This window comes from Paraburkholderia sp. RL17-373-BIF-A (genome assembly GCF_046030175.1).
Classification (GTDB): domain Bacteria; phylum Pseudomonadota; class Gammaproteobacteria; order Burkholderiales; family Burkholderiaceae; genus Paraburkholderia.
Window position 1 is genome coordinate 1 of the sequence record NZ_JARESO010000037.1, and the last position, 57,671, is coordinate 57,671.

Genomic DNA, 57,671 nt, shown 5'->3' on the forward strand with positions numbered 1-57,671 from the left:
ACCAGCACCGGGGGGGGGCGGCGGGGCGGGGCCGGCCGGGGGGGGGGTGTGTTGTGCGGCGGGGGGGGGGGGGGGGGGGGGTCAATTACACCCGGCCGGGGGCCCCGCGCCTGGAAACCGGGAGTGAACGTTATGTGTCGGATATACATCAACGCCGATCCGATCCTGTATGAATCGCGCACGCGCTCGTTGCGCATTCACGGCGTGATCACCACGGTCCGGCTGGAGAATCTGTTCTGGGACGTGCTACACGAAATCGCCGCGCGCGAGAGCATGACGACCAGCCAGTTCGCCGTGAAGCTCTACGACGAACTGATCGCGCTGCGCGGCGAAATGCCGACTAACTTCGCATCGTTTTTGCGGGTGTGCTGTTTGCGCTATCTGTCGATGCGCACGGAGAAGGGCGACAGTGCGCCCGATGCGGTGCCCGAGCCGGCAAGCGTGTTGAACGAAACGAGGCCGCGGATTCTGAAGACGGTTTGATGCGAGAGGGCAGCGCGAAGCCGCAGTTACGGTTTCTTCTGCATTGCATCAACGCATCATTGGTGCTTCGGGGCCTTCACAGAAGGAGCCTGCGTTTCGGGAAGTCGCCTTCGCTTTTCCACCGCCCCGGCCGTTGACGTCGCGTCAGTTGCCGCTTGACAGTGACAAAGCGGCGAGTGGCGTAGCGCGTTAGGAAGTAGTTACCCCGGCCGAGCGCGCCTGATAGCTGTCGGATTTCATCGGCGCCGCCTTGACGCGCGGGCACAATTTTCCAGTCCGCCTCGCCGGTTCCGGCGAGCATCGGCGCGCGGCTTTTGCCATCGTCCGCAGTGTATTACGCCGGTCCCACCGACTGCCGTCCCGGTATCAGGATTTCCGTGGCCGGGCCGCTGTACGAACCCATCGGCGCCACGGCGCCCACCTTCTTCAGAAGCAGGACCGGCGCAAGCTAGCGGTGCAAAGGCGCGGCTTCCATGCGAGCGAGCGGATAGTCGGCGTCGGTCAATATCGCGCCAGCCTGCTCGGCTTATGCGCCTTATGCGATTGTGCGCAAATGGGAAACTGATCGGAGGTGCAATTTAGGATTCCTCCTATTCTCTTGGTCGCTTCAACCTAGTGAAGTGTTGGCGGCAATATCAATTTCTAACACGCATTGGGGTTTGGGAGCTTGATGAACTACGAAGAATGTTTTAACGGGGCAACAAGAATACTAGCTCGGACTGCCACCGCACTTGCTTGCTTGCTCATGAGCGCTCATGTGAGTGCAGACGGTGGCGACTCGCTTTGTCTCGGCCTCTACGGCAAATCCGGCGCTTCACCGGGTACGCCTGCGTGTGTTCTAACCGTTACGTCAAATACCCCAGTCGGGATGGGTAGCTATAACTGCCCAAACAATCGACCTCTCATTGAGAGCTGGTGCGGGACCCCCTCTCCGGCCGATCCCGACAAAAATTGTGCGGCCGCCGATCCGGTCCTTCCGGCAAATGGGGTGACCATCTTAACGGAAACTGATTTTGCAAGCGGCGACGATACACCTTTAAAGTTCATTCGCTCATATCGGTCATCACCGTTTATCAGGACCGACGCGGGTATTGGTGTCAGCTGGTTCCATAATTGGCAAAGACAGCTCGGGCTGGCAAATGCGGGCGGAAATCCACCGCAAGTTAGCGCGTACCGACCGGAGGGAGGTCGAGTCGTCTTTGCGAAGTCCGGCGACGCATGGCGAGTCGTGGATGGTTCGCCGCTGAGCCTAACGCAGCAGTCGTCGTCGTGGACGCTGAAAGACCTGCTTACCGAAACGGAAACGTATTCGGCTCAGGGCGTCCTACAGTCCGTCAGTACCCGGACGAACATGACCACCAGTCTCACCTATAGCGACTCCAGTACGCCGATGAGCATTGCACCGGCATCGGGGCTCCTCATATCCATTAGGCAGCACGCCGCCGGTTCCAATCCGAACATCGATCTGAGGATTCAACTCGCCTACGATTCGCAACAGCGCATCATTCAAATGACCGACCCTACCGGTGCTGTTACACGGTACGGGTATGACACGCACAACAATCTCGTTTCCGCTACGTTGCCGGACGGCAATGTACGCCGCTACGTCTATGACGATAAGCGATTTCTTGCGGTTCTCACTGGAATCATTGATGAGGGCGGCTCGCGCGCAGCGACGTGGGCATACGATGAGCAAGGCCGAGTTGTTGCTGTAAGCCATCCCGACACGACAAAGAATGTGCAACTATCCTATGGCGGTGGTTCGACCACACTTACAGACGGCAAAGGATATACGTTTCTCGCGTCGTCGCTGATCGCTGGTATGCAGCGACCAACCGTAGTGAATTCGACGTTTGCTAACTCAGACGTCGGGCAATGGAGATAGCGCCACCTATACTTACGATGATGCTGGGCGTCCGACAAAATCGGTGAGAACGACGACGTCTGGCACTGCCATAACCTCGATACGGTATGCCGACGCAACGAGTCTATTGCCCTCGTTGATCGCATCCCCTGGATGGATGCGTTCTTACGTCTATGACACGAACGGCAACACAACGGGGATTAGCGAACTGTCTACGGACGATCCGACGGGTGTCAAAGGTTTCGATGCGTCAACGGCCGGAGGTCAAACGCGCACCTATGGGATGGCCTACGACCCAACGAATCTACTGCTGTTCGCTCAGATGTACGAGAACGGAATCAAAACGGGAGAATGGTCATATGTGGTGGACGCGTACGGTAGCCTCCGCCAGAGCACAAATCGTATCAATCTTTCCTCTCAAACAATATCGATTCGGGATCAAGCGCATAGAGCCGCACAGATCAATGGTCCGGGCTTCACCGCAAGTATCGCTTATGACTCACGCGGACGAGTGACTATCTTCTGGTACAGCGAACAAGCCGGCGTGCTCAACGGAAATGCATCGCGCACATTGAAGGTCAATTTCGCCTACACAGCGAATGGGGATGTGTCATCACGGACCGCAACCGTTTCAACCAACCAAGGGCCTGACGTTGCAATAACAAGTGATGAGATTGACACATGGCTCAGCAATTACGAGAGGGGCATTACGCCCGCTGGGCCGCCACCGAATCATGTAGGGGCAGAAAAAAGTATGCTCGGGGCAGCGAACCAGACTGAACCCTTGTGTGTACTATGCTATCTGAGAGCGGCCAATCCAGTCGCCCAGCGGCTCTACTACGGAGAGTCCAATCGGTGGGCAAACCCGCTTGACACGGGACCAAATCTGCCCAGTACGCCGAAGAAAATCCTTGCTGCGGCTAAGTGCACTGACGGCTGTGCGGCTGAGAAGGCAGCGTGCAGGACTTTATGTTCTACAGCGCGTTATGATCCCGACATGCGCAACATCTGGGGCGGCTCAATGCGCAGATGTATGATGGGTTGCATCCCCGCTCGATGCGGGGGTAATTGAGGCAATACAACCGCGCACCGACGCAGCAAACGTTCACTTAGGAGCAGGCGGGCTCTTGCATCATCCGGGCCGCCTATTTGAAAAACACGCTCTATTCCGTTTTAAGGCAGACTTCTGGAATGAAAGATCGAAAACAAAAAAAGACGCCTTCGATAACTTCGATTCAAGCGCAATTAGTGGACAACCTGGATTCGAAGCAGTTATTTCAGATTGACGAGGCGATTCTGCAAAATGTTACGCACGACTGGCGGAAGGTGGCGATGGTCGCGGGAATGGCGATGATTCAAAACAAGGGCCACCTTAAAGGGGTCCCCGATGTCTTTTATGCGCGAAGGATCGAGATGCTGGCGTCGGATGGAAAACTTGAAATATCCGGCGATGCAATGGAAATGCGGCATAGTGAAGTCCGGTTGCCGACGAAGACATAGGCGCGGTCAATCACGGCGATGCCAGAGTTGGTCGATGCATTGCTGCTCAAAGGGGCGCGGCTCGGAACTTCGCGATGCTGCGTCGTATTGCCCTGAATCTGCTCGAACGCAATACGTCCTCATGGGTAGGACTGAAGAGCCGCTGTCTCAAGGCTTGCACCGACGATCGATATCGCGCCAGTCTGATCGACTTATGAGCCTTGTGCGATTGCCCTGATGCCGCCGCGGCGGATCCACAACCGGCGCGCACCTCCGCGCGTGCTACGATGTCTAGCTCATCACGCACAAAAGTCGGAGACACAGATGCGTCCCGAGAGCGCCGCCCGTTTCGATGAACAATTCGCGCCTCGCATCGCCGAGGCGATTGCCGCCTGTTTCGCCACTACGGTGCATACCGAAGTGCTGCCGTACGGTGGCCATGGACGTCCCACACGCGTGCGAATTCATGCAACGCCCATCGAAGATATGGGACATTACCCGTATCCGTTGAATCTGTATCTGACCTGGGACAGCGACGAGATCGAGAGACTGATGGGCGAGGAAGGGCCGTCGCGTTTCGCCGGCTACCTGGCCGCGTTGCCGCGCAAGCTTGCAGGCTGGGATCATGCGCGCGAACTGGATTTTCTCTCGCATACGCAGGCCGATCCTCTGGTTTTGATCGGCGGACTCGACTTCGAGTCGTAAGCGGCGCATTGCGCGCCGCTTCATCCTCACACGACAACAGGCGCCGCGCGGCGCCGATCCCTCAAGCCGCGGCGCCCAGCCTGAAGAAACTCACGCTTTGCACCAGCCCCGATGCCTTGCTTTGCACCGCATCGGCCGCGGCGGCTGCCTGTTCGACGAGCGCCGCGTTGCTTTGCGTCACCTGGTCCATCTGCGTGACGGCATCGTTTACTTCCGCGATACCCGCTGCCTGATCGACGCTCGCCGTCGCGATCGATTCGACGATACGCGTCACGCTGCCGGCGCTTTCCACCACACCGTCCATCGTATTGCTCGCGTGATTGATCAGTTGCGTGCCAGCGTCGATCGTGGCGACCGACTCGCGAATCAACGCCTTGATCTCGTGCGCGGCATCGGCGGAACGTTGCGCGAGACTGCGTACTTCGCTCGCCACCACCGCGAAGCCGCGCCCTTGCGTGCCGGCACGGGCCGCTTCGACCGCGGCGTTGAGCGCGAGGATATTGGTCTGCGCCGCGATCGCTTCCACCACCGCGATGATATCGACGATGCGCTTGGACGCCGCGTCGATCTGGCCCATCGTGCGCACCGCGTCGCTCATGACGGCGCCGCCTTCGCGCGCGGCTTGCGCGGCGGTTTGCGCGAGCGTCGTGGCCTCGCGCGCATTGGCGGCGTTGCGCTGAACCGAGTCGGTGAAGTGCTGCATCGACGCAGCGGTTTCTTCGAGCGAGGCCGCTTGCTGTTCGGTGCGCGCGGACAGGTCGAGGTTGCCCGCCGCGATCTCCTGCGTGGCCGACGAAATCGTCGTCGCGCCTTCACGAATCTCGCTGACGATATGCCGCAAGCGCTGGTTCATGTCGTTGAGCGCGATGAGCAACTGGCCGGTTTCGTCGCGGCTCATCACCGCCACGTCCGCGCGCAAATCGCCTGCTGCGACCGCCTGCGCGACGCCCACGGCCTGCCTGACCGGCAGCGTGATGCTGCGGCTGAGAAACCAGACCGCGAATGCACCGACGCCGAGCGAACCGATCACGACCGACAGCAACAGCACCGTGGCGATCGTATAGGAGCGTTCCGCCGCTTCGCTCGTGCGCACATTGGAGTCTTGCGCCTGCTGCATCACCGTGGCGACGATGTCGTCGATCGCGGCCGTCGGCGCGCGGTCGATGCCCTTCACGAGACCGTCCACTACGTGCGCGGTGTTCGGATCGCCGGCATCGTAATGCTTGAGTGCATCGAGGTAGCTGTCCTGCAACGAGGCATGCGTGGCGAGCGCCTTGTCGACACCGTTCACGTTGGCACCCAACGCATTCAACTGATCCTTCAGGCGCAGCAGGGCGGCGTGCGTCGTGCCGCTTTCCTTGCCGAAGGCATCACGGTACTTGACGAACGCAGCCGGATCGGCGCCGCGCAACAACAGGTCCTTCCATTCCTGCACCTGCTTCTTGAACTCGACCTGCGCGACGCGCGCCGTGTCGGCGGCTTGCGCGTATTGACTGAGCGATTGCGCCGACTGGATTTGCAGCTCATGCGTTTTCAACAACGCGTGCCAGCCTTCCAGACCCACGATCATCGTCGCGGCTAACAACACCGCGCCGAGCAACGCCAATTTAACGGCGATCTTCAGATTTCTATAGAACGTCACTGCGATGTCCCAGGTAAGGCGTTTAATCGAGTTTGAATTGCGTCACCGCGCTTGCGAGGCTCACGGCCTGGCTTTGCAGCGCGGCGGCGGCCGCTGTGGATTCCTCGACCAGCGCGGCGTTCTGTTGAACCATCTCGTCGAGCTGGCTGACCGCGCGGTTCACTTCCTGAATGCCGCGCGTCTGCTCGTTGGCGGCCTGGGTGATTTCGGAAATGATGGTCGTCACGTTGGCGACGTTGCTGACGATCTCCGTCATCGTCTCGCCGGCCTGGCGCACCTGACCGGAACCCGACGTGACGCTGGCCACGGTCGATTCGATCAGCGCCTTGATTTCCTTCGCCGCCTGCGCGCTGCGTTGCGCGAGGCTGCGCACTTCGCCGGCCACGACCGCGAAACCGCGGCCCTGTTCGCCCGCGCGCGCGGCTTCCACCGCGGCGTTCAACGCGAGGATGTTGGTCTGGAACGCAATGCCGTCGATCACGCCGATGATGTCGGAGATCTTCACCGACGCATGCTGGATCTCGCCCATCGTCGCAATCACTTCGGAGATCACCACGCCGCCGCGCGAGGCGACCTGCGAGGCGGAGACGGCGGTATCGTCGGCCTGCTTCGCGGCGCTTGCCGATTGCGTGACGGTCGAGGTGATTTCCTCCATCGACGCGGCGGTTTGCTGCAAGCTCGCCGCGGCCGATTCCGTGCGGCCCGACAGATCGACGTTGCCCGCCGCGATTTCGTTCGCGGCCACGCGCACCGATTCGCTGGCGTCGCGAATCTGGCGCATCACGTGGCTGAGTTTGTCGATGAAGGTGTTGAACGAACGCGCGATCTGCGCGACTTCGTCGTTGCCGGCGGCCGGCAGGCGTTGTGTGAGATCGCCTTCGCCGGAGCCGATGGCGTCCATGGCGTCGCGCACTTTCGACAGACGCTGAAACGAAACAGCCGTGACCGCCGCCACGACCGCGGCGGCGATGCCGGCGATCACGATCAGCGCGATCACCGAAGCGGTCAGCAGCGAACGCATGCCGGCCGTCGCTTCGGCTTTGTCGAGCGCGACGACCGCGTACCAATCCGTGCCGGGAATCGCTTGGGCACGCATCAGCTTCGTGCTGCCGTTCACGTCCATTTCCAGCGGACGGTCGGTACTGAAGAGGGCGGCGAGCTTGTCGCTCGTCAGGGCCGGCGCCACGTCGGAGACCGGCTTCAAGGTTAGTTTCGCGTCGGGATGCGCGACGATATGGCCGCTCGCATCGATCAACATGCCGAAGCTCGCCGGCGTCGGATGAATCGACTTGACGTTGGCGATCACGCTGTCCATCGCGACGTCGCCGGAGACTACGCCTTTCACCGCGCCGTCGCGCACCACGGGCGCGGCGAACGCTACCACCAGTTTGCCCGTGCCCACGTCCACGTACGGCGGCGTCACCACCGGCTTGCCCGCCGCGGCGGCCTGCTTGTACCAGGGACGGCCGGTCGGATCGTAGTCGGGCGGAATGCCGGTCGGGTCGGAGAACTTGGCGGTCTTGTCCGCGTAGCCGACATACACGTTCGTGAACTTGCCGGCCGCGGCGATCTGCTTCAGCGCGGCGGACGGATCGGCTTGCAGCACTGCGTCCTGCAACGAGTTGATCATCTGGCTGTTGGCGGCGACCCAGTCGCTGATGCCGTCCGCGTGACCGCTTTCGACCGCGGTCAGGCTGCTGTCGATCGCATCGGCGTTGTACGAGTTGGCGACGACATAGTTGAGAACCGCGTTGGCGGCGAGCGCGACCACAACGATAGCGACGCACAGGGCGACGATGCGCGCGCGAATGGAGGTGAACATGTCGGGAGTCTTTCGGAGTGAGCGGTGAACCGGAGTCGGTGAGGCGGGGGCCTCACACGCTGTATACGGCTTCAACAAGTGGGACTTGAGCGGCGATTGCTTTCAATTGCTCACCAACGGCGGGAGAGCCGTGCGGGGCGGCGTGTCGACTGTCGGCGAAATACTTCTTGCGGGTTGGCGTTTTCAATGCGTGCGGAAACAGCGTTTCGCTGCACGCTGGTAAGCGGCCGGTGATGCGCTGTATTCGTATGACAATAACGCCGATCGCCTTACATGACTGGAGAATGCAAATGATGCGGATGGTCGAGTGTCTCCGCCACGATGCGCAACGCCTCCTCGCATTCGTCGCGCGTTTTCGATCCGCCGAGACAGACGCGCATGGCGTTGGGCGGATTGCCATCGGTGGAAAATGCGGCGCCCGCCACGGCGGCGATCCCCTGATTGCGCAACTGCAAGGCGAGTTCGGACGCGCTCCAGCCGCTTTCCACCGGCACCGGCAACCACAAATGAAAGCCATCCTGATGCGCTTCGTAAGGCCACGCTTCGAGCATGCGGGAGGCAATCGCCTGGCGAGCGCGCGACTCGTTGCGGATCGCGTTGAGCATGTCCGCAGCGGTCCCGTCCGCGATCCACTGCGTCGCGAGCGTGACCGTGAACGGACTCGCCATCACGGTGGTGGCGCGTAATGCGCCGGCTAGCCGCTGTGTTTGCCGCGGCGTCGGCGCATGCAGATGCGCGACGCGCAAACCGGCGCCGAAGCTCTTCGACAAACCGGTCACGTAATACGTCAGTTCGGGCGCGAAACTCGCGAGCGCATCGGGCGCGCTCTGCGGCAGCATTGCGTACGCATCGTCTTCGATGATCGGCACGCTGTAGCGCAGCGCCACGTCGGCGAGCGCCTCGCGCCGTTTGTGCGTGAGCGTCAGCGTGCTCGGATTCTGCAGCGTCGGATTGCAATAGAACGCGCTCGGCTTGTCCGTCTTGCAGAGCGCTTCGAAGGCATGAGCGAGCGGCCCTTCGTCGTCGCGTGGCAACGCTTGCAGACGCACGCCGAGTTGCGCGGCGATCGCCTTGATGCCGGGGTAGGCAAGTGCATCGAGACAGATGGTGCCGCCGGGCCGCGCGAGTTGGGAGACGAGCGCCACCAGCGCGCTATGGATGCCGGGGCACACCAACACGTTTTGCGCGTCGCAATGCGGCACGCGGCGCCTCAGCCATTCGGCACCCGCGTCCTTGTCGGCCGCCGAGCCGCCGAAGTCCTGATAACGGAGCAACTGATAAGGATCGCTATCGGCCATCTGCCGCGCGGCGGATTCGCGCAGGCGGATCACGTAATCGGGCGGCTCGGGCGGAGTGTTCATCGACATTTCGATGCTGCTGCCGCCTGCGAGCGGCAAGGTGGCCGTACGGCCGCGCACGAACGTGCCGCTGCCGGCGCGCGAATCGAGCAGGCCACGTTTGCGTGCTTCGGCGTAGGCGCGCGCCACCGTCGTGTAGTTCAGCGCGAGTTCCAGGGCGAGATCGCGCAATCCCGGCAAGCGGTCGCGCGGACGCAGCCGCCCGGTGGCGAGATCTTCTTCGATCAGATCGGGAATCGCCAGATAGGCCGGCTTGCGAATGTCGGCGAGACGTTTGATCCAGTGATGTGTCGGGCTGCTCATTGCCTTCGGGTCTCTATTCACGTTGAAAGAAGTTGATCGCATCCGCATGCGATCAATGATCGGATTGATCGACCGTGGTGAATGACTGCACCATGCCGACACGTCGTTATGCGCGAATCGCACATGGGTGGTGCGGTAGAACCCCGCCAACGGCGTTAGCGCGGTATGTCTGAGTCGTATGCAACCTTCGCGCCAAAAATTTTTTCGAGTCGCACTTCGAATCGAGACGGAATTGATTGCTGATTGATCGCATTCGCCTGGCCGATCAATGGCACGGCCGTTGCATTGGAAGAAGCGCGCACAGCTTGAACGCGCGCCCTCTTTTACTTAGCAAACCTGATCGGAGAGTGTCATGCCAGCCGTCAACAAACCGCTGCATCAGAAAGGCGATTACCTTGTCGACTACGAGGAGAAAGTCTTCGAAGACGTGAAAGCCGAGCCGGGCGAGAAGGCGCTCGTCACGTTTCACACGGTCGCGTTCGAAGGCTCGATCGGCTTCGTCAATCTGCTGCAGGCGACGCGCCTGCAACGCAAGGGCTTCGAAACCTCGGTGCTGCTGTATGGACCGGGCGTCACACTCGGTCTGCAACGCGGCTTTCCCACGCTCGGCGACGAAGCGTTTCCCGGTCATCTGAACTTCAACAAGCAACTGATGAAGTTCATGGAAGAGGGCGGCAAGGTCTACGCGTGCCGCTTCGCGCTGCAGGCACTGTATGGCCACGGGGAAGCCTCGCTGATAGAAGGCATCCGGCCGATCAGTCCGCTCGACGTGCTCGACATCCAGTTGCTTCACCGCAAGGACAACGCGTTGATCATCCATACGTGGACGGTTTGACGAAAGGCGAGTGACCACCATGTCCGAAAAATCGACGGGCAAGCGCGTCGTGCGCGCCGCAGCGGTTCAGATCGCGCCCGACTTCGAGCGCAGCGGCGGCACGCTCGAAAAGGTCTGCGAGGCAATCGAAAAAGCCGCACGCGATGGCGTGCAACTGATCGTGTTTCCCGAAACCTTCGTGCCGTATTACCCCTACTTCTCTTTCGTGCGGCCGCCCGTTGCGTCCGGCGCCGATCACATGAAACTCTACGAAGAGGCCGTGATCGTGCCGGGCCCGGTGACGCATGCGGTGGCCGAGCAGGCGCGTTTGCATCGGATGGTGGTGGTGCTCGGTGTCAACGAGCGCGATCACGGCAGCCTTTACAACACGCAGTTGATCTTCGACGTGGATGGCCGGATCGTCCTCAAGCGCCGCAAGATCACGCCGACGTTTCATGAACGGATGATCTGGGGGCAGGGCGACGCAGCGGGTTTGACGGTGGCGAATACGGCGGTGGGGCGAGTCGGTGCGCTTGCCTGCTGGGAGCACTACAACCCGCTCGCGCGTTATGCGTTGATGACGCAACACGAAGAGATTCATTGCAGTCAGTTTCCCGGTTCGCTGGTGGGGCCGATCTTCGCCGATCAGATCGAGGTGACGGTCCGGCATCACGCGTTGGAGTCGGGTTGCTTCGTCGTGAATGCGACGGGGTGGCTCACCGAAGCGCAGATTGCGTCCGTGACGCCGGATACGAATTTGCAGAAGGCGCTGCGCGGCGGCTGCAATACCGCGATCGTGTCGCCGGAAGGCCAGCATCTTGCCGAGCCGCTGCGCGAAGGCGAAGGCATGGTGATCGCCGACCTCGATATGGCGCTGATCACCAAGCGCAAACGCATGATGGATTCGGTCGGCCATTACGCGCGCCCCGAGTTGCTGAGCCTCGCGATCAACCGGCGTCCTGCGGAAACCGTGGCGCCGATGCCGGCGTGGCCGGCCGCCGCGAGCGCCGATTTCAATTCAACCGAAGGAGGATGCGATGAGCGCCAGCGAGTCGCTGTCGGCGCAGAGCCGGCAATTGATGACTGAATTGCAGTCCGCCGGTCTGCGGCTCGTCTCGCCGGATGCGGGCGCGGCGAGCCGGCGCGGCGGCGCGGGACCGTCTGACCACAAGGCGGTGACGGTGGACGGGGTGACGATCATGGTGCCCGTGCATACGAGCACCGCGTGGCACTCGCCCTTCGTCGCGCAGACGCCCGATGCGAGTGGTTCGAGCGCGCTGCTGCGCGGCACGATTCCGATCGCCAACATCAGCTTTCCGAAAGCGCCGCGTTTTTACTCGATGCAGACGCTAGACGGCGTGCCGTACTCGCATATCGCCGCATTGCACAGTGCGGACGTGCTCGCGACCACCGTGTTGCAAACCTGTATTCGCTACGAGAGCCGGCGCAAGAGTTGCAAGTTCTGTGCAATCGGGCAGTCGCTCGCGGCGGGCCGCACGATTGCGCGCAAGACACCGGAGCAACTCGCGGAAGTGGCGCGCGCGGCCGTATTGCTCGACGGCGTGAAGCATATGGTGTTGACCACTGGCACGCCGCCCACGCCGGATCGTGGCGCGCAGATTCTGTGCGAGAGCGCATTCGCGATCAAGGCCGCGGTCGACCTGCCGATCCAGGCGCAATGCGAGCCGCCCGACGACGATCGCTGGTTCGCGCGCATGAAAGCGAGCGGCATCGACACACTCGGCATGCATCTCGAAGTCGTGACGCCCGCTTTGCGCGAATGGATCATGCCGGGCAAGGCGAGCGTGCCGCTGTCGCGCTACATGGAAGCGTTCGAGTCCGCCGTGGCCGTATTCGGGCGCGGGCAGGTCAGTACCTACATTCTCGCCGGGCTCGGCGATAGCGCGGAAGCCATCCTGACGATGTCGCGCGAACTAATCGAGCTCGGCGTGTATCCGTTCGTCGTGCCGTTCGTGCCGATCAGCGGCACGCCGCTCGAAGATCATCCGGCGCCCACGCCTGAATTCATGAAGTCGGTGTTGCAGCCGCTTGGCGGCATGCTCAATGCCGCTGCCATGCGCTCGATCGATATCAAGGCGGGCTGCGGCAAATGCGGCGCGTGTTCGTCGCTGTCATCGTACGAGGAGTGATCATGTTCGGTGAAGCGATTGCAGGCGAGGCGCTGGATGGTGACGTCGTTTTCGCGCCATATGCGCCGGGCGAATTCCGTATCAAGTGGACCACGTTGAATTGGGAAGCCGAAGAGGCGTTCAAATTGCGGCGCGCTGTGTTCTGCGTCGAGCAGGGCATTTTCGTCGGCGATGATCGCGACGATATCGATCAGCATGCACAGCAACTGGTCGCCGTCAGTTGTCTCGGCGGTATACCGGAGCAGGTGGTCGGCACCGTACGCATTCATCGCGATCACGACAACGTGTGGTTCGGTTCGCGCCTCGCCGTGCATGCGGCGTTTCGCCGACATGGAAAGATCGGTGCGACGCTGATTCGTCTCGCGGTGAGCAGCGCGCATGCGCTCGGCTGTGAGACGTTCCTGGCGCATGTGCAGAGCCAGAATGTGCCGCTCTTTCGCGCGATGTATTGGGACGTGCTCGCGGAGGAAACCTTGCTGGGCAGACCGCATCATCTGATGCAGGCGCAATTGGACCGCTATCCGCCGTGCGTGACGCCTAATGGCGGCTTTGTCACGCGCACGCAAACGCAAGCGTATTCGCGTCGTCTCGAACCCGCGCGGAGTGGGGCATGAGCGTCGCCGATCTCGTCGCCGGCTTGCGCGAAAGCCGCGGGTTCCGGCACAAGACCGATATTGTCGACGTGGTCGGCGCGCTGGCGAAGCGTTTGCCTCGCGGCACGCACGATCTCGCTCAAGCCGTGGCGCTCGGCGACGACTGTGCCGCGCTCGCCGATGGCGACGGCTATCTGCTCTTTGCGATCGAAGGCATGGTCAGCGATTTCGTGAGCACCATGCCGTGGTTCGCCGGCTACAGCAGCGTGATGGTCAACGTCAGCGATATCTATGCAATGGGCGGGCGGCCGTTGGCGGTGGTGGACGCGCTTTGGAGTCCGGGCCTTGGCGCTGCGGACCAAGTGCTGGCGGGCATGGCGGCGGCCTCTGTCGCGTATGGCGTGCCGATTGTCGGCGGCCATACGAATACGCGCAGCGACGCGGCGCAACTGGCGGTGTCGATTATCGGCCGCGCCAAGACGTTGCTGTCGAGCTTCAACGCGAAACCGGGCGACAGTCTGATGATGGCAGTCGATCTACGCGGCCGTTTCGAAGAACCGTATCCGTTCTGGAATGCTTCCGTGGACGCACCGCCCGAGCGTCTGCGCGGCGATCTCGAACTGCTGCCTCAACTGGCGGAAAGCGGTCTGTGCGACGCCGCGAAAGATATCAGCATGGCGGGCACGCTCGGCACGGCGCTGATGTTGCTCGAATGTTCGAAGGTGGGAGCGCGGATCGATCTCGCGTGCATTCCCAAGCCTGACGGTGTGGCGCTGGAGCGCTGGGTGACTGCCTTTCCGAGTTTCGGCTATTTGCTTTCCGTGCGGCCGGAGCATGTCGATGCCGTGCAGGGGCAATTCGACGCGCGTGCCCTCGCGTGTGCGGTGATCGGTTCCGTTGATGCAACGAGCGAGGTTGTTCTGCATCAGCGGGACGATGTTGCGGCGCTATGGGACTTTCAGCGCGAGCCGTTCATCGTCGGGAAGGGTGATACGAAATGAACGCGTTGCGTATCGCCTTGCTGACGCACTCGGTCAATCCGCGCGGCGGCGTCGTGCATACGCTGGAACTGGCGGCGGCGTTGACGATGCTTGGGCACGACGTGACGGTGTTCGTGCCGGCCGCGTCTGGCGAGACGCTGTTTCGTCTGCCGGCGTGCCGCGTGGTGTATGCACCTATCTTATTGGCTCAGGCCGATACCGTTGCGATGGTCGAAGCGCGGATCGATGCGTTCCGGCGAGCACTCATCGAACACGACGCAAGCGCGTTCGACGTGCTGCACGCGCAGGACAGCATCAGCGGCAATGCACTCGCCGAGATGAAAGCGGAGGGATTCATTCACGGCTTCATGCGTACGGTTCACCACCTGGATCATTTCAACGATCTCAAGTTGGCAGCCTGGCAACAGCGCGCGTATCAGGACGCGGATCAGGTGTTGTGTGTGAGTGATACATGGGCGCGTGAAATGCAATCCATGTATGGCATTAGTGCCATCACTGTGTCGAACGGCGTGGACGTGAAGCGTTTTTCTTCGCAGCCGGATCAACACGACGCGCAACTCAGGCAGCGCTTCGGCATCGACGGTGGACCTATCGTGCTGGCAGTGGGCGGCATCGAAGCACGCAAGAACACACTGGCGCTGCTCGAAGCGTTCGCATTCATGCGCCGCAATGTGCCTCAAGCGCAGCTGGTTATCGCGGGCGGTGCGAGTCTGCTTGATCACGATGCCTATACCAGCCGCTTGCTGCAACGCGCAGGCGAGTTGGGTCTGTCCATCGGCCCGCATGAAAGCGTCATGGTGACGGGTCCGCTCGAAGACGCTGTCATGCCCGCGCTGTTTCGCTGCGCCGATGTCCTCTCAATGGTGTCGTTGCGAGAAGGTTTCGGTCTCGTCGTGTTGGAGGCGCTCGCGAGCGGCACGCCGGTGGTGGCCTCGTCGATTGCGCCATTCACCGAGTATCTCGACAACACCACTTGCTACTGGGCCGATCCACTCGACGTCAATTCGATCGCCGCGGCACTAGGGCGTGCATTGGGCGGCCGTGGAGTCGACTTCGAGCACGCCGTGCCTGCGTTGCTCGCGCGCTTTAGCTGGGCCGCGAGCGCGCAGCATCACGTAGACGTCTACCGCCGTTTCCTCGCGAAGCGCGCTCTGCTTGCTCATTGATTCGAGGATTAGCGATGCCTGTCATGCACTTTCGCATTCAATGGCCAGATGGCGACGAAGCGAACTGCTATTCGCCTTCGCTCGTGATCGGCGACTTTTTCACACCGGGCGAGGCCTACGCGTTGGAAGATTTCGTCGCGCGATCGCGGCAGGCGCTGGGCATCGCGTCCGAGCGAGTGCGCGAGAAATACGGCTTTGCCTGCTCGGCGGCGATGGACCAGCTTGCGCAGATCGAGCGCGACGCGGCGCGCTTTCGCGATCGTCCGGAGGCGACCGTCAGGGTTATCGAATTCAGCTAGGCGCTTATTCTTTCAGAGGACGCATCATGTCGAATCCAGCACATCACGTGCGCGCCGAGGGCCATTACAGCGTGCTCGTCATCGGCGGCGGGCAGGCGGGTCTGTCGGTCAGCTATTACCTCAAGCAGTCCGGCATCGACCATCTGGTCGTGGAGAAGAACACCGTGACGCACACGTGGCGTGAGCAGCGCTGGGACGCGTTCTGTCTTGTCACGCCGAATTGGCAATGTGCGCTGCCCGGTTATCCGTATCGTGGCGACGATCCACACGGCTTCATGAAAAAGGATGAGATCGTTGCGTATCTCGACGGTTTCATTGAACACGTCGATGCGCCGCTGATGGAGCGCACTGAAGTCAAGCGCGTCAAGCAGCGCGACGACGGCGTCTATTCGATCACCACGACGCAGGGCGATTTCACCGCGGATCAGGTGGTGGTGGCCTCGGGCGGCTATCACACGCCTATCGTGCCGCGCCTTGCCGAGCGCTTGCCCGCGCGGATCGTACAACTGCAGTCGTCGGCGTATCGCAATCCGCAGGCTCTGCCTGATGGCGCGGTGATGGTGGTCGGCACGGGGCAGTCCGGCGCGCAGATCGCAGAAGATTTGCATCTGGCCGGCCGCAAGGTCGTACTCGCAGTCGGCGAGGCGCCGCGTTGCGCGCGTTTCTATCGAGGCCGCGACGTGGTCGACTGGCTCGCCGACATGCAGTACTACGACATGCCGGTCGAAAAGCATCCGTTGCGCGAAGGCGTGCGCGATAACACCAATCATTACGTGACGGGCCGCGACGGTGGCCGCGATATCGATCTGCGCAAGTTCGCCGCCGAAGGCATGGAGTTGTACGGCCGCCTCGACGATCTGCGCGACGGGCAATTCCATTTCTCGCCCACGCTCGCGGCCAATCTCGATGCGGCGGACGATACGTATAACCGGATCAACGTGAGCATCGACGGCTTCATCGAGAAGCACGGTATCGACGCGCCGCAGGGTGGCGCATACGAACCGGTCTGGCGTCCAGCGCAAGAGCGCACTACGCTCGATGTAGAAGCGAGCGGGATTGCCGCGATCATCTGGTGTATCGGCTTTACGCCGGACTTCAGCTGGCTCGACGCCCCCGTGTTCAACGGTCGCGGTTATCCGGCGCATACGCGCGGCATCACACCAATCGACGGCTTGTATTTCGTCGGCTTGCCGTGGCTGCATACGTGGGGCTCGGGGCGTTTCTCCGGCGTCGCGCGCGATGCGGAGTTCATCGTGCACGCGATTCGCGAGAAGGCACGCGAGCGCGCGTCCTTATCGGCCGCCGTCGCCGCGTGACGTTGCCAGGCGCAAGTGCCACGAATGGAGCAAAAAAACGGCCGCTGTGTTCTACATCGCAGCGGCCGTTGTATTTCACCGAAGCTTTCGGCTAAGGCTTAACTACCCAGCGCCGGATCGCTCATGCTGCTCTTGCCGGTCTCGACGTGTCCGGCAAAGCGCCGCGCGAACAGCGGATCAGTATTGGCCGTAATGGCCAGGTCGTACCAACCGTGGGCGTTGCGCAGATCGAGGTAGAGCTGGTCGGTATCGCCGCCGCGTACCGTACGCCTGATCACGTTGTTCGGGTCGTACGCGTTGATGATCTTGAACTGGGAAGGCGCGCTGCCCACGTTCTCGAGGCGCAATTGCAGATTGCCGTTCGCGACGTCATAACCTTCCTCAACTTCAGGCCGCGCGATGTCGGAGCCGTTCCACCAGCTGCGCGAGACCGGCTTGCCCGCGAAGCGGCGCAGAAAGCCATTCGGGCCGTACACAGTGAAGTCATAGCTGCCGTCGGCGTTCAACGGAAGCTGATCCTGCAGGCGCTTGCCGGCTTCGACCGTATACGTGCACGGCGCGTCGAGACCGTGAGCGGCGTAGACGAGAAACACCGCGCCGGCGCGGCCCGTGTTGACGAAACGCATCGTGAGCTGGTTCGTCGCGCCTTCGCCATGTACGCGCACGAACAACTCGTACGGCACCGCGCGAGCGGGGCGCACGCCGGGTTCCTGTTTCGGCACCGCCTGGATGGCCGGCGGCAGCGGCACATAATCGGGATGACGGTTCTGATCGGGCGGCACGTAGCCGCTCGTGCCCGGCAGCGTCGGGAAGGCGTCGTTCGGATTGCTGAAGTTGAACGCCGACAGCAGGTCGCCGCATACCGCGCGGCGCCACGGTGTGATGTTGGATTCGCCGAGATTGCGCTCATGACCGAAACGCTTTTCGATGAAACGGATCACCGACGTGTGGTCGAACAGTTCCGAGCACACGTAACCGCCTTTCGACCACGGCGACACCACCAGCATCGGCACGCGCGGTCCGAGTCCGTACGGGGCGGCGGGAATCTTCGCATCGCCGGGATAGATTTCGTTGCTGGTATCGACGGTGGACAAACCGTTCGCGCTCGACGACGGTGCGAACGGCGGCGACACGTGGTCGAAGAAGCCGTCGTTCTCGTCGTAATTGATCAGCAAGACCGTCTTGCTCCATACCTCGGGATTCGACGTGAGAATCTGCAAGACCTGGTCGATGTACCACGCGCCGTAATTCGTCGGCCAGTTCGGATGCTCGGAATAGGCTTCGGGCGCGACGATCCACGACACTTGCGGCAAAGCATTATTCTGCACGTCGCGCTTGAGGATATCGAAATAGCCGTCGCCCTTTGCGGCGTTCGTGCCGGTGCGTGCGTTGTCGTAGAGCGGATTGCCGGGCTGCGCGTTGCGGTACTGATTGAAGTAGAGCAGCGAGTTGTCGCCGAAGTTGCCGATGTACGGGTTCTGCGTCCAGCCCCACGCGCCGTTCGCGTCGAGACCGGTGCCGATGTCCTGATAGATCTTCCACGAGATGCCGGCGTTTTGCAGCACTTCGGGATACGTGGACCAGCCGTAGCCGAGCTCGGAGTTGTCGATCACCGGACCGCCGCCGCTGCCGTCGTTGCCCACCCAGCCGCTCCACATGTAGTAGCGGTTCGGGTCCGTCGGTCCCATCAGCGAGCAGTGGTACGCGTCGCAGATCGTGAACGCGTCGGCGAGCTGATAGTGAAACGGAATGTCCTCGCGCGTGAAATAGGCCATTGTCGTGGCGCTCTTGGCGGGCACCCATTGATCGTAGCGGCCGCCGTTCCATGCCGCGTGCGTGCTGGTCCAGTCGTGCGCGAGATCCTGCAGGAATTGCAGACCCAGATTGGGCGCGGTGGGGCGGAACGGCAGCACGTAGCCGACGTCCGCCGCGAGCGGCTGATACCACACGGGCTTGCCGTTCGGCAAATTGATCGCGCGCGTATCGCCGAAACCGCGGACGCCCTTGAGCGTGCCGAAGTAGTGGTCGAACGAGCGGTTTTCCTGCATCAGCACGACGATGTGCTCGACGTCGCGGATCGTGCCGGTCTTGTTGTTGGCAGGAATGGCGAGCGCGTTGCGAATGCCCAGCGGCAGCATGCTCAACGCGGTGGCGGAACCGGCTGCATGCGCGGCGGAGCGCAGAAAATCACGGCGATTTTTTGAGGTCATGGTATTGGCTTTTGATCTTCGGTGGAGGAACGAGGCACGTGGCGCGCGAGCCTCGCCCGCGCGTCGCGTGACACGCAAAACTCAGTCGACGGTGTGGATCACAGGTGTGGCGAGCGGCGTCGACGCGGCGGCGGACAATGCCGGATCGGCGCTTGATGCGGGTAGTGCAGGGGTTTGAATCGTCAGTGCTGGGGGCGCGGGTGAAGCGGAAGATGGATTCGCCGACAGAACCGTGGCGGCGCTGCTGTCGCCGGCGGAACTCTCGGTAGAACTAAGGGCGCGTGTGTCCGGGGATTTGTCGTCGTCGTTGCCGCAAGCGCCGAGCAGCATGCAGAGCGACACGGCGGCCAGTGCGCCTGCCAAACGTTTGCGATGGAAGGCAATAGACGGCTGCGACACAACAGACATGGCAATGTCTCCGGCACGGGGAAGTTGCGCCAGGGCATCCATGTGCCCAGGTCAGCGATGCGCAAGAATAGTCGCTTACCTGTGTAACTTTTGTGAAGATGTGGAAATTTGGGTATTTGTTGAGAATTGGGCGGCGGGCGATTACATCTAGGCCAGCCAATAGATATGCGCTGTTCGGCGTCGGGAAGGTGGCTTAGCGCTGCGTCAGAACGAATGCCGCAATGGCTTCGTTCAACGGCCCTGGCGCATCGCGATGCGGCGAGTGGCTGCAAGCGTCGAGTTTGACCAGTTGCGCATGCGGCACGTGTGCGGCGATCGTGTCGATCTGGGCCATCGTGCCGTAGTTGTCGTCATGGCCTTGGACCGCGAGCAAGGGCTTGCGGATAGACGCCAGTTCCCCGGCAATGGACCACTGCCTGAAAGCCGGATTCAACCAGATGTCATTCCAGCCATAGAACGCGGAATCGACGTCCGCGTGATAGCGGCTGAGCTTGCTGCGCAGGTCGGTGGTTTCGTAGAGTTGTTTGGTCTGCGCGATGCTTTCCACCGAAATATCTTCGACGAAGACATGCGGCGCAATCGCCACCGCGCCAGCCAACTCGTCGGGATGGAGCGCCGCGTACAACAGCGTGATCGAACCGCCGTCGCTATGGCCGATGACCCACATGCGCCGGCGTTCGCGCATATCGATATCGAGTGCGTCGAGCAACGCGGGCAGGATATCGCGCGCCTGCGCCGTCATGAAATCGACGGGCCACTTCACCTCATGCGGACGCGGCGTGGAAAGCCCGTAACCGGGCCGCGAATAAACGAGTCCGCGCATGCCGAGCCGCTCGCACAGCGCTTGCGGCCAGTCGCGCCACATCGCGATCGACCCGAGGCCTTCATGCAGGAAGACGGCGATCGGCGCGTTGCCCGCCGCTTCATTCACCCAGCGATACTCGATGCGCAACGGTCCATGCGACGCGGTAGCGGGCAAGTCAGCGAAATTGCTAGCGGTCGTTGCTGCAACGTTGCCAATGGCGGGGTTCTGCATAAATCACCTTATGACTGCTCGCGCAGTTTGAAGCGTTGAATTTTTCCGGTGGCCGTCTTCGGCAGATCGTCGACGAACACGATATCGCGCGGATATTTATGCGGCGCGAGCCGGTCCTTCACGAAGGCCTTCAATTCATCCGCGAGTATCTCAGACGCCGCGAATTCACGCTTTAACACCACGAACGCGCGAGTCTTCACGAGGCCGCCATGATCGACACCGACCACCGCCGCTTCGAGCACCGCGTCGTGCTGCACCAGCACCATTTCCACTTCGACCGGAGAAACATACTGGCCGCTCACTTTGAGCATGTCGTCGCTGCGGCCCGCGTAGACATAGCAGCCGTTCGCCAGCCGGCAGTACTTGTCGCCGCTGCGAATCCACTCGCCGAGAAAGGTGGCACGCGTCTTCTCGCGGTTGTTCCAGTACATCACGGCCGCGCTCGGCCCCTTGATATACAGGTCGCCGACTTCGCCATCGGCCACGGCGTTACCGGCATCGTCGCGCAACTCGACTTCGTATCCCGGCACCGGGCGGCCCGTCGTGCCGTATTCGACCGCGCCCGCACGATTGGACAGGAAGATGTGCAGCATTTCTGTCGAGCCGATGCCGTCGAGAATCTCGCAGCCGAAGTGCGCGGTAAAGCGCTCGCCGATTTCACGCGGCAGCGCTTCACCCGCCGAGGTGCAGATCCGTATCGCGACGTCGGCGCGCGCGGGCAGGTTGGGCGACACCAGCATGTTCGCGTAGAGCGTGGGCACGCCATAAAACACTGTCGGGCGATGTTTGACGAGACGCGTGAAAATCGCGTCGGCGGTGGGGCGTTCCGCCATCAGGATCGCCGTGGCGCCGACCGACAGCGGGAACGTCAATCCGTTGCCGAGACCGTACGCGAAGAACAGCTTGGCCGCGGAGAACACCACGTCGCTCTCGGTGATGCCGAGAATCGGCTTCGCATACAGCTCGGCGGTCCAGTACAGGTTCGCATGCGTGTGGACGGTGCCCTTCGGTTTGCCGGTCGAGCCCGACGAATACAGCCAGAAGGCGATGTCGTCACAACCCGTTGCGGCGGCCTTGGTGGCAGGCGCAGCGGCGTCGATCAGTTCTTCGAGCAAGGGCGCGAGGAGCGGCTCGCCTTCACACGGCTGCGAAACGATCAACTGACAACCGTCATGTTCGGCGGACTCCAACGCCTGCGTCACGTTCTGCAACAGCGCACCCGAGGCGATCACGGCGCGGGCGTGGCTGTGTGTGAGCATGTACACATAGTCGGCGGGTGTGAGCAGCGTGTTCGCGACCACCGGCACGACGCCCGCGTAGAGCGCGCCGAGGAAGGCAACCGGCAGCGCAACGGTATCGAGCATCACGAGTAACACGCGCTCTTCGGGATGCACGCCGAGCGTGCGCAGTGCGCTCGCGAAGCGCCGCGCGCGACCCTCGAGTTCACCGTAGGTGGCGCTGCCGGTGTCGTCGATATAGGCGGTTTTGGCGGCGCGCGTTTCGTTCAGCCGAAACAGGTAGGCCGCGAAATTGAATAGCGCGGGCGGCGCTTCGACCGTCGCGGCGGGCTGATTCGCCGTCTTGTCCAACAGGGCTTCCATGTGTCTCCTCCATCGGGTGGGCGCGGTCCGGCTGTTCTGTGCTCGTGATCCGCTCGATGCTTGCAGGCTAATGGGTGGGCTCGGTCCTCATCGCTGAACGCGTGCGCGGTCAGGCCGCCGGCAAATGAGTCGCTTGCGTCAGCGCGTCGAGTGCCGCGCTCGCCGCCTGGATGGCCGAGCGCCGGTGATAGAAACCCAGCGCGCGCAAACCGCCCAGTTCTTCGCCGCCGCCCGCGCGGCCAGGGCCGCCGTGCAGGGACATCGGCATCACGTTGCCGTGACCGGTTTGACTCTGCTGGACCGAGGGCGAAATGGCATGCACGCGGCCGTGCGAATCCGCGAGTTCCAGTGCAAGGCGGCCGAGATGCGCGTCGTCGTTCGAATAGATCGAGGCGACGAGCGATCCCTGGCCGCGTCGCGCGAGAGCGACCGCGTGCGCTTCGGGCAATGCGTTTGCATCAGCGGTGACGCGATAGGGCGCCACGCTCGCCACCGGTCCGAACACCTCGACATCGTGCAGCAGCGTCGCGCTATCCGGATCGTTGACGACGAACAGATGCGGCGCGATGCAAGCCGCGATATTCGCGTCCGCATCGATGAGCGGTACAGCGGAGCCGTCGTAGGCGAGCACCGCTTCTTCGCGCAGCGCCGCGATGCCGGCCAGCACGTTCTCGTATTGCTCGCGGCTCACGAGCGAGCCCATGCGCACCGCCTCATTGCGCGGATCGCCGACGGTGATCTTCGCGAGCTTCGCCTTGAGCGCTTCGAGCACCGCTTCAAGTGCAGCCTCGGGGACGAACGCGCGACGGATCGCCGTGCATTTCTGCCCGGATTTCACGGTCATTTCTCGTACCAGTTCCTTGATGAACAGCTCGAAGGCGGGCGTGTCGGGCGTGGCGTCGGCGCACAGAATCGCGCTGTTCAGGCTGTCGGCTTCGACGTTCAGGCGCGCGCCGCGCTGCACGAATGCGGGGTGCGCGCGCAACGTGACGGCGGTTTCAGCCGAGCCCGTGAACGACACCACGTCGAAGGACTGAATCTGATCGAGCAGGCCCGCCGAGCTGCCGCAAATCACCGAGAGCGCGCCGGGCGGCAGAATGCCGGCGTCGATCACATCGGCGACCATGCGCTGGGTGAGCCACGCCGTTGCCGTGGCGGGCTTGACGATGACGGGCACGCCGGAGAGCAACGCCGGCGCCGCTTTTTCCCACAAGCCCCACGACGGAAAATTGAACGCGTTGATAAAGAGCGCGACGCCGCGGGTCGGCGTGAGCACGTGCTGCACGCTGAACGATTGATCCTTGCTCAGCGAGACGCTGTTGCCGTCGCGCAGCGCATGCACTTCGCCGAGCGACGCGCCGAGTTTTGCGTAATACGACAGCGTGAAAATGCCGCCGTCGATATCGACCGCCGAATCGTTGCGCGTGGTGCCCGAGTTCGCGGTGGCGATCGCGTAGTAGTCGTCGCGCTTCGCTTGCAGCAGCTTGACGATATCGGCGAGGCGGGCGGCGCGTTGCGCGTAGGTCAAAGCGCGCAATGCGGCGCCGCCGTTATCGCGTGCAAAGCCGAACGCGCGGGTGAGATCGAGGCCTTCGCTCGATACACGCACGAGCGCCTCGCCCGTCACCGGATCGGTGAGCGTGACGCCGGCGCCGCCGCCGGCGATCCACTGGCCGGCCACATGGTTCTTCAAGAGTTCGGTCATGGCAGCGCTCAGGCGGGAGTGAATTCGATTGCGCCTTGCGGCAGGAGGTACAGCACCAATGCTTCGCCGTTCGCCACCGTCGGACGATGCGCGGTGCCGGGCCCGTACACGCACCATCCGGCCGGGTGGCCGTCGAAGGTCGCGCCTTCGGTGAGCGGCATGATCAGATCGATCTCGCCGTTCGGGTGAACATGATGCGGACCCGCAATATCCTTCATATCGACGACGTCGACGGAAAAGCCGTGGGTCTCGGGCAGCGCCTTGAAGATGCGGCCGTAGCGAATGCCACCGCCTTCGCGATTGCACAGCCAGCCTTCGGCGACACCGGTTCGGCACGCCTCGGCAAGTTCGCGGAACGTGGCGCTGTCCGCGGGATAGGCGTCGTTCAGCCAGTCGGCCAGTTTGCTGTCGAGCGGTCGGCCGTCGAGTTGCTCTGTGACGCCCGCGATCAGGCGCTGGAATTCATGTGGGGACATGCGAGCCTCCAGATCGGCGCATTCGACCGCCGCACGCACGTTAATGCATGCGAGCCGTCGCGCCATCTCTGTGACGCTGCCGAAAAATCTCGACAGCGTTTGTTATTGGATCAATATTTGGCGAAAATTAACCGTTCACTCGGTGCCTGTCAAGCACTATAATACATGTATCGCAGTTCGGAGGCAGCAAAACATGAACCAAAATTACTCTCCTGCACCGCTGGACGATTCCGCCGACGACGCCGCAGGCCGCACCGAACGGGCGGCGGAGCGCGATCCCTTTCTGACGGCGATGGGCGAACGCGTGCGGCTCCTGCGCGCGCGCCGCGGCATGACGCGCAAAACACTGGCAACGGAAACGGGCTTGTCGGAGCGGCATCTGGCGAATCTGGAATCGGGCGTGGGCAATGCGTCGGTGCTGGTGCTGCGGCAGATCGCGGCTACTCTGAACTGTTCGCTGGCCGAGGTGATCGGCGACGAAACCACCGCTTCCGCCGAATGGTTGCTGATCCGCGAACTGCTGCAGGGGCGCGATCAGGCGGCCTTGCAGCGCGCCCGCGTGGCGCTCGCCGAGATGTTCGCGCAGGCGCCGCGCGACCCGCATCGCAAGGACCGGATTGCGTTGATCGGCCTGCGCGGCGCCGGTAAATCGACGCTCGGGCGGATGCTGGCGCAGGAGCGCAAGGTGCCGTTTGTCGAACTCACGCGCGTGATCGAACAACTGGCCGGCTGCCCGCCGTCGGAGATTCATTCGCTTTACGGCGCGGCCGCTTACCGGCGTTATGAACATCGCGCGCTCGAGGCTGTGATTCAGGAGCACGAGCGCGCGGTGATCGCGTCGCCGGGCGGACTGGTGTCGGAGTCGGGCACCTTCAATACGTTGCTGTCGCACTGCTATACGGTGTGGCTGCAGGCCGCGCCGGAAGAGCATATGCGCCGCGTCGTCGCGCAGGGCGATCTGCGGCCGATGTCGGGCAACAAGGAGGCAATGGACGACCTGAAGCGCATCCTGGCGGGACGCGGCGAGCTGTATGGCCGCGCTGACATGACCTTCGACACCAGCGAAAAAACCTTGGCCGACGCCTACCTGCAGCTGCGCGACCGCCTTGCTGCAAGGCTCGCCGCGGAATCGCCGGACGAGGCTGGCGTGAGCTGACATGCAATTCGGCGTCAGGGTTTACGTGTAAACATGCACTAAAGTGCTTTACATGGATTTGACGATGCACTATTGTTCAAAAACAGTATTTGCATCGTCCAGCCAGGAGAGGCCCCATGTCTACAGCAGAAACCGCCGTCGCGCCGGTCGACTACCGCACCGATCCCTCGCAGTACAAGCATTGGAAGCTGAGCTTCAACGGTCCCGTTGCGACGCTCGGCATTGATATCGCCGAGGACGGCGGCATCCGTGACGGCTACAAGCTGAAGCTGAATTCGTATGACCTCGGCGTCGACATCGAATTGCACGACGCAATACAACGGATCCGCTTCGAGCATCCGGAAGTGAGAACCGTGGTGCTGACGAGCCTGAAGGACCGCGTGTTCTGCTCGGGCGCCAACATTTTCATGTTGGGTCTCTCCACGCATGCGTGGAAGGTCAACTTCTGCAAGTTCACCAACGAAACGCGCAACGGCCTGGAAGACTCGTCGCGCTATTCAGGTTTGAAGTTTCTCGCGGCAGTGAACGGTGCCTGCGCCGGCGGCGGCTACGAACTCGCTCTGGCATGCGACGAGATCTATCTGGTGGATGACCGTTCGTCGTCGGTCTCGCTGCCGGAAGTGCCGCTGCTCGGCGTGCTGCCCGGCACCGGCGGCCTGACGCGCGTCACGGACAAACGCAAGGTGCGTCACGATCGCGCCGACATCTTCTGCACGGTGGTGGAAGGCGTGCGCGGCGAACGCGCGAAAGCATGGCGCCTGGTGGATGAAGTCGTGAAGCCGAACCAGTTCGATCAGGCGATCCAGGCGCGCGCGCTCGAACTCGCCGAACAAAGTGACCGTCCCTCGGACGCACAGGGCGTTGTGCTCACGCGTATCGAACGCACGGATCGTGAAGACGGCCTCACTTATAAAACGCTCGACGTGACGATCGACCGCGCGAAGCGCATTGCGACGTTCACGGCCAAGGCACCGCAATCCGAACCGCCCTCGAGTATCGATGCCATCGTCGCGGCCGGCGTGAACTGGTGGCCGCTGCAATTCGCCCGCGAACTCGACGACGCTATCCTTTGCATGCGCACCAACGAGCTCGCGATCGGCACGTGGGTCTTCAGGACCGAAGGCGATGCCCGCAATCTGCTCGCCGCTGACGCCTCGCTCATGCAGCACAAGGACCACTGGTTCGTGCGCGAGACCATCGGCCTGTTGCGCCGCACGCTGGCGCGCATCGACGTTTCGTCGCGTTCGCTGTTCGCGCTGATCGAGCCGGGTTCGTGCTTTGCCGGCACCTTCGCGGAACTCGCGTTCGCCGCTGATCGCACTTACATGGCGGCGCTGCCGGGCAATGAAGAGGAAGAGCCGGCTATCACGCTGTCGGAAGTCAACTTCGGCCTCTATCCGATGGTCACGCATCAGTCGCGTCTCGGCCGGCGTTTCTATGAAGAAACCGAGCCGCTCGACGCCGTGCGTTCCCTGATCGGTCAGCCGATCAAGCCGGTCGAAGCCGAACGCCTCGGCCTCGTGACCGCATCGCCCGATGACATCGATTGGGCCGACGAAATTCGCATCGCGCTCGAAGAACGCGCCGCGATGTCGCCGGATGCATTGACCGGACTCGAAGCGAATCTGCGCTTCAACGGTCCGGAAACGATGGAGACGCGCATTTTCGGCCGTCTCACCGCGTGGCAGAACTGGATCTTCAACCGGCCGAACGCGGTGGGCGAGAAGGGCGCGCTCAAGGTGTACGGCAAGGGCAGCAAGGCGCAATTCGACGTCTCGCGTGTTTGATACGCATTTGATGCGCGCTTGATGGGCGACCGATCGCCATCAACGCAACGAGCGCGAAACGGGCCACCATCAGCCCGACACGCGCCTCTCACCGTCACTGCAGTTTCTGAACCAGGAACCGACCATGTCATCGATCAACTACAGCGAAAAGATTCCGAACAACGTCAACCTCGCCGACGACCGGGCGCTACAGCGCGCGCTCGAACAATGGCAGCCGAATTTCCTCGCGTGGTGGGGCGATATGGGCCCGGAAGGCTCGCATGGCTACGACGTGTATCTGCGCACCGCGGTGAGCGTCGATGCGGGCGGCTGGGCGCATTTCGATCACGTCAAGATGCCGGACTACCGCTGGGGCATTTTCCTCACGCCCGGCGAGCAGGACCGCAAGATTCACTTCGGCGAACACAAGGGTGAAGCGGCCTGGCAGGACGTGCCGGGCGAGCATCGCGCGAATCTGCGCCGCATCATCGTGACGCAGGGCGATACCGAACCGGCGTCGGTCGAGCAGCAGCGCCACCTCGGTTTGACGGCGCCCTCTATGTACGACTTGCGCAACCTGTTCCAGGTCAACGTGGAAGAAGGCCGCCATCTGTGGGCGATGGTGTATCTGCTGCATCGCTATTTCGGCCGCGACGGACGTGAGGAAGCCGAAGCATTGCTCGGCCGCCGTTCAGGCGACGACGACAATCCCCGCATTCTCGGCGCATTCAACGAGAAAACGCCGGACTGGCTCGCGTTTTTCATGTTCACGTACTTCACCGATCGCGACGGCAAATTCCAGTTGTCGGCGCTTGCGGAGTCGGGATTCGATCCGCTCGCGCGCACCACCAAGTTCATGCTGACCGAAGAAGCGCATCATATGTTCGTCGGCGAATCGGGTGTGTCTCGTGTGATCCAGCGTACGGCCCAGGTGATGAACGAACTCGGCACGGACGACGTCGCGAAGATCCGCGCGGCCGGCGTGATCGATCTGCCGACCATTCAGCGCTATCTGAACTTTCATTACTCGGTCACGATCGACCTGTTCGGCGCGGATCATTCGTCCAACGCCGCCACGTTCTATAGCTCGGGCCTCAAGGGCCGCTACGAAGAAAACAAGCGCGACGACGATCATCAGTTGAACGGGCAGAGCTACAAGCTGCTCGACGTGCAGGACGGCAAGCTGGTCGAGCGCGAAGTGCCGATGCTCAACGCCATGAACGAAGTGCTGCGCGACGACTACATCAAGGATTCGGTGGCGGGCGTGGGGCGTTGGAACAAGGTGCTCGAAAAGGCCGGTATCGAATTCCGCATGACGGTGCCGCATAAAGCGTTCAATCGGCAAATCGGCACGTTCGCCGGCACGCGTGTGTCGCCCGACGGCCGCGTGGTCAGCGCAACCGAATGGGCCGCCAACGAAGCGAAATGGCTCGCCACACCGGATGATCGCGCTTACGTCGCGTCGTTGATGGGCCGCGTTACGGACGCGGGCAAATTCGCCAACTGGATTGCGCCGCCTGCGATGGGCGTGAACCGTCAGCCGGTCGATTTCGAATACGTGCGCTTCAACTGAGTGCGCGAGCGGCGCGTGGCACGCTGGCGCCGCATCTCAAGGTGGAGGAAGTCATGAACGGCCCAGTATCGATCGAAGTTCTCCGGCAGCATCTGATCGATCCGGAAATCTGCATTCGCTGCAATACGTGCGAAGAGACTTGCCCGGTCGATGCGATCACGCACGACGACAACAACTACGTGGTCAAGGCGGATATCTGCAACGGCTGCATGGCATGCGTGCCGCCGTGTCCGACCGGCGCGATCGACAACTGGCGCACCGTGTTGAAGGCCGATGCGTATCCGATCGAAGAGCAGTTCACGTGGGACGTCCTGCCGGAACAGAACACGATGGCCGTGCCCGCCGCGGACGAATCGTCGGGCGCGGGCGCATCGGGTGATTCGCCGGCCGAGGCGAGCGGCATCGAAGTGGATACCGTGCGCGGCTCCGTCGTGCCGCCGTGGTCGGCCGCAAAGCCGTATGTGAACCTCTATACGCACAAGGAGCCGACTAGCGCGACGGTGGTCGGCAACTATCGGCTCACCGATGGCTCGACCGATAGCGACATTCATCACATCGTGCTCGATTTCGGGTCAATGCCGTTTCCGGTGCTGGAAGGCCAGTCAATCGGCATTCTGCCGCCCGGCGCGACCGCCGATGGCCGTACGCATCACGCGCGCCAGTATTCGATTGCGAGTCCGCGCGATGGCGAGCGGCCCGGTTATAACAACGTCTCGCTCACTGTCAAACGCGTCTCGCAGCAGCACGGCGACTCGACCGATGGCGTGTGTTCGAATTACCTGTGCGATCTGAAGAAGGGGGACGTGGTCAACGTGATCGGCCCGTTCGGCGGCACCTTCCTGATGCCGAACCATCCGAACTCGCATTTGCTGATGATCTGCACCGGCACGGGTTCAGCGCCGATGCGCGCGATGACCGAGTATCGCCGCCGGCGCCGTTTGAAGGGCGCGACCGGCAAGCTGATGCTTTTCTTCGGTGCGCGGACCAAAGAAGAGTTGCCGTACTTCGGGCCCCTCACGAATCTGCCGAAAGACTTCATCGATACCAATCTGGCGTTCTCGCGTACGCCGGGTCAACCGAAGCGCTATGTTCAGGACGCCATGCGTGAGCGCGCGGTCGATGTGGCGCACATGCTCAAGGACGACAACACGCATATCTACGTATGCGGGTTGAAGGGCATGGAAGATGGTGTGTTGCAGGCGCTCAAGGAGATCGGTGAGCAGCATCAGCTGGACTGGGAAGCGCTGTGGGGCAAGTTGAAGAAGGAGGGGAGGTTGCACCTGGAGACGTATTAAGGTGCCGTGCCTTCTAAGGCTCCGCTGTTCATCATCGACAGCGGGGCCCTTTCAGTTACTTCTATCTCGCCGGGTCGGCGCCATCCTCATGCTGTGCGGGTGACACCGCCCCGCACGCCCGAATCACCAACTGCACCACTTCCTCCGTCGTCGCATCGAACGCCTTTTGCGTCAACGCACGCTTGCCTTTAAGCGCGCGAATCTGCGCATCAAAGTCGGCGTAATGCTGAGTCGTCGCCCAGATCATATACATCAGCGTTTGCGCGTTCACCGGTGCGAGCAACCCGCGCGCGATCCAGTCGTCGATCACCTTAACGCGGCTGTCGAGCCACGGCTTCACGCGTTCGGTGAGTATGTCCTCCATGTGTTCCGCGCCGTGAATGATCTCGCTTGCCCACACCTTCGAACCGAGCGGACGGCGGCGCGACAATTCCATTTTCGCGCGCACGTACCCACCGATCGCTTCGACCGGGTCGTCGCTGCATTCGAACGTATCGGCCGCGCGATGCCAGTCTTCGAACAGGTCTTCCAGCACACGCCGGTAGAGCGCGAGCTTTGTCGGGAAGTAGTAATGCACGTTGGCTTTCGGTAAGCCCGCACGCTCCGCGATCATCGCGGTGCTGGTGCCGTCGAGTCCGCGCTCGGCGAAAACCGCCTCGGCGCACGCCAGAAGATGGGCTTCATTCGACTCGCGAATGTGCGCCTTGCGCCGCCGCAAAGGTGCGCGTGTTTCCTCGTTTTCCGTGATGTCGGCCGCCACGTCGTCGTCTCTCATGTTCGCCTTCGGCGGCATGGGTGCCGCGTCGCGCTTCATTCTAGTCGTTTGGCGCGCTGCCCACACGCGCATTCGTCGCACGCGCCGAAGCCATGCTGCGGTGCAATGGCACACTTCTCGCTATGTTTCTCACCGCACGAAAGGTGTTGATTTGGCGAGCTTAATCGTCTACAACCTGTCCAACTGGACAGGATTGGAAGAGCGGCCGATGCCCCAGGGTTTGCCCTCTGTATAAGAGGCGATCGAAGGTGTCGAATGTGCACTGCCCCCGTGCGAGCACGCCCCAAAACCCGCCACCAATGCACCAGTTTCAAGTCGGTTCACCGAAAGGAGCGAGACGAATGAACGCGGTATCCGAAGCGCTGAAGCACGCTGAACCCACCACGTCGATCAAGGTCGACGGCAAGCGGCTGTGGGACAGCCTGATGACGATGGCGAAGATCGGCGCGACGCCCAAAGGCGGAGTCTGCCGCCTGGCGCTCACCGACCTCGACAAGCAAGGACGCGACCTGATCGTCAGTTGGGCGAAGGAAGCCGGCTGCACGGTCAGTGTCGACCAGATGGGCAATGTATTCATGCGCCGCGCCGGGCGCAATCCCGATGCGTTGCCGGTCATGACCGGTTCGCACGCCGACTCGCAGCCGACCGGCGGCCGCTTCGACGGCATCTACGGCGTGCTGGGCGGTCTCGAAGTGATTCGGAGCCTGAACGATCACGGCATCGAGACGGAGCATCCGGTTGAAGTGGTGATCTGGACCAACGAGGAAGGCTCGCGCTTTGCGCCCGCGATGGTGGCGTCGGGCGTGTTCGCCGGCGTGTTCACGCTCGACTATGGCCTGTCGCGCAAGGACGTGGACGGCAAGACCATCGGCGAGGAACTCAAGCGCATCGGCTATGCGGGCGATATTCCGTGCGGCGGACGGCCGCTGCACGCGGCGTTCGAGTTGCATATCGAACAGGGGCCCATTCTCGAAGCCGAACAGAAAACCATCGGCGTCGTGACCGACGCGCAAGGTCAGCGCTGGTACGAAATCACGCTGACAGGGCAGGAGGCGCACGCGGGTCCGACGCCCATGCCGCGCCGTCGCGATGCCTTGCTCGGTGCCGCGCGCGTGGTCGATCTGGTCAATCGCATCGGTCTCGACAATGCGCCATTCGGCTGTGCGACGGTCGGCATGATGCAGGTCTATCCGAACTCGCGCAACGTGATTCCGGGCCGCGTGTTCTTCACGGTCGATTTCCGTCATCCGGACGATGCGGTGCTCGCGAAAATGGATGCGGCCTTGCGCAAGGGCGTGGCCGACATCGCCAACGGCATTGGTCTTGAAACCGAACTCGAACAGATCTTTTACTACGCGCCAGTCGCATTCGACGAAGCCTGCGTGAAGTCGGTGCGCGCGGCGGCCGAACGCTTCGGTTATCCGCATCGCAACATGGTGTCCGGTGCGGGACACGATGCCTGCTATCTGTCGCAAGTCGCGCCGACCTCGATGGTGTTCGTGCCGTGCGTGGACGGCATCAGTCACAACGAGATTGAGGACGCCACTTTCGAATGGATCGAGGCCGGCGCCAACGTGTTGCTGCACGCCATGCTGGAGCGTGCGTGCGAGCCGGTTTCATGACGCTGTCATAACTCTTTGGCGGTTGCGGTCGCTTTACCCGCTTCACCGTAGTGCCCATAAAACATGCCGTCCCGGCTCCGCTTTAAGCGTGGCCGGCAGGAGCGGCTACGTCCTCACATCGAAGAAGGAACGAGTATGGCCATCAAGCAAACCGGCGACATTGCCGCTCAGCGGCTATCGCCCGAGCAGCTCTCGTGCGAGTTCTCCGACATCGCGCCCTTGCTCGACGCAAGCGCCGCGGCCGCGGCGGCGAGCCGCTGCCACTACTGTTATGACGCGCCGTGCGTGAACGCCTGCCCGACGCAGATCGACATTCCCAGCTTCATCCGCAAGATCAGCAACGGCAATCTGAAGGGCGCGGCCGTGGATATTCTGTCGGCCAACCCGTTGGGTGGCATGTGCTCGCGCGTCTGCCCGACGGAGATTCTTTGCGAAGGCGCATGCGTGCGTAACCATCAGGACGCGAAGCCGGTGGCGATCGGCGCGCTGCAACGTCATGCCACCGATTGGGCGATGGCGCGCGGCGAAGTGCTGTTCAAGCGCGCGGCTGAAACCGGACGACGCGTCGCGGTGGTCGGCGCGGGTCCGGCGGGACTCGCCTGTGCACACCGGCTCGCGCTGGCCGGTCATGACGTGACGATCTACGACGCGCATGAAAAGGCCGGCGGTCTGAATGAATACGGCATCGCCGCCTATAAAACCGTCGACGATTTTGCTCAGCGTGAAGTGGAGTGGCTGTGCTCCGTCGGCGGCATTGAGATCAAACACGGCGTCGCGCTTGGTCGCGATGTCGACCTCGACACGCTGCGCAAGCAACACGATGCGGTGTTCCTCGCGATCGGCCTCACGGGCGTGCGCTCGCTTGCCATGGAAGGCGAGGATCTCGGCGGCGTGATGAACGCGGTGGACTTCATCGAACAGGTGCGCAGCGCGAGCGACTTCGGCACGGTGCCGGTGGGCCGGCGCGTGGTGGTGATCGGCGGCGGCAATACGGCAGTCGACGCGGCCGTGCAAAGCCGCAAGCTCGGCGCAACATCGGTGACGATGGTTTACCGGCGCGGCGTCGAAGCAATGAGCGCCACTTGGGCCGAGCGCGACTTCGCGCAGACCAACGGTGTCACGCTCGTCACGCACGCCACGCCGATGCATTTGATCGGCGACGGCGGCGTGGTCACGGGTGTCGAATTCGCGCGCACATCGCGTGAAGGTGGAGAGGAGCGCTTCATGGTCGAAGCCGACATGGTGCTCAAGGCGATCGGTCAAACGCTGGTGCCGGTCGGCATCGAGCGTGAATTGCTGACGCTGGACGACAGCCGTATCGCTGTCGATGCGAACGGCCAGACCTCGCTGGCGAGTGTATGGGCCGGCGGCGATTGCGCGGCCACCGGCGGCATCGACCTCACGGTGCAAGCGGTGCAGGACGGCAAGATCGCGGCTGCCGCGATCGACGCGCAGTTCGCCCGCACGGCGGCGAAAGCCGCCTAGAGCGACCCAAGCCAAACCAAGCGAAGCAGCACCTCAGACAAAGAACAGCAGTCCCCAAGGAGCCGAACATGGCCGATCTGCGCTGTACGATTGCCGGCATCACTTCGCCGAATCCTTTCTGGCTCGCCTCCGCGCCGCCGACCGACAAAGCCTATAACGTGAACCGCGCCTTCGAGGCGGGCTGGGGCGGCGTGGTGTGGAAGACGCTCGGCCTCGACCCGCATGTGGTGAACGTCAGCTCGCGCTACGGCGCGGTGCAATGGAACGGCCAGCGCATGGCGGGCCTGAACAACATCGAACTGATCACCGACCGTCCGCTCGACGTCAATCTCAAGGAAATCGCGCAAGTCAAACGCGACTGGCCGGACCGCGCGATGATCGTCTCGCTGATGGTGCCGTGCAACGAACGCGACTGGAAGTGGATTCTACCGCTCGTCGAAGACACCGGCGCGGATGCGGTCGAATTGAATTTCGGCTGTCCGCATGGCATGAGCGAGCGCGGCATGGGCGCGGCGGTCGGCCAGGTGCCCGAGTATGTCGAGATGGTCACGCGCTGGGTGAAAGAAGGCACCAAGCTGCCGTGCCTTGTCAAACTGACGCCGAATATCAGCGACATTCGCCTCGGTTCGCGTGCGGCCTACAAGGGCGGCGCGGATGGCGTGTCGCTGATCAACACGATCAACTCGATCGTGGCGGTCGATCTCGATGCGATGTCGCCGTTGCCGATGGTCGATGGCAAAGGCACGCACGGCGGCTACTGCGGACCGGCTGTGAAGCCGATCGCGCTGAACATGGTCGCGGAAATCGCGCGCGACGTGGAAACGCCGAATCTGCCGATCTCCGGCATCGGCGGGATTTCCACATGGCGCGACGCCGCCGAATTCATGGTGCTCGGCGCGGGCAGCGTGCAGGTCTGCACGGCGGCGATGCACTACGGATTCCGTATCGTTTCCGACCTCGCGGATGGCCTCTCCAACTGGATGGACGAAAAAGGCTACGCGACGCTCGACGACATTCGCGGCCGCGCCGTCCCGAACGTCACCGACTGGAAGTACCTGAACCTCAAATACGACATCAAGGCGCGCATCGATCAGGACAAGTGCATTCAGTGCGGCCTGTGCCATATCGCCTGCGAGGACACGGCTCACCAGGCGATCATGAAAGAAAAAGATGGCGTCCGTCATTTTGAAGTGATGGACTCCGAATGTGTCGGCTGTAATCTGTGCATGCACGTGTGTCCGGTCGAACAGTGCATCACGATGGAGCGCGTGGACAACGGCGAGTACGCGAACTGGACCACGCATCCGAACAACCCGGCGCGCGTGGGCGCAGAGGAGGGCGCAGCGGCGGACGCGACCGAAACCGCGGAGCACGCCCATGCGCACGCGGCAAAAGCGGCCTGAAATACGATGTGGTTAGAAATAACGCAGCGCTAGTACTGAACCTGTCATTCCCCAAAGGTCCCGACGCGCCGATAGAAGCCGCGCGGGCCTCAACGATCGAGTGGAGATCTTTAGATGAAGCAGACAGCGCAACCCGTCGACCCGCAGTTCGCGGCCGGCGTGCAGGGCAGCAGTCTTTACAACGACGATCTTGCGCCGACCGGCGTCGCGCAGCGCACCTGGAAGTGGTATCACTTCGCCGCGCTGTGGGTGGGCATGGTGATGAACATCGCGTCGTACATGCTGGCCGCCGGCTTGACGGAAGAAGGCATGTCACCGTGGCAAGCCGTGATCACCGTGCTGCTCGGCAACCTGATCGTGCTGGTGCCGATGCTGCTGATCGGCCACGCGGGCGCGAAGCACGGCATTCCGTACGCGGTGCTGGTGCGCTCGTCGTTCGGCACGCAGGGCGCCAAATTGCCGGCGATGCTGCGCGCCATCGTCGCCTGCGGCTGGTACGGGATTCAGACGTGGCTCGGCGGCAGCGCGATCTATACGCTGCTCAACATTCTCACGGGCAACGCGCTGCACGGCGCGGCTTTACCGTTTCTCGACATCTCGCTCGCTCAGCTCGCGTGTTTCCTGGTGTTCTGGGCACTGCAGATCTACTTCATCGTGCATGGCACCGATTCGATCCGCTGGCTCGAAAGCTGGTCCGCGCCGATCAAGATCGTGATGTGCATTGCGCTCGTGTGGTGGGCGACTTCGAAAGCGGGCGGCCTGGGCTCGATGCTGTCGGCGCCGTCGCAATTCGTGCCGGGCGGCAAGAAAGAAGGCCTCTTCTGGGTCACGTTCTGGCCCGGCCTCACGGCCATGGTCGGCTTCTGGGCCACGCTCGCGCTGAATATCCCCGACTTCACGCGCTTTGCCAGAACGCAGCGCGATCAGATCATCGGCCAGTCGGTCGGCTTGCCGGTGCCGATGGCCTTGCTCTCGGTGATCTCGGTGGTCGTCACGTCGGCGACGGTGGTGATCTACGGCAAGGCGATCTGGGATCCGATCGACCTGACGAGCCGCATGACCGGCATCGGCGTGGGCGTCGCGCTGATCATCCTGACGCTCGACACCATGTGCTGCAATCTCGCGGCGAATCTCGTCGGCCCGGCGTACGATTTTTCGAGCCTGTGGCCGAAGGGCATTTCGTATCGCGTGGGCGGCATGATTACCGCGACCATCGCGATCGTGATGATGCCGTGGAAGATTCTCGCCACCACGCAGGGCTATATCTTTACGTGGCTGGTCGGCTACTCGGCGCTGCTTGGTCCGGTCGCGGGCATTCTTATGGTCGACTATTTCCTGATTCGCGGCACGCGTCTCGACACGCGTGAACTCTTCGACGAGCACGGCGAATACAGCTATACGGGCGGCTGGAATATCGGCGCGGTGGTCGCGCTCGTGATCGGCGTGCTGCCGAATCTGCCCGGCTTTTTGCACACCGCGTTTCCGGCGTCGTTCCCGAACGTACCGGCGATCTTCAATACACTCTATACGTATGCGTGGTTTGTCGGGCTCGCGTTGGCGTCGATCGTATACAGCGCGTGGATGAAACTGAGCAAGGGACCGAGTGCGCGCGTGGCGAGCGCGTGAGCATCAACGAAACGAAGTACGTAGCACCGAAACCAGCAGTTCATAAGGAGGCGGCAACATGACGACCCTGATTCGCGGCGGCACGATTATCGACGCGGAGAACACGTATCGTGCGGACGTGTTGTGTGCGGACCCGCAGGACGGCGGCACGATCCTGCAGATCGGAGCGGACCTGGAGGCGCCCGCCGGCGCCACGATCGTCGATGCGGGCGGGCAGTATGTGATGCCCGGCGGCATCGATCCGCACACGCATATGGAATTGCCGTTCATGGGCACCACGGCGAGCGACGACTTCTACACGGGCACGGCGGCGGGTTTATCGGGCGGCACCACGAGCATCATCGACTTCGTGATTCCGAGCCCGAAGCAACCGCTGATGGACGCCTTCAAGGAATGGCGCGGCTGGGCCGAGAAGGCGTCGGCGGACTACGGCTTTCACGTCGCGGTGACGTGGTGGGACGATTCGGTCTATCGCGACATGGGCACGCTGGTGCATGAACACGGCGTGTCGAGCTTCAAGCACTTCATGGCCTACAAGAACGCGATCATGGCCGACGACGAAGTGCTGGTGAACAGCTTCTCGCGTTCGCTCGAACTCGGCGCGCTGCCCACCGTGCATGCGGAAAACGGTGAACTGGTGTTCCAGTTGCAGCGTCAGTTGCTGGCGAAAGGCTTTACCGGTCCGGAGGCGCATCCGTTGTCGCGGCCGCCGGAAGTGGAGGGCGAGGCCGCCAATCGCGCGATCCGGATCGCGCAGGTGCTGGGCGTGCCGGTGTATATCGTGCACGTGTCCTCAAAGGACGCGGTCGATGCGATTGCCCGCGCGCGCAGCGAAGGTCTGCGCGTGTTCGGCGAAGTGTTGCCCGGCCATCTGGTGATCGACGAAGCGGTGTATCGCGATCCCGACTGGACCCGCGCGGCGGCCCATGTGATGAGCCCGCCGTTCCGCTCGGCCGAGCATCGCGAGGCGCTATGGCGCGGTTTGCAAGCTGGCCAGTTGCACACTACGGCCACCGACCACTGCGTGTTCTGCGCGTCGCAGAAGGCGATGGGCCGCGAGGACTTCACGAAGATCCCGAATGGTTGCGGCGGCGTGGAAGACCGCATGGCGGTGCTCTGGCATCACGGCGTGAATTCGGGGCGGCTCACGCCGAACGAGTTCGTGCGGATTACTTCGACGAATGCCGCGCAGATCTTCAACCTGTATCCGCGCAAAGGCGCGGTGCGGGTCGGCGCGGATGCCGACCTCGTGGTGTGGGACCCGAACGCGAGCAAAACGATTTCGGCGAAGACGCACCATCAGAAGGTCGACTTCAACGTGTTCGAAGGCATGACGGTGCAAGGCGTGGCGATGCACACGCTCACGCGCGGCGCGCTCGCCTGGACCGACGGCGAGCTGCGGGCGGTGCGCGGTGCGGGCCGCTATCTGAAGCGTCCGCCGAACGGCGCTTACTTCGACGCGATCCGCGTCGCCAACAAGCGCAAGGAGCCGCATCCGGTGGAGCGGTAAGCTATTCGCAATCCGACGACGGGCGGCGCCGCATTCAAAGCGGCGCCGCCCGTTTTTTCCTGCCGCGCGCTCACCGCGGCGAGACCTCTCGCGTTTTCCCCGATGGCGCGCAACATAGGTTCCGTGTTGCGATGCATGCCGCGTCTGTCTATCTGCTGTAGAGTTGAAATCCACGTCACACCAGAGGCTATGGCTGTTCGCTTAGCACGCAAGCGCATATCGATCGGAAACCTGATCCTTTGTAAAAACGCAGGCCGTTTGCTACAGTCCGCCCACTCTGCGGGCGCAAGCGCCGGCGGGGACTGTCCAACACAAGACTCAGCCACCGACGTGGCACATTTGACGGAGCCGCCTGATGAAATCGATTCGTTCCATTCTGCTGATCGCGTTGTTCCAGGCGGTGGCCGTGAATTCCGCATTCGCCGCCGACGAACTCGCGCAGATCAAATCCGCCGGCGTGTTCAGGATCGGCACCGAAGGCACCTACGCGCCGTTCACGTACCACGACGAATCCGGCAAGCTGACCGGTTTCGACGTCGAAATCGGCACGGCGATCGCGCAGCGTCTCGGCGTCAAGCCGCAATTCGTCGAGGGCAAATGGGACGGTCTGATCGCCGGTCTCGACGTGAACCGCTACGACGCGGTGATCAACGAAGTGGCCGTCACCGACGCGCGCAAGGTCAAATACGATTTCTCCGACCCGTACATCACGTCGCACGCGGCGCTGATCGTGCAGTCGAACAACACCACGATCAAGAACTTCGACGACCTGAAGGGCAAGAAGTCGGCTAACACGCTGACCAGCAACTTCGGCAAGATCGCGGCGGCGCACGGCGCGGAAGTGATCCCCGTACAGGGCTTCAATGAATCGATCGATCTGCTGACCTCGGGTCGCGTCGATGCCACCGTCAACGACTCGCTGTCGTTCCTCGACTTCAAGAAGCACAAGCCGGACGCGAAGGTGAAGATCGCCGCGCTCGATACCTCGGCCGACAGCAGCGACAAGTCCGCCGTGCTGATCCGCAAAGGCAGCCCCGAATTGCAGGCCGCAATCAACAAGGCGCTCGCCGACATGAAGAAAGACGGCACCTACGCGAAGATCTCGCAGAAGTATTTCGGCAAAGACGTCTCCCAGTAAACGCCTTCCGCGAGTCTGAATCATGCCGGCATGGTTGCATCTGATGGCGCAGTCGCTGTGGCCCCTGCTGTATGCGGGGCTCGTGTTTACCGTGCCGCTTACGCTGATATCGTTTGCGATCGGACTTGCGCTGGCGTTCCTCGTCGCGCTGGTCCGCCTGTTCGGGCCGAAGTGGGCCGTGGCGATCGTGCGCTTCTACGTGTGGCTGTTTCGCGGCTCGCCGTTGCTCGTGCAACTGTTCGTGATCTTCTACGGCTTGCCGAACGTGGGCATCGTGCTCGATCCGTTGACGGCGGCGATCATCGGCTTTTCGCTGAATGTCGGCGCGTACAACTCCGAAGTGATACGCGGCGTGATCGAGTCGATTCCAAAAGGGCAGTGGGAGGCGGCGTATTCGATGGGGATGACGCGCGAGCAGGCTCTGCGTCGTGCGATCCTGCCTCAAGCGGCGCGCGTCGCGTTGCCGCCGTTGTCCAATTCGTTTATCGCGCTGGTGAAGGACACCTCGCTCGCCGCGGTGCTGACCGTGCCCGAGGTATTTCAGGCGGCGCAGCGGATCGCGTCGGTGACTTACGAGCCGCTGATTCTGTACACGGAAGCCGCACTGGTCTATCTGGTGTTCAGCTCGGTGTTGTCGTCGGCGCAAGTCAGGCTCGAGCGCAAGTTCGGCCGTCACGCACTTTTCCAGGCAGGCAACTGATGATCCGACTGGAAAAAATCGACAAGTACTTCGGTGGTCAACGGGTGCTCAACTCGGTCGATCTGCAACTCGCCTCGGGGAATGTCACCGCGTTGATCGGTCCATCGGGCAGCGGCAAGAGCACGCTTTTGCGTTGCGTGAATCTGCTCGAGATTCCCGAGTCCGGTTCGCTCGAACTCGGCGATCAGCGGCTGGAATTCAGTCGCGACCACCGGCCCTCGCGCGACGCGGTGCTGACGATTCGCCGCCGCACCGGCATGGTGTTTCAGAATTTCCAGCTCTTTCCGCATCTCACCGTGCGGCAGAACGTGATGGAAGGCTTGGTGACCGTTCTGAAGTGGGACAAGGACAAGGCGCGGGCTCGCGCCGACGAACTGCTGGAGAAGGTCGGCATCGCGCAGAAGGCGGATGCATGGCCTTCGACGCTCTCCGGCGGGCAACAACAGCGTGTGGCGATTGCGCGGGCGTTGGCGCCGTCGCCGGAAGTGTTGTTGTGCGACGAGCCGACCTCGGCGCTCGACCCCGGTCTCGCCGCGGAAGTGGTGGAGGTGCTCAAGCAACTCGCCACCGAAGGCATGACCATGCTGATGGCCACGCACGATTTGCGGCTCGCCGCGACGATCGCGCGTGACGTGGTGTTTCTGAACAACGGCGTGGTGGTGGAGGCCGGGCCGTCGCGCGAGATCTTCATGCAGCCGCGCGCGCCGGAAACCGAGCGTTTCGTGTCGACGTTGACGCACAGTCTGCCGGATGAATGGACTCAATGACGCCGGACCTGAAAGGCAGTCACGCCCGCGATGCGGTTGGATAAAAAAAGGGGGCGTCGTCGAGACGCCCCCTGCGCATATAACCGCTACAAATTGACCACCAACGGCAGAGAACCTTAGACCCCCACGCTCTCCGTGGCATCGTTCATCGCGGCGTCGAAGAAGCTCTCCTTCGCCTGCGCATTGACCCGTGCGTAAGCGCGATTCACGCCGCTGATCACCGCGCGAATCGACGCCGTCACCAGATTGGCATCGATGCCGACGCCGAACGCGCTGCCGGTCACATCGGCGCCGGCCATTTCGGCGACTGCCACCGCGCGGGCATCCGCACCCTGCGTCAACGCGCGTTCTTCATAGTGCTGAATCCGCACCGGCACGCCGATCGCGTGCATCAACGCGTCGAGCGGACCATTGCCTTCACCGGTCAACACGCGCCGCGTGCCATTAATGTCGACCGTGAGTTTGATGTGCTCGCGTCCTTCACGCTCGGACAGGCTGTGACCGACGTAGTGGATCGGCGCCGTGTTCTGCACATATTCCTGCTGGAACAATTCCCAGATCTGCGCGGACGTGACTTCCTGGCCGCTGTCGTCGGTGAAGCGCTGCACGGCCGAGCTGAAGTCCACTTGCAGGCGGCGCGGCAACACGACGCCGTAGCCCTGCTCGAGCAGATAGGCGATGCCGCCTTTGCCCGACTGGCTGTTCACGCGAATCACCGAGTCGTAGGTGCGGCCGAGATCGGCCGGATCGATCGGCATGTAGGGCACTTCCCAGACGGCGTCCGGTTTCTGCACCGCGAAGCCCTTCTTGATCGCATCCTGATGCGAGCCCGAGAAGGCCGTGAATACCAGATCGCCGACATACGGATGACGCGGATGGATCGGCAATTGCGTGCATTCTTCCGCGGTGCGCGCGACTTCGTTGATGTTCGAGAAGTCGAGCCCCGGATCGACGCCCTGCGTGTAGAGGTTCAACGCGAGCGTGACGAGGTCCACGTTACCGGTGCGCTCGCCGTTGCCGAACAGGCAGCCTTCGATACGATCCGCCCCGGCCATCACGGCGAGTTCAGCGGCCGCCACCGCGGTGCCGCGATCGTTATGCGGATGCACGGAGATGAACAGCGAATCGCGGCGCTTGAGATTGCGGTGCATCCACTCGATCTGGTCCGCGTAGATGTTCGGCGTGGACATTTCGACGGTGGCCGGCAAGTTGACGATGGCCTTGTGTTGCGGCGTCGGTTGCCAGATGTCGAACACGGCGTCGCAGACTTCCTTGGCGAATTCGATTTCGGTGCCGCTGAACACTTCCGGGCTGTACTGGAACGTGAAGTGCGTTTCCGGCATGGTCTCGGCGATCCGCTTCATCGTGCGGGCAGCGTTTTGCGCCAGTTCCTTCACGCCGCTCTTGTCCAGATTGAAGACGATCTTGCGGAATTCCGGCGCGGTCGCGTTGTACAAGTGGACGATGGCGCGCGGCACGCCACGCAAGGATTCGAAGGTGCGCTCGATCAGGTCGTCGCGCGCTTGCGTCAAGACTTCGATGGTGACGTCGTCGGGAATGTGGCAGCCTTCGATCAACTCACGCACGAAATTGAAGTCGGTCTGCGAAGCGGACGGAAACGCGACTTCGATTTCCTTGAAGCCGATCTGCACCAGCGTCTTGAACATGCGCATCTTGCGCTGCGCGTCCATCGGCTCGAACAGCGACTGATTGCCGTCGCGCAGGTCGGTGCTCATCCAGATCGGCGGGTGCGTGATGGTGCGCGACGGCCACTGGCGATCCGTCAAGTTGACCGGTTTGAACGAGCGGTATTTGGTAGCGGGGTTCTTCAACATTTTCATCATCCGTGGGTGAGACCAGGTAGCTGGGAGTCGACCGGACGACGAAAAGACATAACTGGGCCGCCGGTCGGAAACCGGGGCTGGGTCAGTTACTGGGGAATTGAGCGGTGCTTCGTGTGGTTCAGATGGAAGCGCGCAGCAGCAGACCTAGCCCGGTAGAGGGGGCTAGTAGTAGCGATAGGATGGTCTGGGCGCGGTACATAGTGCGCAATAGGAACATATTATTGGGACGGCGTCAAGCGCCGTCCGGTGCGGCGCGAGATCAGTGCGCCGGTTTCACGAAGCGCAAGGTCATGCGGTCCGATTCGCCGATGGCCGCATACTTCGCCCGGTCGACGTCGCCGCCCTCGAAGGTCGGCGGCAGCGACCAGACGCCGTTGGGGTAATTTTTGCTGTCGCGCGGGTTGGCGTTTACTTCGCTCTTGCCGGCCAGTTCGAAGCCGGCCGCGCGCGCATGTTCGATCACGTAGTCTTCGGTCACATAGCCGGTGTCGATGGTTTGTTGCAGCGAAGTGCCCGGCGCTGCGCGGTGTTCCTCGACACCGAGCACGCCGCTTGGCTTGAGCACCGCGTAGAAGGCGCGCAGGTTTGCGTCGATCTGGCCGTCCTTGATCCAGTTATGGATGTTGCGGAAGGTCAGTACCTCGTCGAAGCTGGCATCGGCCGGAAAACCGCTGAACTGGCCGGCGTGCAGCGTGCCGACCACGACGTTGCCGTAGACGGCGGGCGTGGCCGCCAGTTTGCGCGCAAATGCTGCCCGATTGGCCTGCGCTTCCGCCGACGGCGTCCCCTGTGGGCCGTCGTACTGCGCCTCGTAGAGCTTGCCGTGGTCGTGCAGATACGGCGCCAGGATCTCCGTGTACCAGCCGCCGCCCGGCTCGATCTCCAGCACGCTTTGCGACGGCGTAAGTTCGAAGAATTGCAGCGTTTCCCGCGGATGACGGTAGACGTCGCGGGCGCGGGCCTTGTCGCCGCGTTGTGGTCCGGCAATCGCCGCGTCGAGCAGCGCCGGACTGGACGACGCGGACGCGGAAGTCGAGGCCGATGGGCCGGCGCAGGCCGCCAGCAACAGCGTTGCGGTCAGTGCCGCGAGTGTGGCGCGCAGCGCACGAGACCGGAGATTGGGTCGAAGGTTCATGACGTCCATTATCGGGCGCGATCGCGCGGGAGGGAAATCGGTAATCGGCATAAGGATAGGCGCTCACTGGATTTGCGTGTCTGCAGCCGCGGCCCGGAATAAAAGGCCATACCCGCCAGTTTCTCTGTTTACCGCGACTCGCGCTTACGTCGCCGAATCCGAAGCGCGGCATGGCGCGTATAAATGGTGTGATCAGCGTTTGGCGTCGCGAGCGGGCTTGTTGTGTGCCGGGCGCGACTTGATTCCCTTCATTTCATTTTGCCGGAGGCAGGTATGAAACGAACATCGACGATGTCGCGGGTAGGGCGGGTTTTGCTGTGCGCGGCCGCGTGCGCGATTGCGGCGCAGGCGGGAGCGCAAGGTTTGAGCCCGCAGGACGACATGAACGCGCCGCAAAACAGCACGCGTTTGATGCCGAACGCGGCGCGCGGCAGCGAATATCCGACGCACGGCAACCAGCAGGCAGGCGAATTGAACCTGAACCCGACCGACCCGCGTGCGCAGCTGGTCAACGGCTTGCCGAATCACACCAATTCCGGCGGTTACGGTTCGCCGCTCGCCGGCGTGCGCACTTACGTGCAACCGCAAATGCCGTCGAATTGAGCGCTCGCGTGGACGACGGTCGTGCCGCATCGCGCGTTGGACTGCAGCGCATCCCTGCACGGACCGTGTTGTTCAATTGGGCTTTTTCGGGTAATGGGCCGTGCGTTCCCCACATGCGGGCACTGGTCAGAGTCCGAACATGATCCGCAGCGTATCGTTCTGCACGATCACCGAGACGCCGATGATCACCAGGATCAGCGGCAGCAGCGCGGTGCCATAGCGCCGGATCGGTGCGCCCAGCAACGGATGCTCCACCAGCCACACCGCGCCGGCGCACCAGAACCCGATCATCACGATAAAGATCAGCGAGATGAATGCGCCCGCGCTGTGCGAATGACTGGCGTACAGAGGCACATAGACGGCGAGATTGTCGGAACCATTGGCGACGGCCACGCACGCTACAGTCCACCAGGATGAGGCGCGGCTTGCGTGGGATGGGGCGGTTGGAGCGGGCGAGCTTGCCTGATTCGCTGCACTAGCCGGATACCCCGACCCGGCCGGCCCGGATGATGCGGGTGGCGCCGTTTCGATTCGCGCTGCTTCCTCCTGCTGCGGGCTGCCGGGACCAAAGCGCTCCCACGCTTTGCCGAACCCCACGCCGATCGGCAAAATGCCGAGCAAACCGACGTAACCAGCCGGCAAGTGCTTGAGCAATGCGGCGAGCAGCGCCGACCCCGCGATAAGAATTAGCGAGCCGGCATACTGCCCGGCGATCACGCGACGCCGCTCGTCGCCGGCTTCCGCCAGGAAGGCGAGCAGCACGAACAGGTTGTCGACGTTGGTAGCGGTGTAACCCGCGATGGCGAGCAGGGCAAGGCTGAACATGCGGGAAAGCCGGTCGGTACACAGTGAGAAAGCGTGACAAGGCGAAGCGATGCGCATCGCGAGGGCCCCGTCGCAACGTCGGCAGCGCGCCGATCGAATGGCGGCCGGTCAACACGATGCCGATGCGAGCCGCCGCGGTCAAGCAGTCACTGGGTTTCGGGCGCGCTGGATGCGCGGTGAAAGTGTCGATCGCCTTACGCGGCTCGCGCGCTGCCGGCGCTCGAAGCCGGCGCCGCTCAAGCAGGCCGTAAGCTACAATTGCCGACGGCTTGAAAAACGGAACACCAATGAAGATTCGGATTCTCTCTATCGCCTGCGTCACGACCGCTGCCGCGCTGCTGGCGGCGTGCACGGCCGTCTATAAGAACACGGACGCGTGCGAGCAGTTGATGCGAAGCAAGCTGGCGGAAACGTCGGCGGATCCGCTGAAGATCACTCATGCGGGCGCAGGCATCTATGGCTCGCGAGTGGTGGTTGAGGGATCGATCGAACGTGTGGCGGTTCCGGCGTCCGAGACTGCGGAGGCGGGTGCAGCCAGTGCGCCGCTTGCAGCTTCGGGTGCGCCGGCGGCTTCCGCTGTGACTGCTGGTGGAGCAGGTGCAGCGGGCGCCTCAGATGCATCGGCAACAGCGCTTTCGCTCAAGCCCGCCAAACCTAAGAAGACCGCCACGCCAGCAGCCGCGGAGTGCACCTTCCACGGGCCGACGCTGGACGTGTTCAACTGGCTGGCGCCGGCTGATCTTGTAACCGCGAGCCCTAACGCGACCGAGTAGCGTATCGGCGCACGGGTACGGCGGCCCGGCGCCGAATAATCTCGTGACCCCGGGCATCATGCGACCGGGTGGCGACCGGGTAGCGCACTGAGCGGCGCCGAATCTCAAGCCATCGCTTCTTCCTTGCACCGGCGTTGCTTCCCCCGCACCCGTTCCAGCACGCATTCACCGAACGCCTGCGGCCGCCCTTCAAAGCAACGTTCCACGGCCCGCGTATCGATCAGACGCTGCCGCAAGGCTGCGCGCTCGTTATGCGCGTCGATCATCCGCACGGCGGCGGCGATGTAATCCTCGACGCTCTCCGCCGTGGTCCACGACGGCATGCCCACACGCTCGAACAGCGCGCCGTCGATCCGCTCGAACACTTCCGGCCCGCGTTTGCAGATGCCGGGCAAACCCAGCGTGAGCGCGTCGACGATACCGTTGGTATTGCCGAACGGAAACGGGCTTAGAAACAGATCGGAGCGATTGACGCGCGCCAGATAGCCCGCGTATTCGTGAAAGCCGTGCACGACGGCGCTCGGCAGTGTCTGGCGGATCACATCGCGCATGCGCTCGAGCGGCAAGCCGAAGGGCACGCCGCTCATGAAGTGAAACTGGACCGGCGTCGCCGCGCGCGCGCCGATCTCACGGCACGCTTCGAGAAAGCCGGGATTGAGCTTCATCGCGCTGGCCGTGATGACGATCTTCAGCGTTTCGCGTGACGGCGGAATCTGCGCGACGATGTCCGGCAGCGCTACCGAGGGCCGGTACGGTTGACCGTCTTTCGGCAGCTTCATCAAACGTTCGCTGAAGCAGGCGGGATCGCCGACATAATCTTCCTCGACACTGACGTATTCGATCTTGTCGGAGTGAGTCGTGGCGGGGTGACCGAGGCCGACGATCTGCAGCGGCGCAATACGCAGATTCGACATGAACACCGTGAGCGCGAACATGCCGACGCTCGGCATGTAGAGCACGTCAGGCTGTTCCGCCTCGGCAAAGTCGCGGATCGTTTTCAGACATTCGCCTATGTATTCCGGCTCCTCCAGTTCGATGAAACGGTCGAACACCGCGCGCCCCATATCGTCGATGGCGTAGCCGAAGCCGAAGGCCACCACTTCGAAATGCTCGCGCGCGGCTTCGAGCGTGCGCGAGTGCGTGCGGTAGATCGAATGGGCGCCGCCAAACCATTCGAGCACGACCACCATCAGCGGTTTTTTGCCGCGCGGCTTGCGGCTTTTCGCGCGGGCTAGATTCGCCGCGGGAATATCGGTCAGCCCTAGTTGATCCAGCTTGCGGCGCACCAGCGCGTTGATGTCCCGTTTGATCTCGTGCCGCCGCGGCGTGTCCGCGTAGCTGCAGAACATATAGGCGTTGTGCAGCAAGGCGGTCGGCAGGTCGTCGAGGTCGTCGATTTGCTGCAATTTGCCGGGCAGCCATTCCATCAACGCTTCGCGCTTCATATGCGCGCTCGCCGATCCTTTGAAGACCGGCGCCAGCAAAACGAGGGCAAGGCAGGCGGCGAGCGATTTGTCGTACGCCCACAGCGCGGCGAAGTCGAGTTCCAGTTCGGACTCGGTCGAGTAGAGCGCGCAGAGTTTTTCGACGAAACTGTCGCCGGACAGAAACTGGGCGTTGTCCGCACCGCGCGGATTCAAGTAACGGGTCACATGGTCCGCATTGCCGAACGACGTGCAGGCGAACACCAGTCCGACCCACTCGTGCAGGGTCAGAATCAATCTGAAACACTCGGGTGGCAATTGGAACGCCGGGTCGGCGAACAGGGTCGACGCCGCGCTCGCGAGGCGTGTGCAGAAGCGCTTGCGTTGCTCGTCAGGCGGCAGGTCGGCGATGCCCGAGGCAAGAAAGCTGCCGTCCAGTTCGCCGCGCTTTTGCTGAAGGAGCGCCAGCGCGGCAATGAACTGGATCGCGGCTTTGACATGCTGCCGCGTATAGACGAGCTGCTCGAAATGATCGAGCGAAAAAGTGGGTTCTTCCATCTGCCGACAATTCCAGGATTTGCATGACTAACTAATTGGAACGGAGTTAGCCGGAAGGTGGAATTATCTCAGCCGATACGTACCAAATCTGTCCGTCAGGTGATTTTGCGAAATTTCGGCGTCGAAAGAAGCCGTCCGTTCAGAACGCGTAGTAAGGCCCCGGGCCCGCCGACGTTTCGCGCGAGGCGATCGCCGTATAGACGCGTCGTCCGAAGAAGAACGGCAAGCCCCAGCCGAAGCCGCTGCTGGCCACGCCGGCCAGATTGTTGAAGGCGTTATTCGACGACGCGAACAGCGCGCTCGAATTACCGACCGCAAACGACACCGTGTTCGACGCGCCGTCCGTCCCGGTGATCGCGGCGTTCGCGGCTTGAATCGAAGCCGGGCAGTACCAGAAGCCGCACTGCGGAAACTGGGTGGTGCGGAAGAACAGCCCATTCGAGCCGCTGTCGACATAGCTCTGCGAATAAGTCTGCCCGCCGCTCGTGGTGACGACGTAGCCCGTCTGCGAATTCGCCTTGAGGACGCTGGCGCCGTTCAGCGTGTTGTTGGCCTGGGTGCCGATGCCGAAGATCATCGAACCCGATACGCTGGCCGCGCCGGCATCGGCGATGGCCGGCAGGTCGATCACCACGCCATTGTTGTCGAGCGCAAAGCGGCTGACCGGATTGGTCACCTGCTGCGCCAGCGCTTGCGTGCTGGCGAGGCAGGCGCCGCCGGCGTCGCAACGGTAGTACCAGCGCGGCAGCGCGGCGGTGACGCAGCCGCTGCCACAGTCGCCCGCGAACAGGCCCACGCCGAGAATGCCGTTCGAGCGCAGGCCCGCCACCGTCTGCATGGCGCGGCCGGAGCCCGCGCAGTCGGCGGGCACGGTGGGCAGCGCCGGGTCCGCGATCGTCTGGATCGGGATCGACGCGGCCAACTGGCCGGCCATGCGCACGTCCGCGCTGCGCACCGCGCCCCAGGTGTAGCCGCCGCCGAACACCGCGCATTCGCCCGCGATGCCGCTGCCCGACGCGATTGCCGCGAGCGACAGGTCCGCCGGCAGCGCGGACGCGAGAATCCTGAGCCCGTGCGAACCGGTGTCGACCTGGACATTATCGATCGTCGCGCAATTGCTGGTGCCGGGCTCGCAGACGGTGACGCTCGTCGTCAGCATGTTGCGCGTCAGACCCGGTGCGGCGGTGACGGCGATCGGCTGGACGTTCGGGATATTCGACTGCGGCACGGAGGCGGTCGGGCCGGCACTCGAGGCGCCTACCGACCCACTGGCGGGGCTCGGGATGCTGGCCGGGGCCGCCGAGCCCGTCTGCGATGTCGCGGCCGGCGAGCCGCCGCCACCGCCGCCGCATCCCGCGAAGGCGGCGCAGACCAGCAGTAGGGCGTAAATGGAAAGGGCGGATTTCATGGCGTGGTCAGTGCTCGTCGCGGCGTGGTGCCGATGCTGGTGCTAGTGCTGAGTGCTTGCGCACATCACAGAAAATCGTCAGCCGTGACGCCGGGCGGCAGCGCCGCGGGCAGCCATGCGCGGCCCACGTAGCCCCGCATCGGGCCGCCGGATTCCACGATCACGTCCGGCCGCGCCACGCGCGAGACATGCAGATTGCCGTCCGACGGCGCCGCAGCGGCGCCGGCGCGATACGAGGCGGCGTACTTGCCGAGCAGCGCGCGCAGGTCCGGCATGGTTGGGCCTTGCCACGCGTAGCCTATGATCTGGCCGGTGCTCGTCGCGTACTCGTTGATGGTCGTGTTGCCCGCGTCGGTCAGCGTGCGCATGCGCAGTGCCCCGTTCAACATGGCGCGCGGCGCGCTCGCGCTCGCATCCGCCTGAGCCGGCATGGCGCCGCCCAATTCGGCGTGCGCTTCGAGGCTCGTGCACAACGCGGCAACCGCGATCGCTGACGCAGCAAAATTCGGGGTAAGGGTACGCAAGGGCATGACGGTCGGTCCCGTGGTTGGAGCGCTCAAAGGCTCTTGAGTTGTCTATTTCAAGATATCACTCGGGTTTTCAGACCGTGACCTGAAGCGGCATTCAACAAATTTCGATATATCAAAATCGACGTGGCGAGGGCCCCGGAAAGTGCCGTCGAATCAATGATCTGACGATCACGTAGGGCGTATCTGACAGACCGTTGGGAAATGTGGGGGATTGTTAAATTTGCAGTGCGCCGTTCGTTTTCACGCGCGAAAATGCGGCTCTTGCAACTCATGGAAACGTTGACGGAAGGAGTCGCTTCGGTGTCCTTCTCGCGCGTCGATCCCGCGTCCTTTGCGCACGTCTCACGCTGCTCAATTCACGGGCAAACCCGGGTTTTTGCACATGACTCGCCGGGATCGGTAAAATGTTGGGTTGATCCACGGAAACTTGCCGTGGCGTAGCGGAAGGATTCCCCGAACATGACTGATCTTCGTCTTACCAAGCGGTTTGCAGTAATGCTGATGGCAGGCGGTCTGGTCGCCGGCTGCGGCACCTCGTCGCCGACCAAAGTCGACTACAAGAGCGACTCGAAATCGAAGCAAGTGTCACTTGCCGTACCGCCGAACATGATCGATGAGACGGCCGATCAGCGCTCGTTGCCCCCGCAGGGCGGCGAAACCTCGTTGTCCGCGCTCAAAGAGGTTCAGGCGCAAGCCCCGTCGGCCAATTCCGTGGTGGTGGCGCCGGCGGTCAACGGCATGCATATCCAGCGCGACGGCACGGAAAGCTGGCTCGTCATCGACAACAAGGCGCCCGAGCAGGCATGGCCGCAGATCCGCCGCTTCTGGCAGGAACAGGGCTTCCTGCTGGTGGTCGACCAGCGCGACAAGGGCGTGATGGAAACCGACTGGAACGAAACGCACGCGCAGATCAACGAAGGCCTGATCCGCAACACACTGTCCAAGGCCATGGGCAACAGCTACGTGACCTCGGAGCGTAACAAGTACCGCACGCGCCTGGAAGCGGCGCCGAACGGCGGTACGTACGTGTTCGTCAGCCAGAAGGGCATGCGCGAGGCGCTGACCGGCACGAACAACGATTCGAGCACGTGGGTGCCGAAGCCGAACGATCCGGGCCTCGAACAGGAATATCTGAAGCGGCTGATGGCGGCGCTGGCGTTGGCCGATTCGCGTTCGAAACCGGCTGACGCGCAAAACGCCGACCTGTCGGCCGGCGCGCAAACGGCGCCGAACGCGGCTACGGCGGGCGCCAAGTCGGCGGCGGCGGCCACGGCGGCGCAAAACGTCGCGCTGTCCGCCCAGCAACCCATGCCGGCTGGGGACGCGGCGAACGGCACCGACGCTCAGCTTTCGTCGACGGAACTCACGCTCGGCGAGCCGTACGACCGCGCATGGTTGCGCGTGGGCCTCGCGCTCGACCGCAGCAACTTCACCGTCGACGACCGCGATCTGACCCGCGGTCTGTATTTCGTGCGCTACGTCGATCCGAAGGACATGTCGTCGGCCGAACAGGGCTTCTGGAGCCAGGTTTTCCACGGCAAGAAGGAAAAAGTTGCCAAGCAGTACATGGTGAACGTGCGCGCGGTGACGCCGAACCAGACGCGCGTGGCTGTGGTCGACGACAAGGGCGCCATCGACCAGAGCCCGCAGGCCAAGCAGATCATGAGTTTGATGTCCGACCAGCTGCACTAAGGCTGCAGCAGCTGGAACGCTGTCTGAAAACCCGCCCGGCGATCACGCCGGGCGGGTTTTTTTGTGCCTTGGGTTTCACGCAGTGCGTGGCCGACAAGAGCGCGGTCAACCCGCGTGCACGTCTTTTTGCATGGTTTCCTGAATACCGGTCCGAACCGGAATTCGACGGGAGATGGCCATGCGTGATTCCTTACTGCGGCCGGCCTGGTGGCGGGAAAGAGGAGAGTCGGCGACGCGGGGCAAGCGTCGCGCGACATGAAGCGGGTTTCAGGTATCGGCGCGGCGGGTGCCGATCCACGGCAGACGCTTGATCACGCCGGTGGCGAGCGCGGTGCCGACCAGAATCACGCCGCAACCTTCCAGCATGCCGGGCGAGACGCTTTCGCCGAGGAACAGCGCGCCCCACAGAATGCCGAAGATCGGAATGACGAAGGTCACCGTAATCGCACGCGCCGGTCCGGCCACCGCGATCAGGTGGAAGAACAGCATATACGCGACGCCGGTACAGGCGACGCCGAGCGCGATCACCGCGCCCCATGCATGCAGCGAGATCGGCGCCGCCGGCCAGTAGATCACGGCGAGCGGCAGCAACACGATGGTGGCGCCGGTCATCGTGCCGGTGGCGACGGTCAGCGCGTCGACGCCGGTCAGATGGCGCTTGGTGTAGTTGGCGGCGATGCCGTACAGCAGCGTGGCGCCGAGCGCCGCGCCGGCCGCGAGCGCGGTGGTGAGCGGCGTGGCCGGCGTGCCGTTCGGCGCGGCGATCTGATCCCACACCAGCATCAGCACGCCGAGAAAGCCGATCATCAGGCCGAGCGTGCGCAGCGCGCTCAACCGGTCGCGCAGCCACAGAAAGCCGACCAGCGCGCCCCACAGCGGCGTGCTCGCATTGATCACGGACGTGACGCCGGCCGACAGCGTCAACTCGGCATAGGCGAACAGGCAGAAGGGCGCCGCCGAATTCAGAATGCCGACCACCAGCAGCGGGAAGGCCCGGGTGCGCAGGATCGTCGCGGATTGGCGCAGCGGACGGCGCGCGATCAGCACGATCGCGAGAAACGCCGCGCCGATGCCGACGCGCAGCGCCATCAACGGCGCCACGCCGAAGTCGGTGACGCCGACGCGGATAAACAGGAATGAGGCGCCCCACAGGGCGGCGAGGATCAGCAACTGCAGCAGGTTTTTAGCATTCATCGAGGTGGCGCCGCGCGCGGTTGAGTCGAGACGCCTGCGCATCGTAGCAGCGCAATCATGCGAAACGTTTCAGGCTGGAATGAAACGGCAAGATATGGGAGAGGCAAGGCGTCTGGTAATTGTCCATCGTAAGCGCAGCGGCGCTCTGGGCAAAACGAGCAATTCTCACGCTGATGTGAGAAATATTGCGATCAAGGCGGTGGGATGGGACGAAGCGCTAGGAAAGGATAGGGGCTTGAGCGAAGAAGCGTGAGTTATTTTGCGGCAGCGCATCAGCCGCAAATGGTCGGGATGGTCATCCTCGCATCGTTGAAGCGGCGCGCGCTAGTGAGCGCGCGGCCGCCGGTTGGCGAGAGTGCATCCTACCAGGCGGGTTGTGAGAGTTGAGCAACCCGCCCAACCCGCCTCAGTGCGGAATCATCCACTGCAAGAAATTCTGCTGCAGCCACACCAGCACACCAAGCAGTACCGTCAACAGAATCGAATGCTTGAAGGTTTTGGCGAACACCACGCCTTCCTTGCCTTTGAGTTCGGTGGTCGCCACCCCGGTCGAGATGTTCTGCGGCGAGATCATCTTGCCCATCACGCCGCCCGACGAGTTCGTCGCCGCCATCAGAATCGGGTTGAGATTCAACTGATTGGCCGCCACCACCTGCAGGTTGCCGAACAGCGCGTTGCCCGACGTGTCGCTGCCGGAGAGGAACACCGCGACCCAGCCGAGGAACGCCGACACCAGCGGAAAGAACGGTCCGACCGACGCGACGCCCAGCCCGAGCGTGTACGTGAGCCCCGAGTAGTTCATCAGATACGCGAGCCCGACGATGGTCGCCACCGTCAGGATGGCGATGCGCGTCTGCACCCACGTGTCGGCGATGGCCGCGCCGAACTCGCGCGGGCTCAGTTTGACCACGAACGCCGTGATGAGCGCGGCGACCAGAATGGCGGTGCCGGTGGCGAGCGGCTGGAAGTCCCACACCGCGCCGTACGGCGTGTTGTACAGCGTGATGAACACGGCCTTGTCGAGGCCGGGCCACGGCACCTTGACGTCGCCGATCAGGAAGATCTTCGCCACGGTCCAGACGATCACCACCACCGACACGATGATCCACGGATACCAGCCCTGGCCGCCGCCGATCTTGCCGCGCACTTCGCCCACGCGGTCGATGTTGATCGCGAACTTCGGATCCGCCGCCGGCTTCCAGACGCGCAGGAAGGCGATCGTCAGAATGAGCGAGACCATCGACGACAGCACGTCGGTCAGGCTGTAGTTCACATAGTTGGACGCGACGAACTGCGTCAGCGCGAAGCTCGCGCCCGACACCAGCAGCACCGGCCACACCCGCAGCATGTTGCGAAAGCCCGCATAGACACTGATCACATAGAAGGGCAGCAGGAAGGCGAAGAACGGCAACTGGCGGCCGACCATCTTGGCGAGCGAATCGGCCGGCAAATGCGTGACCGCGCCGAGCACGGTGATCGGCACGCCGAGCGCGCCGAACGCGACCGGCGCGGTATTGAAGATCAGCGTGAAGGTGAGCGCTTCGAGCGTGGGAAAGCCGAGCAGAATCAGCAGCGAACTGGTGATGGCGACCGGCGTGCCGAAGCCGGAAATCCCTTCGAGCAGCGCGCCGAACGAAAACCCGATCACCACCAGCACCACGCGCCGGTCGTTCGGCAGGTTGTCGATCATCCACATGCGAAAGGCCGCGAAGCGGCCCGAGCGCTGCGAGATGTTGTAAAGCAGGATCGCGGTGAACACGATCCACATGACCGGCCAGCAGGCGAACACCGCGCCGGCGACCACCGAATCGACCGCGAGTCCCACTGGAAACTGCCAGACAAGGATCGCCACGATCAGGCCGACGATCAACCCCGCGAGCGACGCCTGCCATGCCGGCCGGCGCGCCCCGCCAAGCAGAAGCAGCACGACGATGATCGGTAACGCCGCGACTAGAAACGATGGCAATAGCGAATTGCCGACCGGAGTGAGTAGTTGGTGAAACATCACGTCTCCTTCGTTGTTGTTCGGACTCGACGCGGCACTACGCACTACGGGACGCGTCGATCTGGCATGACGGATGGGCGTCCGCGGCACGTGTGAGCGGCCGGGATCGCTTATTTAAACAGGTACTGCGTGCGGCCTACCAAGCATAGAACCCAGTCGGGCCGCGTCAAGAAGGGAAACTACGGGCGATGCGGATGGGCGCTGGGAGCGCGTCTTGCGCGGGTTGGGCGGCGCGACACGCACTGCGCGATGCCGTGCAGGCACCGCACGGCCGGAATCTGCCGTGCGAGCGCATCGAGTGAAGATCAGGAACCTGGACTGCGCCGGCGGGCGTCAATGCCAATGGCCGTGACCGCCCCATCCACCGTGGCCGCAACAGTAGCCACCGAAGCCGAAGCCGATCGAGACCGATGGTCCATACCAGCCCGGATAGCCGTAATAAGCGGGATAGACCGGCGGCGGGTAGTAGGCGGGATAAGGCGGCGCCACATAAACAGGCGGAGCGGCGACCGCGTAAGTCGGAGGCGGGCCTTGCTGGCCCGTCTGCGCCTGTTGTTGCTGCTGTTGTTGCTGTTGTTGCGCGGCGGAGGAATCGTCTTGCCCGACCGGCACCGCCTGCTGGGCACCGCCTGCGGGCACCGTGGCGTAGTATGGATAAGCTCCGCCCGGATAGTAACCGTACGGGTAATAGCAACCGGACAAGGTGAGTACACAGACCGCGCCACCCAGCGCCATGCCTGTTTGCGAAAGACGCGGGAGAGACCTGGAAAAGCGCAGCGGCAACCGCTGGCCGATCGCGCACACCGTATTGATGAGGCGGGACGTCATGACGCGCTCCTGGTTGAATCGAACGCCGCCATTAGGGGCGTCACGGCACCAGCTTACGCCGTCGCCGCGCCCAGAGGATTGCAAAACCGTAACGGCTTATTTCACCTCATTGCAGCGCGCTTCGCGATCCGAAGCGAGGGCGCGTCACTAGTGTTATCCGAGAGCGGCTGCGCGAGTTATTCGTGCGCCGGGCGTCGCACAACTCACGCTTGCCTCATACATAAACATTGCGCGATGACCCGCCGTACCCCTTACTTGCCCACCTCGTGTCCGATGACCCCGCCCGCCGCCGCGCCACCAATCGTCGACAGCGCATTGCCGCCGATCGCCGCGCCTGCCGCGCCACCCAAGCCCGCGCCGATTGCCGTATCGCGCCCCTGACGGCTCATGCCTTCGCATGCGGAAAGGCTCACCACGACTGCCACGATGGCCGCAAACGTACCGATTTGACGTATCGATTTCATGATGTCGACTCCAGTAGTTATGGTTGGAAGTACACCCGTCCTTGCATTTGATGTTATCGCCGCCTCCCGTATCCGGATGTATGCGCTTGTCAGCGAACCGACGGTTTCGTAATCAAATGTTTCCGGTCGCCCAGCACGCGGCGTGCCCGGACGACATAAACGCAAAAGCCCGCCAGTGGCGGGCTTCGATGCTGCGACGCAGTGGTCTGGCGGATCGAGTGGCGTAACAACGACGCTCGATCCGCGACCCGAACCTTACTGCCGCTGATAAATCTCAGCGCCTTTCTTCATGAACTCGATCGACTTCACTTCCATGCCTTTCTTCAGCGCTTCATCGTCGGTGACGCCTTGTTGCGCGGCGAACTCGCGCACGTCCTGAGTGATCTTCATCGAGCAGAAGTGCGGGCCGCACATCGAGCAGAAATGCGCGACCTTGGCCGAGTCCTTCGGCAGCGTTTCGTCGTGGAATTCGCGCGCCTTGTCCGGATCGAGACCGAGGTTGAACTGGTCTTCCCAACGGAATTCGAAGCGCGCCTTGGAGAGCGCGTTGTCACGCACCTGCGCGCCCGGATGGCCCTTCGCCAGATCGGCGGCGTGCGCGGCGAGCTTGTAGGTGATGATGCCGGTCTTGACGTCGTCCTTGTTCGGCAGCCCAAGGTGTTCCTTCGGCGTGACGTAACAGAGCATGGCCGTGCCGAACCAGCCGATCATCGCCGCGCCGATGCCCGACGTGATGTGGTCGTAGCCCGGCGCGATGTCGGTCGTCAACGGTCCGAGCGTGTAGAACGGCGCTTCGTCGCACCATTCCAGCTGCAGGTCCATGTTCTCCTTGATGAGCTGCATCGGCACGTGGCCGGGGCCTTCGATCATGGTCTGCACATCGTGCTTCCAAGCGATCTGCGTGAGTTCGCCGAGCGTCTTCAATTCGCCGAGCTGCGCTTCGTCGTTGGCGTCGTAGATCGAGCCGGGACGCAGGCCGTCGCCGAGCGAGAAGGCCACGTCATAGGCCTTCATGATTTCGCAGATGTCTTCGAAATGCTCGTACAGGAAGCTTTCCTTGTGGTGAGCGAGGCACCACTTCGCCATGATCGAGCCGCCGCGCGAGACGATGCCCGTCATGCGCTTGGCCGTGAGCGGCACG

General features: G+C 62.8%; 48 protein-coding genes (1 of these 48 running past the window's edge). 27 read left to right on the forward strand and 21 right to left on the reverse strand.

Annotated elements, in window-relative coordinates; translation table 11 throughout:
- Positions 1 to 132: 132 nt before the first annotated feature.
- From P0D80_RS33235 to P0D80_RS33250, 4 genes are all read left to right on the forward strand, one after another.
- Complete coding sequence (locus P0D80_RS33235) at positions 133 to 483, forward strand: ribbon-helix-helix domain-containing protein (RefSeq protein ID WP_408180123.1); 351 nt, start codon at positions 133 to 135, stop codon at positions 481 to 483.
- A gap of 868 nt (positions 484 to 1,351) precedes the next feature.
- Positions 1,352 to 2,368, forward strand: a complete 1,017-nt coding sequence (locus tag P0D80_RS33240) for a DUF6531 domain-containing protein (protein ID WP_408290320.1) — start codon at positions 1,352 to 1,354, stop codon at positions 2,366 to 2,368.
- 1,170 nt (positions 2,369 to 3,538) lie between these two features.
- A complete protein-coding gene (locus P0D80_RS33245; RefSeq protein WP_408257936.1) occupies positions 3,539 to 3,847 on the forward strand; it encodes a DUF3658 domain-containing protein in 309 nt (102 codons plus the stop codon).
- A gap of 303 nt (positions 3,848 to 4,150) precedes the next feature.
- Positions 4,151 to 4,531, forward strand: coding sequence for a DUF5594 family protein (locus tag P0D80_RS33250; RefSeq protein WP_132373722.1), 381 nt, complete (start codon positions 4,151 to 4,153; stop codon positions 4,529 to 4,531).
- A 61-nt stretch (positions 4,532 to 4,592) separates the two neighbouring features.
- On the opposite strand, the gene P0D80_RS33255 is transcribed toward P0D80_RS33250, so the two are convergent.
- The 3 genes from P0D80_RS33255 to P0D80_RS33265 all read right to left on the reverse strand — a co-directional run bounded on the left by P0D80_RS33255 (position 4,593) and on the right by P0D80_RS33265 (position 9,656).
- A complete protein-coding gene (locus P0D80_RS33255; RefSeq protein WP_408290241.1) occupies positions 4,593 to 6,173 on the reverse strand; it encodes a methyl-accepting chemotaxis protein in 1,581 nt (526 codons plus the stop codon).
- 22 nt (positions 6,174 to 6,195) lie between these two features.
- On the reverse strand, positions 6,196 to 7,995 hold the full coding sequence (locus P0D80_RS33260; protein ID WP_408290243.1) for a methyl-accepting chemotaxis protein: 1,800 nt from the start codon (positions 7,993 to 7,995) through the stop codon (positions 6,196 to 6,198).
- A gap of 269 nt (positions 7,996 to 8,264) precedes the next feature.
- Positions 8,265 to 9,656 (reverse strand): aminotransferase-like domain-containing protein, encoded by a 1,392-nt coding sequence (locus tag P0D80_RS33265; protein WP_408290245.1) that lies wholly within the window; start codon positions 9,654 to 9,656, stop codon positions 8,265 to 8,267.
- A gap of 352 nt (positions 9,657 to 10,008) precedes the next feature.
- Here P0D80_RS33265 and P0D80_RS33270 point away from each other — a divergent pair, with 352 nt between their 5' ends.
- Genes P0D80_RS33270 through P0D80_RS33305 form a run of 8 tightly spaced genes read left to right on the forward strand, consistent with a single transcriptional unit; the run spans position 10,009 to position 16,995 of the window.
- Entirely contained in the window at positions 10,009 to 10,491 is a 483-nt protein-coding gene (locus P0D80_RS33270; protein ID WP_054040483.1) for an MSMEG_0572/Sll0783 family nitrogen starvation response protein, read from the forward strand.
- A gap of 19 nt (positions 10,492 to 10,510) precedes the next feature.
- The gene (locus P0D80_RS33275; protein WP_408180077.1) at positions 10,511 to 11,557 is read left to right on the forward strand and encodes a Nit6803 family nitrilase; all 1,047 of its coding nucleotides are present in this window, start codon (positions 10,511 to 10,513) and stop codon (positions 11,555 to 11,557) included.
- Positions 11,550 to 12,620, forward strand: coding sequence for an MSMEG_0568 family radical SAM protein (locus tag P0D80_RS33280; RefSeq protein WP_408290322.1), 1,071 nt, complete (start codon positions 11,550 to 11,552; stop codon positions 12,618 to 12,620). The genes P0D80_RS33275 and P0D80_RS33280 overlap by 8 nt, the downstream gene beginning before the upstream one ends.
- A 2-nt stretch (positions 12,621 to 12,622) precedes the next feature.
- Positions 12,623 to 13,234, forward strand: coding sequence for an MSMEG_0567/Sll0786 family nitrogen starvation N-acetyltransferase (locus tag P0D80_RS33285; protein WP_408290248.1), 612 nt, complete (start codon positions 12,623 to 12,625; stop codon positions 13,232 to 13,234).
- A complete protein-coding gene (locus P0D80_RS33290; RefSeq protein WP_408290250.1) occupies positions 13,231 to 14,214 on the forward strand; it encodes a sll0787 family AIR synthase-like protein in 984 nt (327 codons plus the stop codon). The genes P0D80_RS33285 and P0D80_RS33290 overlap by 4 nt, the downstream gene beginning before the upstream one ends.
- Positions 14,211 to 15,380 (forward strand): MSMEG_0565 family glycosyltransferase, encoded by a 1,170-nt coding sequence (locus tag P0D80_RS33295; RefSeq protein WP_408290252.1) that lies wholly within the window; start codon positions 14,211 to 14,213, stop codon positions 15,378 to 15,380. The genes P0D80_RS33290 and P0D80_RS33295 overlap by 4 nt, the downstream gene beginning before the upstream one ends.
- 14 nt (positions 15,381 to 15,394) lie before the next feature.
- The gene (locus P0D80_RS33300; RefSeq protein WP_408290254.1) at positions 15,395 to 15,679 is read left to right on the forward strand and encodes an MSMEG_0570 family nitrogen starvation response protein; all 285 of its coding nucleotides are present in this window, start codon (positions 15,395 to 15,397) and stop codon (positions 15,677 to 15,679) included.
- A gap of 26 nt (positions 15,680 to 15,705) precedes the next feature.
- A complete protein-coding gene (locus P0D80_RS33305) occupies positions 15,706 to 16,995 on the forward strand; it encodes an MSMEG_0569 family flavin-dependent oxidoreductase (RefSeq protein ID WP_408290256.1) in 1,290 nt (429 codons plus the stop codon).
- Positions 16,996 to 17,093: 98 nt separating this feature from the next.
- Here the strand turns inward: P0D80_RS33305 and P0D80_RS33310 are convergent, their stop codons facing one another.
- From P0D80_RS33310 to P0D80_RS33335, 6 genes are all read right to left on the reverse strand, one after another.
- On the reverse strand, positions 17,094 to 19,205 hold the full coding sequence (locus P0D80_RS33310) for a phosphocholine-specific phospholipase C (RefSeq protein WP_408290258.1): 2,112 nt from the start codon (positions 19,203 to 19,205) through the stop codon (positions 17,094 to 17,096).
- An 81-nt stretch (positions 19,206 to 19,286) separates the two neighbouring features.
- A complete protein-coding gene (locus P0D80_RS33315) occupies positions 19,287 to 19,613 on the reverse strand; it encodes a hypothetical protein (RefSeq protein WP_408180124.1) in 327 nt (108 codons plus the stop codon).
- A 193-nt stretch (positions 19,614 to 19,806) separates the two neighbouring features.
- Complete coding sequence (locus tag P0D80_RS33320) at positions 19,807 to 20,649, reverse strand: alpha/beta fold hydrolase (RefSeq protein WP_408290260.1); 843 nt, start codon at positions 20,647 to 20,649, stop codon at positions 19,807 to 19,809.
- An 8-nt stretch (positions 20,650 to 20,657) separates the two neighbouring features.
- A complete protein-coding gene (locus P0D80_RS33325; RefSeq protein ID WP_408290262.1) occupies positions 20,658 to 22,250 on the reverse strand; it encodes a benzoate-CoA ligase family protein in 1,593 nt (530 codons plus the stop codon).
- A gap of 109 nt (positions 22,251 to 22,359) precedes the next feature.
- Positions 22,360 to 23,955 carry a 3,4-dehydroadipyl-CoA semialdehyde dehydrogenase gene (locus tag P0D80_RS33330; protein WP_408290264.1) on the reverse strand — a complete coding sequence of 532 codons (1,596 nt, stop codon included), beginning with the start codon at positions 23,953 to 23,955 and terminating at the stop codon, positions 22,360 to 22,362.
- A gap of 8 nt (positions 23,956 to 23,963) precedes the next feature.
- Entirely contained in the window at positions 23,964 to 24,431 is a 468-nt protein-coding gene (locus tag P0D80_RS33335; protein WP_408290266.1) for a DUF4863 family protein, read from the reverse strand.
- Positions 24,432 to 24,624: 193 nt separating this feature from the next.
- Between P0D80_RS33335 and P0D80_RS33340 the strand changes: the two genes are divergently transcribed.
- The 4 genes from P0D80_RS33340 (at position 24,625) to boxA (ending at position 30,221) form a co-directional block, all read left to right on the forward strand.
- On the forward strand, positions 24,625 to 25,587 hold the full coding sequence (locus tag P0D80_RS33340; protein ID WP_408180089.1) for a helix-turn-helix transcriptional regulator: 963 nt from the start codon (positions 24,625 to 24,627) through the stop codon (positions 25,585 to 25,587).
- 116 nt (positions 25,588 to 25,703) lie between these two features.
- A complete protein-coding gene (gene boxC, locus P0D80_RS33345; protein ID WP_408290269.1) occupies positions 25,704 to 27,374 on the forward strand; it encodes a 2,3-epoxybenzoyl-CoA dihydrolase in 1,671 nt (556 codons plus the stop codon).
- Between the two features lie 124 nt (positions 27,375 to 27,498).
- Positions 27,499 to 28,926: a benzoyl-CoA 2,3-epoxidase subunit BoxB gene (boxB, locus tag P0D80_RS33350; protein WP_408290271.1), complete on the forward strand. Its 1,428-nt coding sequence runs from the start codon at positions 27,499 to 27,501 to the stop codon at positions 28,924 to 28,926.
- 53 nt (positions 28,927 to 28,979) lie between these two features.
- Entirely contained in the window at positions 28,980 to 30,221 is a 1,242-nt protein-coding gene (gene boxA, locus P0D80_RS33355; protein ID WP_408290273.1) for a benzoyl-CoA 2,3-epoxidase subunit BoxA, read from the forward strand.
- 61 nt (positions 30,222 to 30,282) lie between these two features.
- Here boxA and P0D80_RS33360 read toward each other — a convergent pair whose 3' ends face one another.
- Positions 30,283 to 31,035, reverse strand: a complete 753-nt coding sequence (locus P0D80_RS33360; RefSeq protein WP_408180093.1) for a TetR/AcrR family transcriptional regulator — start codon at positions 31,033 to 31,035, stop codon at positions 30,283 to 30,285.
- Positions 31,036 to 31,337: 302 nt separating this feature from the next.
- On the opposite strand from P0D80_RS33360, the gene P0D80_RS33365 reads away from it, so the two are divergent.
- The 8 genes from P0D80_RS33365 (at position 31,338) to P0D80_RS33400 (ending at position 41,247) form a co-directional block, all read left to right on the forward strand.
- Positions 31,338 to 32,618 (forward strand): Zn-dependent hydrolase, encoded by a 1,281-nt coding sequence (locus tag P0D80_RS33365; RefSeq protein ID WP_132373743.1) that lies wholly within the window; start codon positions 31,338 to 31,340, stop codon positions 32,616 to 32,618.
- Between the two features lie 135 nt (positions 32,619 to 32,753).
- Complete coding sequence (locus P0D80_RS33370; RefSeq protein ID WP_408290276.1) at positions 32,754 to 34,103, forward strand: NAD(P)-dependent oxidoreductase; 1,350 nt, start codon at positions 32,754 to 32,756, stop codon at positions 34,101 to 34,103.
- Between the two features lie 68 nt (positions 34,104 to 34,171).
- Complete coding sequence (preA, locus tag P0D80_RS33375) at positions 34,172 to 35,506, forward strand: NAD-dependent dihydropyrimidine dehydrogenase subunit PreA (RefSeq protein WP_408290278.1); 1,335 nt, start codon at positions 34,172 to 34,174, stop codon at positions 35,504 to 35,506.
- A gap of 114 nt (positions 35,507 to 35,620) precedes the next feature.
- Complete coding sequence (locus P0D80_RS33380) at positions 35,621 to 37,132, forward strand: NCS1 family nucleobase:cation symporter-1 (protein WP_408180096.1); 1,512 nt, start codon at positions 35,621 to 35,623, stop codon at positions 37,130 to 37,132.
- 58 nt (positions 37,133 to 37,190) lie between these two features.
- The gene (gene hydA, locus P0D80_RS33385) at positions 37,191 to 38,642 is read left to right on the forward strand and encodes a dihydropyrimidinase (protein WP_408290281.1); all 1,452 of its coding nucleotides are present in this window, start codon (positions 37,191 to 37,193) and stop codon (positions 38,640 to 38,642) included.
- A gap of 355 nt (positions 38,643 to 38,997) precedes the next feature.
- Positions 38,998 to 39,780 carry an amino acid ABC transporter substrate-binding protein gene (locus P0D80_RS33390; protein WP_132373748.1) on the forward strand — a complete coding sequence of 261 codons (783 nt, stop codon included), beginning with the start codon at positions 38,998 to 39,000 and terminating at the stop codon, positions 39,778 to 39,780.
- Between the two features lie 22 nt (positions 39,781 to 39,802).
- Complete coding sequence (locus P0D80_RS33395; RefSeq protein ID WP_012433671.1) at positions 39,803 to 40,480, forward strand: amino acid ABC transporter permease; 678 nt, start codon at positions 39,803 to 39,805, stop codon at positions 40,478 to 40,480.
- Entirely contained in the window at positions 40,480 to 41,247 is a 768-nt protein-coding gene (locus tag P0D80_RS33400; protein WP_132373749.1) for an amino acid ABC transporter ATP-binding protein, read from the forward strand. The genes P0D80_RS33395 and P0D80_RS33400 overlap by 1 nt, the downstream gene beginning before the upstream one ends.
- A 116-nt stretch (positions 41,248 to 41,363) precedes the next feature.
- Here P0D80_RS33400 and leuA read toward each other — a convergent pair whose 3' ends face one another.
- Together leuA and P0D80_RS33410 are read right to left on the reverse strand one after the other, a co-directional pair.
- Positions 41,364 to 43,082, reverse strand: a complete 1,719-nt coding sequence (leuA, locus tag P0D80_RS33405; RefSeq protein ID WP_408290284.1) for a 2-isopropylmalate synthase — start codon at positions 43,080 to 43,082, stop codon at positions 41,364 to 41,366.
- Between the two features lie 268 nt (positions 43,083 to 43,350).
- Positions 43,351 to 44,235 carry a class I SAM-dependent methyltransferase gene (locus tag P0D80_RS33410; RefSeq protein ID WP_408290286.1) on the reverse strand — a complete coding sequence of 295 codons (885 nt, stop codon included), beginning with the start codon at positions 44,233 to 44,235 and terminating at the stop codon, positions 43,351 to 43,353.
- A 264-nt stretch (positions 44,236 to 44,499) separates the two neighbouring features.
- Between P0D80_RS33410 and P0D80_RS33415 the strand changes: the two genes are divergently transcribed.
- On the forward strand, positions 44,500 to 44,829 hold the full coding sequence (locus P0D80_RS33415; protein ID WP_132373752.1) for a hypothetical protein: 330 nt from the start codon (positions 44,500 to 44,502) through the stop codon (positions 44,827 to 44,829).
- A 126-nt stretch (positions 44,830 to 44,955) separates the two neighbouring features.
- Here P0D80_RS33415 and P0D80_RS33420 read toward each other — a convergent pair whose 3' ends face one another.
- Entirely contained in the window at positions 44,956 to 45,654 is a 699-nt protein-coding gene (locus P0D80_RS33420; protein ID WP_408290289.1) for a cadmium resistance transporter, read from the reverse strand.
- 287 nt (positions 45,655 to 45,941) lie between these two features.
- On the opposite strand from P0D80_RS33420, the gene P0D80_RS33425 reads away from it, so the two are divergent.
- On the forward strand, positions 45,942 to 46,427 hold the full coding sequence (locus P0D80_RS33425) for a hypothetical protein (protein WP_408180101.1): 486 nt from the start codon (positions 45,942 to 45,944) through the stop codon (positions 46,425 to 46,427).
- A 104-nt stretch (positions 46,428 to 46,531) separates the two neighbouring features.
- On the opposite strand, the gene P0D80_RS33430 is transcribed toward P0D80_RS33425, so the two are convergent.
- From P0D80_RS33430 to P0D80_RS33440, 3 genes are all read right to left on the reverse strand, one after another.
- Entirely contained in the window at positions 46,532 to 48,409 is a 1,878-nt protein-coding gene (locus P0D80_RS33430) for a glycosyl transferase family 1 (protein WP_408180102.1), read from the reverse strand.
- A 139-nt stretch (positions 48,410 to 48,548) separates the two neighbouring features.
- Positions 48,549 to 49,817 carry a DUF3443 domain-containing protein gene (locus P0D80_RS33435; protein WP_408180103.1) on the reverse strand — a complete coding sequence of 423 codons (1,269 nt, stop codon included), beginning with the start codon at positions 49,815 to 49,817 and terminating at the stop codon, positions 48,549 to 48,551.
- A gap of 65 nt (positions 49,818 to 49,882) precedes the next feature.
- On the reverse strand, positions 49,883 to 50,347 hold the full coding sequence (locus P0D80_RS33440; protein ID WP_408180104.1) for a DUF2844 domain-containing protein: 465 nt from the start codon (positions 50,345 to 50,347) through the stop codon (positions 49,883 to 49,885).
- Positions 50,348 to 50,806: 459 nt separating this feature from the next.
- Between P0D80_RS33440 and bamC the strand changes: the two genes are divergently transcribed.
- Positions 50,807 to 52,039, forward strand: coding sequence for an NlpB/DapX family lipoprotein (gene bamC, locus P0D80_RS33445; RefSeq protein ID WP_408180105.1), 1,233 nt, complete (start codon positions 50,807 to 50,809; stop codon positions 52,037 to 52,039).
- Positions 52,040 to 52,306: 267 nt separating this feature from the next.
- Here the strand turns inward: bamC and P0D80_RS33450 are convergent, their stop codons facing one another.
- From P0D80_RS33450 to thiC, 5 genes are all read right to left on the reverse strand, one after another.
- On the reverse strand, positions 52,307 to 53,233 hold the full coding sequence (locus tag P0D80_RS33450) for a DMT family transporter (protein ID WP_408180106.1): 927 nt from the start codon (positions 53,231 to 53,233) through the stop codon (positions 52,307 to 52,309).
- Positions 53,234 to 53,639: 406 nt separating this feature from the next.
- Positions 53,640 to 55,238 (reverse strand): L-lactate permease, encoded by a 1,599-nt coding sequence (locus tag P0D80_RS33455; RefSeq protein ID WP_408290293.1) that lies wholly within the window; start codon positions 55,236 to 55,238, stop codon positions 53,640 to 53,642.
- Between the two features lie 333 nt (positions 55,239 to 55,571).
- On the reverse strand, positions 55,572 to 56,066 hold the full coding sequence (locus tag P0D80_RS33460) for a hypothetical protein (protein ID WP_408290295.1): 495 nt from the start codon (positions 56,064 to 56,066) through the stop codon (positions 55,572 to 55,574).
- Positions 56,067 to 56,317: 251 nt separating this feature from the next.
- The gene (locus P0D80_RS33465) at positions 56,318 to 56,530 is read right to left on the reverse strand and encodes a YMGG-like glycine zipper-containing protein (RefSeq protein ID WP_408180108.1); all 213 of its coding nucleotides are present in this window, start codon (positions 56,528 to 56,530) and stop codon (positions 56,318 to 56,320) included.
- Positions 56,531 to 56,785: 255 nt separating this feature from the next.
- Positions 56,786 to 57,671, reverse strand: the 3' end of a protein-coding gene (gene thiC / locus P0D80_RS33470) for a phosphomethylpyrimidine synthase ThiC (protein ID WP_408180109.1). It continues 1,046 nt past the right edge of the window; only the last 886 of its 1,932 coding nucleotides appear in the window; its start codon lies off the right edge, out of view; its stop codon occupies positions 56,786 to 56,788.

What these genes read in the sequence shown, in the direction of transcription:
- P0D80_RS33235 (WP_408180123.1), top strand. Translation starts at nt 133, where the DNA reads ATGTGTCGGATATACATCAACGCCGATCCGATCCTGTATGAATCGCGC.
- P0D80_RS33240 (WP_408290320.1), top strand. Translation starts at nt 1,352, where the DNA reads ATGGGTAGCTATAACTGCCCAAACAATCGACCTCTCATTGAGAGCTGG.
- P0D80_RS33245 (WP_408257936.1), top strand. Translation starts at nt 3,539, where the DNA reads ATGAAAGATCGAAAACAAAAAAAGACGCCTTCGATAACTTCGATTCAA.
- P0D80_RS33250 (WP_132373722.1), top strand. Translation starts at nt 4,151, where the DNA reads ATGCGTCCCGAGAGCGCCGCCCGTTTCGATGAACAATTCGCGCCTCGC.
- P0D80_RS33260 (WP_408290243.1), bottom strand. Translation starts at nt 7,995, where the DNA reads ATGTTCACCTCCATTCGCGCGCGCATCGTCGCCCTGTGCGTCGCTATC.
- P0D80_RS33265 (WP_408290245.1), bottom strand. Translation starts at nt 9,656, where the DNA reads ATGAGCAGCCCGACACATCACTGGATCAAACGTCTCGCCGACATTCGC.
- P0D80_RS33270 (WP_054040483.1), top strand. Translation starts at nt 10,009, where the DNA reads ATGCCAGCCGTCAACAAACCGCTGCATCAGAAAGGCGATTACCTTGTC.
- P0D80_RS33275 (WP_408180077.1), top strand. Translation starts at nt 10,511, where the DNA reads ATGTCCGAAAAATCGACGGGCAAGCGCGTCGTGCGCGCCGCAGCGGTT.
- P0D80_RS33280 (WP_408290322.1), top strand. Translation starts at nt 11,550, where the DNA reads ATGACTGAATTGCAGTCCGCCGGTCTGCGGCTCGTCTCGCCGGATGCG.
- P0D80_RS33285 (WP_408290248.1), top strand. Translation starts at nt 12,623, where the DNA reads ATGTTCGGTGAAGCGATTGCAGGCGAGGCGCTGGATGGTGACGTCGTT.
- P0D80_RS33290 (WP_408290250.1), top strand. Translation starts at nt 13,231, where the DNA reads ATGAGCGTCGCCGATCTCGTCGCCGGCTTGCGCGAAAGCCGCGGGTTC.
- P0D80_RS33295 (WP_408290252.1), top strand. Translation starts at nt 14,211, where the DNA reads ATGAACGCGTTGCGTATCGCCTTGCTGACGCACTCGGTCAATCCGCGC.
- P0D80_RS33300 (WP_408290254.1), top strand. Translation starts at nt 15,395, where the DNA reads ATGCCTGTCATGCACTTTCGCATTCAATGGCCAGATGGCGACGAAGCG.
- P0D80_RS33305 (WP_408290256.1), top strand. Translation starts at nt 15,706, where the DNA reads ATGTCGAATCCAGCACATCACGTGCGCGCCGAGGGCCATTACAGCGTG.
- P0D80_RS33310 (WP_408290258.1), bottom strand. Translation starts at nt 19,205, where the DNA reads ATGACCTCAAAAAATCGCCGTGATTTTCTGCGCTCCGCCGCGCATGCA.
- P0D80_RS33315 (WP_408180124.1), bottom strand. Translation starts at nt 19,613, where the DNA reads ATGTCTGTTGTGTCGCAGCCGTCTATTGCCTTCCATCGCAAACGTTTG.
- P0D80_RS33320 (WP_408290260.1), bottom strand. Translation starts at nt 20,649, where the DNA reads ATGCAGAACCCCGCCATTGGCAACGTTGCAGCAACGACCGCTAGCAAT.
- P0D80_RS33325 (WP_408290262.1), bottom strand. Translation starts at nt 22,250, where the DNA reads ATGGAAGCCCTGTTGGACAAGACGGCGAATCAGCCCGCCGCGACGGTC.
- P0D80_RS33330 (WP_408290264.1), bottom strand. Translation starts at nt 23,955, where the DNA reads ATGACCGAACTCTTGAAGAACCATGTGGCCGGCCAGTGGATCGCCGGC.
- P0D80_RS33335 (WP_408290266.1), bottom strand. Translation starts at nt 24,431, where the DNA reads ATGTCCCCACATGAATTCCAGCGCCTGATCGCGGGCGTCACAGAGCAA.
- P0D80_RS33340 (WP_408180089.1), top strand. Translation starts at nt 24,625, where the DNA reads ATGAACCAAAATTACTCTCCTGCACCGCTGGACGATTCCGCCGACGAC.
- boxC (WP_408290269.1), top strand. Translation starts at nt 25,704, where the DNA reads ATGTCTACAGCAGAAACCGCCGTCGCGCCGGTCGACTACCGCACCGAT.
- boxB (WP_408290271.1), top strand. Translation starts at nt 27,499, where the DNA reads ATGTCATCGATCAACTACAGCGAAAAGATTCCGAACAACGTCAACCTC.
- boxA (WP_408290273.1), top strand. Translation starts at nt 28,980, where the DNA reads ATGAACGGCCCAGTATCGATCGAAGTTCTCCGGCAGCATCTGATCGAT.
- P0D80_RS33360 (WP_408180093.1), bottom strand. Translation starts at nt 31,035, where the DNA reads ATGAAGCGCGACGCGGCACCCATGCCGCCGAAGGCGAACATGAGAGAC.
- P0D80_RS33365 (WP_132373743.1), top strand. Translation starts at nt 31,338, where the DNA reads ATGAACGCGGTATCCGAAGCGCTGAAGCACGCTGAACCCACCACGTCG.
- P0D80_RS33370 (WP_408290276.1), top strand. Translation starts at nt 32,754, where the DNA reads ATGGCCATCAAGCAAACCGGCGACATTGCCGCTCAGCGGCTATCGCCC.
- preA (WP_408290278.1), top strand. Translation starts at nt 34,172, where the DNA reads ATGGCCGATCTGCGCTGTACGATTGCCGGCATCACTTCGCCGAATCCT.
- P0D80_RS33380 (WP_408180096.1), top strand. Translation starts at nt 35,621, where the DNA reads ATGAAGCAGACAGCGCAACCCGTCGACCCGCAGTTCGCGGCCGGCGTG.
- hydA (WP_408290281.1), top strand. Translation starts at nt 37,191, where the DNA reads ATGACGACCCTGATTCGCGGCGGCACGATTATCGACGCGGAGAACACG.
- P0D80_RS33390 (WP_132373748.1), top strand. Translation starts at nt 38,998, where the DNA reads ATGAAATCGATTCGTTCCATTCTGCTGATCGCGTTGTTCCAGGCGGTG.
- P0D80_RS33395 (WP_012433671.1), top strand. Translation starts at nt 39,803, where the DNA reads ATGCCGGCATGGTTGCATCTGATGGCGCAGTCGCTGTGGCCCCTGCTG.
- P0D80_RS33400 (WP_132373749.1), top strand. Translation starts at nt 40,480, where the DNA reads ATGATCCGACTGGAAAAAATCGACAAGTACTTCGGTGGTCAACGGGTG.
- leuA (WP_408290284.1), bottom strand. Translation starts at nt 43,082, where the DNA reads ATGTTGAAGAACCCCGCTACCAAATACCGCTCGTTCAAACCGGTCAAC.
- P0D80_RS33410 (WP_408290286.1), bottom strand. Translation starts at nt 44,235, where the DNA reads ATGGACGTCATGAACCTTCGACCCAATCTCCGGTCTCGTGCGCTGCGC.
- P0D80_RS33415 (WP_132373752.1), top strand. Translation starts at nt 44,500, where the DNA reads ATGAAACGAACATCGACGATGTCGCGGGTAGGGCGGGTTTTGCTGTGC.
- P0D80_RS33420 (WP_408290289.1), bottom strand. Translation starts at nt 45,654, where the DNA reads ATGTTCAGCCTTGCCCTGCTCGCCATCGCGGGTTACACCGCTACCAAC.
- P0D80_RS33425 (WP_408180101.1), top strand. Translation starts at nt 45,942, where the DNA reads ATGAAGATTCGGATTCTCTCTATCGCCTGCGTCACGACCGCTGCCGCG.
- P0D80_RS33430 (WP_408180102.1), bottom strand. Translation starts at nt 48,409, where the DNA reads ATGGAAGAACCCACTTTTTCGCTCGATCATTTCGAGCAGCTCGTCTAT.
- P0D80_RS33435 (WP_408180103.1), bottom strand. Translation starts at nt 49,817, where the DNA reads ATGAAATCCGCCCTTTCCATTTACGCCCTACTGCTGGTCTGCGCCGCC.
- P0D80_RS33440 (WP_408180104.1), bottom strand. Translation starts at nt 50,347, where the DNA reads ATGCCCTTGCGTACCCTTACCCCGAATTTTGCTGCGTCAGCGATCGCG.
- bamC (WP_408180105.1), top strand. Translation starts at nt 50,807, where the DNA reads ATGACTGATCTTCGTCTTACCAAGCGGTTTGCAGTAATGCTGATGGCA.
- P0D80_RS33450 (WP_408180106.1), bottom strand. Translation starts at nt 53,233, where the DNA reads ATGAATGCTAAAAACCTGCTGCAGTTGCTGATCCTCGCCGCCCTGTGG.
- P0D80_RS33455 (WP_408290293.1), bottom strand. Translation starts at nt 55,238, where the DNA reads ATGTTTCACCAACTACTCACTCCGGTCGGCAATTCGCTATTGCCATCG.
- P0D80_RS33460 (WP_408290295.1), bottom strand. Translation starts at nt 56,066, where the DNA reads ATGACGTCCCGCCTCATCAATACGGTGTGCGCGATCGGCCAGCGGTTG.
- P0D80_RS33465 (WP_408180108.1), bottom strand. Translation starts at nt 56,530, where the DNA reads ATGAAATCGATACGTCAAATCGGTACGTTTGCGGCCATCGTGGCAGTC.